54 protein-coding genes (1 of these 54 only partly in view) are annotated in these 56,913 nt (G+C 68.5%); 10 read left to right on the top strand and 44 right to left on the bottom strand.

Annotated features, from left to right (window positions below; genetic code table 11):
- Positions 1–458: 458 nt before the first annotated feature.
- Positions 459–1,760, bottom strand: a complete 1,302-nt coding sequence (tyrS, locus tag E3O18_RS15160) for a tyrosine--tRNA ligase (protein WP_134394575.1) — start codon at positions 1,758–1,760, stop codon at positions 459–461.
- Positions 1,761–1,906: 146 nt separating this feature from the next.
- Here tyrS and E3O18_RS15165 point away from each other — a divergent pair, with 146 nt between their 5' ends.
- Together E3O18_RS15165 and E3O18_RS15170 are read left to right on the top strand one after the other, a co-directional pair.
- Complete coding sequence (locus E3O18_RS15165) at positions 1,907–2,557, top strand: DNA-binding protein (RefSeq protein ID WP_134394576.1); 651 nt, start codon at positions 1,907–1,909, stop codon at positions 2,555–2,557.
- A complete protein-coding gene (locus tag E3O18_RS15170; RefSeq protein ID WP_134394577.1) occupies positions 2,554–3,249 on the top strand; it encodes a hypothetical protein in 696 nt (231 codons plus the stop codon). The genes E3O18_RS15165 and E3O18_RS15170 overlap by 4 nt, the downstream gene beginning before the upstream one ends.
- Positions 3,250–3,548: 299 nt before the next feature.
- Here E3O18_RS15170 and E3O18_RS15180 read toward each other — a convergent pair whose 3' ends face one another.
- The 18 genes from E3O18_RS15180 to infC form a co-directional block, all read right to left on the bottom strand.
- Positions 3,549–4,160, bottom strand: coding sequence for a DNA-3-methyladenine glycosylase (locus tag E3O18_RS15180; RefSeq protein ID WP_134394578.1), 612 nt, complete (start codon positions 4,158–4,160; stop codon positions 3,549–3,551).
- Entirely contained in the window at positions 4,157–5,599 is a 1,443-nt protein-coding gene (gene argH, locus E3O18_RS15185; protein ID WP_134418451.1) for an argininosuccinate lyase, read from the bottom strand. Before argH ends, E3O18_RS15180 begins: the two co-directional genes overlap by 4 nt.
- A 7-nt stretch (positions 5,600–5,606) precedes the next feature.
- Positions 5,607–6,806, bottom strand: coding sequence for an argininosuccinate synthase (locus E3O18_RS15190; RefSeq protein ID WP_134394580.1), 1,200 nt, complete (start codon positions 6,804–6,806; stop codon positions 5,607–5,609).
- Between the two features lie 62 nt (positions 6,807–6,868).
- The gene (argF, locus tag E3O18_RS15195; protein WP_134394581.1) at positions 6,869–7,798 is read right to left on the bottom strand and encodes an ornithine carbamoyltransferase; all 930 of its coding nucleotides are present in this window, start codon (positions 7,796–7,798) and stop codon (positions 6,869–6,871) included.
- 38 nt (positions 7,799–7,836) lie between these two features.
- The gene (locus E3O18_RS15200; RefSeq protein WP_134418452.1) at positions 7,837–9,066 is read right to left on the bottom strand and encodes an acetylornithine transaminase; all 1,230 of its coding nucleotides are present in this window, start codon (positions 9,064–9,066) and stop codon (positions 7,837–7,839) included.
- Entirely contained in the window at positions 9,063–9,998 is a 936-nt protein-coding gene (argB, locus tag E3O18_RS15205; protein WP_134398324.1) for an acetylglutamate kinase, read from the bottom strand. Before argB ends, E3O18_RS15200 begins: the two co-directional genes overlap by 4 nt.
- Positions 9,995–11,167 (bottom strand): bifunctional glutamate N-acetyltransferase/amino-acid acetyltransferase ArgJ, encoded by a 1,173-nt coding sequence (gene argJ / locus E3O18_RS15210; RefSeq protein ID WP_134394586.1) that lies wholly within the window; start codon positions 11,165–11,167, stop codon positions 9,995–9,997. Before argJ ends, argB begins: the two co-directional genes overlap by 4 nt.
- Positions 11,164–12,207, bottom strand: coding sequence for an N-acetyl-gamma-glutamyl-phosphate reductase (gene argC / locus E3O18_RS15215; protein ID WP_134418453.1), 1,044 nt, complete (start codon positions 12,205–12,207; stop codon positions 11,164–11,166). Before argC ends, argJ begins: the two co-directional genes overlap by 4 nt.
- A gap of 124 nt (positions 12,208–12,331) precedes the next feature.
- On the bottom strand, positions 12,332–14,866 hold the full coding sequence (gene pheT, locus E3O18_RS15220; protein WP_134418454.1) for a phenylalanine--tRNA ligase subunit beta: 2,535 nt from the start codon (positions 14,864–14,866) through the stop codon (positions 12,332–12,334).
- Positions 14,866–15,906 carry a phenylalanine--tRNA ligase subunit alpha gene (gene pheS, locus E3O18_RS15225; RefSeq protein WP_134394591.1) on the bottom strand — a complete coding sequence of 347 codons (1,041 nt, stop codon included), beginning with the start codon at positions 15,904–15,906 and terminating at the stop codon, positions 14,866–14,868. The genes pheT and pheS overlap by 1 nt, the downstream gene beginning before the upstream one ends.
- A gap of 20 nt (positions 15,907–15,926) precedes the next feature.
- Positions 15,927–16,850, bottom strand: a complete 924-nt coding sequence (locus tag E3O18_RS15230; protein WP_134394593.1) for an amino acid ABC transporter permease — start codon at positions 16,848–16,850, stop codon at positions 15,927–15,929.
- Positions 16,847–17,494, bottom strand: coding sequence for an amino acid ABC transporter permease (locus E3O18_RS15235; protein ID WP_134394595.1), 648 nt, complete (start codon positions 17,492–17,494; stop codon positions 16,847–16,849). The genes E3O18_RS15230 and E3O18_RS15235 overlap by 4 nt, the downstream gene beginning before the upstream one ends.
- A 133-nt stretch (positions 17,495–17,627) precedes the next feature.
- A complete protein-coding gene (locus E3O18_RS15240; protein WP_134394597.1) occupies positions 17,628–18,497 on the bottom strand; it encodes a glutamate ABC transporter substrate-binding protein in 870 nt (289 codons plus the stop codon).
- A 37-nt stretch (positions 18,498–18,534) separates the two neighbouring features.
- Entirely contained in the window at positions 18,535–19,323 is a 789-nt protein-coding gene (locus tag E3O18_RS15245; protein WP_104101236.1) for an amino acid ABC transporter ATP-binding protein, read from the bottom strand.
- A 67-nt stretch (positions 19,324–19,390) separates the two neighbouring features.
- The gene (locus E3O18_RS15250; RefSeq protein ID WP_134394598.1) at positions 19,391–20,191 is read right to left on the bottom strand and encodes an RNA methyltransferase; all 801 of its coding nucleotides are present in this window, start codon (positions 20,189–20,191) and stop codon (positions 19,391–19,393) included.
- Positions 20,192–20,343: 152 nt separating this feature from the next.
- Entirely contained in the window at positions 20,344–20,730 is a 387-nt protein-coding gene (gene rplT / locus E3O18_RS15255; protein WP_104101231.1) for a 50S ribosomal protein L20, read from the bottom strand.
- A 27-nt stretch (positions 20,731–20,757) separates the two neighbouring features.
- Positions 20,758–20,952, bottom strand: a complete 195-nt coding sequence (gene rpmI, locus E3O18_RS15260; RefSeq protein WP_104101228.1) for a 50S ribosomal protein L35 — start codon at positions 20,950–20,952, stop codon at positions 20,758–20,760.
- Positions 20,945–21,571, bottom strand: coding sequence for a translation initiation factor IF-3 (gene infC / locus E3O18_RS15265; RefSeq protein WP_104101226.1), 627 nt, complete (start codon positions 21,569–21,571; stop codon positions 20,945–20,947). Before infC ends, rpmI begins: the two co-directional genes overlap by 8 nt.
- A gap of 286 nt (positions 21,572–21,857) precedes the next feature.
- Between infC and E3O18_RS15270 the strand changes: the two genes are divergently transcribed.
- Together E3O18_RS15270 and E3O18_RS15275 are read left to right on the top strand one after the other, a co-directional pair.
- Positions 21,858–22,205 (top strand): DUF1844 domain-containing protein, encoded by a 348-nt coding sequence (locus E3O18_RS15270; protein WP_134394600.1) that lies wholly within the window; start codon positions 21,858–21,860, stop codon positions 22,203–22,205.
- 25 nt (positions 22,206–22,230) lie between these two features.
- Entirely contained in the window at positions 22,231–22,500 is a 270-nt protein-coding gene (locus E3O18_RS15275) for a hypothetical protein (protein WP_134394602.1), read from the top strand.
- 223 nt (positions 22,501–22,723) lie between these two features.
- Here the strand turns inward: E3O18_RS15275 and E3O18_RS15280 are convergent, their stop codons facing one another.
- The 8 genes from E3O18_RS15280 to E3O18_RS15315 all read right to left on the bottom strand — a co-directional run bounded on the left by E3O18_RS15280 (position 22,724) and on the right by E3O18_RS15315 (position 32,755).
- Positions 22,724–23,503: a DNA-formamidopyrimidine glycosylase family protein gene (locus E3O18_RS15280; protein WP_134394604.1), complete on the bottom strand. Its 780-nt coding sequence runs from the start codon at positions 23,501–23,503 to the stop codon at positions 22,724–22,726.
- On the bottom strand, positions 23,496–28,211 hold the full coding sequence (locus E3O18_RS15285) for an ATP-dependent helicase (protein WP_134418456.1): 4,716 nt from the start codon (positions 28,209–28,211) through the stop codon (positions 23,496–23,498). The genes E3O18_RS15280 and E3O18_RS15285 overlap by 8 nt, the downstream gene beginning before the upstream one ends.
- Positions 28,212–28,402: 191 nt before the next feature.
- On the bottom strand, positions 28,403–29,203 hold the full coding sequence (locus E3O18_RS15290) for an SseB family protein (RefSeq protein ID WP_134394608.1): 801 nt from the start codon (positions 29,201–29,203) through the stop codon (positions 28,403–28,405).
- Positions 29,187–29,933 (bottom strand): bifunctional 1-(5-phosphoribosyl)-5-((5-phosphoribosylamino)methylideneamino)imidazole-4-carboxamide isomerase/phosphoribosylanthranilate isomerase PriA, encoded by a 747-nt coding sequence (gene priA / locus E3O18_RS15295; protein WP_134394610.1) that lies wholly within the window; start codon positions 29,931–29,933, stop codon positions 29,187–29,189. Before priA ends, E3O18_RS15290 begins: the two co-directional genes overlap by 17 nt.
- Before the next feature lie 57 nt (positions 29,934–29,990).
- On the bottom strand, positions 29,991–30,623 hold the full coding sequence (hisH, locus tag E3O18_RS15300; RefSeq protein ID WP_134394612.1) for an imidazole glycerol phosphate synthase subunit HisH: 633 nt from the start codon (positions 30,621–30,623) through the stop codon (positions 29,991–29,993).
- Positions 30,620–31,243, bottom strand: coding sequence for an imidazoleglycerol-phosphate dehydratase HisB (hisB, locus tag E3O18_RS15305; RefSeq protein ID WP_134394614.1), 624 nt, complete (start codon positions 31,241–31,243; stop codon positions 30,620–30,622). The genes hisH and hisB overlap by 4 nt, the downstream gene beginning before the upstream one ends.
- A 26-nt stretch (positions 31,244–31,269) precedes the next feature.
- Entirely contained in the window at positions 31,270–32,358 is a 1,089-nt protein-coding gene (locus E3O18_RS15310; protein WP_134394615.1) for a histidinol-phosphate transaminase, read from the bottom strand.
- 40 nt (positions 32,359–32,398) lie between these two features.
- Positions 32,399–32,755, bottom strand: a complete 357-nt coding sequence (locus tag E3O18_RS15315; protein WP_134394617.1) for a LysM peptidoglycan-binding domain-containing protein — start codon at positions 32,753–32,755, stop codon at positions 32,399–32,401.
- 283 nt (positions 32,756–33,038) lie between these two features.
- On the opposite strand from E3O18_RS15315, the gene lexA reads away from it, so the two are divergent.
- Positions 33,039–33,743: a transcriptional repressor LexA gene (lexA, locus tag E3O18_RS15320; RefSeq protein WP_104101199.1), complete on the top strand. Its 705-nt coding sequence runs from the start codon at positions 33,039–33,041 to the stop codon at positions 33,741–33,743.
- A 207-nt stretch (positions 33,744–33,950) separates the two neighbouring features.
- Here lexA and metE read toward each other — a convergent pair whose 3' ends face one another.
- From metE to hflX, 3 genes are all read right to left on the bottom strand, one after another.
- On the bottom strand, positions 33,951–36,293 hold the full coding sequence (gene metE, locus E3O18_RS15325; RefSeq protein WP_134394619.1) for a 5-methyltetrahydropteroyltriglutamate--homocysteine S-methyltransferase: 2,343 nt from the start codon (positions 36,291–36,293) through the stop codon (positions 33,951–33,953).
- Positions 36,290–37,285, bottom strand: a complete 996-nt coding sequence (locus tag E3O18_RS15330; protein ID WP_134394621.1) for a methylenetetrahydrofolate reductase — start codon at positions 37,283–37,285, stop codon at positions 36,290–36,292. Before E3O18_RS15330 ends, metE begins: the two co-directional genes overlap by 4 nt.
- 215 nt (positions 37,286–37,500) lie before the next feature.
- A complete protein-coding gene (hflX, locus tag E3O18_RS15335) occupies positions 37,501–39,039 on the bottom strand; it encodes a GTPase HflX (RefSeq protein WP_134394623.1) in 1,539 nt (512 codons plus the stop codon).
- Positions 39,040–39,080: 41 nt separating this feature from the next.
- On the opposite strand from hflX, the gene E3O18_RS15340 reads away from it, so the two are divergent.
- Entirely contained in the window at positions 39,081–39,692 is a 612-nt protein-coding gene (locus E3O18_RS15340) for a methyltransferase (RefSeq protein ID WP_134418457.1), read from the top strand.
- Positions 39,693–39,725: 33 nt separating this feature from the next.
- On the opposite strand, the gene dapF is transcribed toward E3O18_RS15340, so the two are convergent.
- The 13 genes from dapF to thyX all read right to left on the bottom strand — a co-directional run bounded on the left by dapF (position 39,726) and on the right by thyX (position 53,994).
- A complete protein-coding gene (dapF, locus tag E3O18_RS15345; protein WP_134394627.1) occupies positions 39,726–40,607 on the bottom strand; it encodes a diaminopimelate epimerase in 882 nt (293 codons plus the stop codon).
- A gap of 10 nt (positions 40,608–40,617) precedes the next feature.
- Positions 40,618–41,607: a tRNA (adenosine(37)-N6)-dimethylallyltransferase MiaA gene (miaA, locus tag E3O18_RS15350; protein WP_241978215.1), complete on the bottom strand. Its 990-nt coding sequence runs from the start codon at positions 41,605–41,607 to the stop codon at positions 40,618–40,620.
- A 4-nt stretch (positions 41,608–41,611) separates the two neighbouring features.
- Positions 41,612–43,330, bottom strand: a complete 1,719-nt coding sequence (gene miaB / locus E3O18_RS15355; RefSeq protein WP_134394629.1) for a tRNA (N6-isopentenyl adenosine(37)-C2)-methylthiotransferase MiaB — start codon at positions 43,328–43,330, stop codon at positions 41,612–41,614.
- 61 nt (positions 43,331–43,391) lie between these two features.
- Positions 43,392–44,177 carry a regulatory protein RecX gene (locus tag E3O18_RS15360; RefSeq protein ID WP_134394631.1) on the bottom strand — a complete coding sequence of 262 codons (786 nt, stop codon included), beginning with the start codon at positions 44,175–44,177 and terminating at the stop codon, positions 43,392–43,394.
- Positions 44,178–44,180: 3 nt separating this feature from the next.
- Positions 44,181–45,314 (bottom strand): recombinase RecA, encoded by a 1,134-nt coding sequence (recA, locus tag E3O18_RS15365; RefSeq protein ID WP_134394632.1) that lies wholly within the window; start codon positions 45,312–45,314, stop codon positions 44,181–44,183.
- Between the two features lie 259 nt (positions 45,315–45,573).
- A complete protein-coding gene (locus E3O18_RS15370; RefSeq protein ID WP_134394634.1) occupies positions 45,574–45,795 on the bottom strand; it encodes a DUF3046 domain-containing protein in 222 nt (73 codons plus the stop codon).
- 9 nt (positions 45,796–45,804) lie between these two features.
- Complete coding sequence (locus E3O18_RS15375; protein ID WP_134394636.1) at positions 45,805–46,110, bottom strand: helix-turn-helix transcriptional regulator; 306 nt, start codon at positions 46,108–46,110, stop codon at positions 45,805–45,807.
- Positions 46,111–46,299: 189 nt separating this feature from the next.
- The gene (locus E3O18_RS15380; protein ID WP_134394776.1) at positions 46,300–46,821 is read right to left on the bottom strand and encodes a nicotinamide-nucleotide amidohydrolase family protein; all 522 of its coding nucleotides are present in this window, start codon (positions 46,819–46,821) and stop codon (positions 46,300–46,302) included.
- Positions 46,822–46,849: 28 nt separating this feature from the next.
- Positions 46,850–47,449 carry a CDP-diacylglycerol--glycerol-3-phosphate 3-phosphatidyltransferase gene (pgsA, locus tag E3O18_RS15385; protein ID WP_134394637.1) on the bottom strand — a complete coding sequence of 200 codons (600 nt, stop codon included), beginning with the start codon at positions 47,447–47,449 and terminating at the stop codon, positions 46,850–46,852.
- Positions 47,450–47,452: 3 nt separating this feature from the next.
- Entirely contained in the window at positions 47,453–50,398 is a 2,946-nt protein-coding gene (locus E3O18_RS15390) for a DNA translocase FtsK (RefSeq protein WP_134394639.1), read from the bottom strand.
- Between the two features lie 124 nt (positions 50,399–50,522).
- Entirely contained in the window at positions 50,523–52,166 is a 1,644-nt protein-coding gene (locus E3O18_RS15395; RefSeq protein WP_134394777.1) for a ribonuclease J, read from the bottom strand.
- Positions 52,167–52,227: 61 nt separating this feature from the next.
- Positions 52,228–53,205 (bottom strand): 4-hydroxy-tetrahydrodipicolinate synthase, encoded by a 978-nt coding sequence (gene dapA, locus E3O18_RS15400; RefSeq protein WP_134394641.1) that lies wholly within the window; start codon positions 53,203–53,205, stop codon positions 52,228–52,230.
- Between the two features lie 51 nt (positions 53,206–53,256).
- The gene (thyX, locus tag E3O18_RS15405) at positions 53,257–53,994 is read right to left on the bottom strand and encodes an FAD-dependent thymidylate synthase (RefSeq protein ID WP_134394643.1); all 738 of its coding nucleotides are present in this window, start codon (positions 53,992–53,994) and stop codon (positions 53,257–53,259) included.
- A gap of 78 nt (positions 53,995–54,072) precedes the next feature.
- Between thyX and E3O18_RS15410 the strand changes: the two genes are divergently transcribed.
- From E3O18_RS15410 to E3O18_RS15425, 4 genes are all read left to right on the top strand, one after another.
- The gene (locus E3O18_RS15410) at positions 54,073–54,546 is read left to right on the top strand and encodes a thioredoxin family protein (RefSeq protein WP_134394644.1); all 474 of its coding nucleotides are present in this window, start codon (positions 54,073–54,075) and stop codon (positions 54,544–54,546) included.
- A complete protein-coding gene (locus tag E3O18_RS15415) occupies positions 54,527–55,051 on the top strand; it encodes a DUF4395 domain-containing protein (RefSeq protein WP_134394646.1) in 525 nt (174 codons plus the stop codon). The genes E3O18_RS15410 and E3O18_RS15415 overlap by 20 nt, the downstream gene beginning before the upstream one ends.
- A gap of 99 nt (positions 55,052–55,150) precedes the next feature.
- Positions 55,151–55,576 (top strand): OsmC family peroxiredoxin, encoded by a 426-nt coding sequence (locus E3O18_RS15420; RefSeq protein ID WP_134375124.1) that lies wholly within the window; start codon positions 55,151–55,153, stop codon positions 55,574–55,576.
- Between the two features lie 16 nt (positions 55,577–55,592).
- Positions 55,593–56,483, top strand: a complete 891-nt coding sequence (locus E3O18_RS15425; protein WP_134394647.1) for a TIGR01777 family oxidoreductase — start codon at positions 55,593–55,595, stop codon at positions 56,481–56,483.
- Positions 56,484–56,606: 123 nt separating this feature from the next.
- On the opposite strand, the gene E3O18_RS15430 is transcribed toward E3O18_RS15425, so the two are convergent.
- A protein-coding gene (locus E3O18_RS15430; RefSeq protein ID WP_134394649.1) for a tetratricopeptide repeat protein crosses the window boundary here: on the bottom strand, positions 56,607–56,913 show its 3' portion. 131 nt of this gene lie beyond the right edge of the window; the window shows 307 of its 438 coding nt (coding positions 132–438); the start codon falls outside the window, past its right edge — the gene reads right to left on this strand; the stop codon is at positions 56,607–56,609.

Below are 56,913 nucleotides of genomic sequence, written 5' to 3' on the forward strand. Positions count from 1 at the left end.
AAACGGATCCAAACCACGAGGTTTTTGGCATTTGACATTGTGCACGCTGTTGAGTTCTCAAGGATCGGACGCACTCGACTTCAAGCCCCATAACGGGCTGTCGCTTCGAGGCAACTTGTATAACTTACCCAGCCGACTAATCCCTGTCAAATCACGGAAAGCAGCCGATTCCGAGTGCACCAAAGCGACTCGAACAACCACCCACCAGACCAGACACGCAGCCGGAGAGAGTTACCATCTTAGGCCTCCCCCACACTCACCTGAAACAGGAACAAGCATGAGACGAAGCTAAAACTGTGGTTCCACATGAGGCCGGGAAGCTCTGCGGCTTTCCGCACCTGTGGGGTACGTTTGAATACATTACGGCCGTCACACCGGGCCGTCAAAACCAGCAACCGCCCGGGCGTGTCACGCCCCAACNAACTGGGCGGAACGACCGGGCGGTATCCGGCTCTGAATCAGACGACGAAAACGCCGGCCAGGGTCTTCTTCCCGCGGCGGAGCACGGCGACTCCCCCGGGAAGAACGGCCCCCTCGATGGTTTGGTCGTCGCTCAGCACCTTCACGTTGTTGAGGTAGACCCCACCCTGGCTGATGGCACGGCGGGCTTCGCTCAGACTCATGCTGAGTCCGGTGTCGACCAGCAGCTGCACCACGGGGGCGTGCGGGGCGGTGGTGGTGTTCGGGAGTTCCCGCAGGGCGGCTTCGAGGGTGGCTTCGTCGAGATCGGAGAGTTCACCCTGGCCGAAGAGGGCATGCGCGGCCTGGATGGCGGCATCCGTTGCGGCACGCCCGTGAACGAGGCTTGTCACCGACACGGCGAGCGTGCGCTGGGCGAGGCGTTTGAACGGTTCGGTCGCCACGGCACTCTCGAGCTCCTCGATGTCGGCCCGGGTGAGGAAGGTGAACACCTTCAGCCGGTTGATGACATCGGCATCGTCGGTGTTGAGCCAGAACTGGTAGAACGCGTACGGGCTGGTGAGGGTGGGGTCGAGCCAGACCGCGTTGCCCTCGCTCTTGCCGAATTTGGTGCCGTCACTGTTGGTGATCAACGGGGTGCCGATGGCGTGGGCGCCCTTCCCCTCCGCCTTGCGGATGAGGTCGATACCGCTGGTGAGGTTGCCCCACTGGTCGCTACCTCCGGTCTGCAGCACGCAGCCGGACGTGCGGAAGAGCTCGAGGAAGTCCATCCCCTGCAGTACCTGGTAACTGAACTCGGTGTAGCTGATGCCGGCGTCGGAATTCAGCCGGGCGCTCACGGCATCCTTCTTGAGCATGCTGCCGACCCGGAAGTACTTGCCGATGTCGCGCAGGAAGTCGATGGCGCTGAGCGGGGCGGTCCAGTCCAGGTTGTTCACCAGGGTGACGGCGTTGTCGCCCTCCGAGCTCAGAAAGCGCGAGACCTGGGCCTGGAGGTAGCCCACCCACTCGCCGACGACATCCCGAGAGTTCAGGGTACGTTCGGCCGTGGGGCGCGGGTCACCGATCAGTCCGGTGGACCCGCCGACCAGGCCGAGGGGCTTATGCCCGGCCAGTTGCAGCCGGCGCATGAGCAGCAGCTGCACGAGGTTGCCGAGGTGCAGGCTCGGGGCGGTCGGGTCGAAGCCGCAGTAGAACGTGACCGGCGGGCCGGCGAGCAGCTCACGCAGTTCGGTGGTGTCGGTGGACACCTGCACCAGGCCTCGCCAGGAGATCTCCTCCCAGACGTCGTCAAAGGTCGGGTCGTTGGCTTGCAGGGTGAGGATGGCTGGATCTGACACGAGTCAAGGATATCAGCGCCCGACTCGCTGCCCGGGAATTCGGGACCACACCTTGATCGGAAGATATTAAGCCTATAGGGTGAATTAATGTAGATTCACCGTGGAAGCTTCATATCAGCCCGCCAATTCCGTCGGAGGACCCGCCCATGTTCGTCATCACAGCCGATCAGGTCGACAGCCGCAACGATCGCGATCGGGCCGGCGAGATGATCGCCGAGCTCGTGGCCGCGTACGGCCCGGCGTTCACGCTGCCGCCCGACCAGACCTCCGGCGATGAGATCCAGCTACTGCTGCCCGACGCCGGCTCGGCCCTTGCCGCCGTTCTCTCACTGCATCGCGCGGGCCATTGGAGCATCGGGCTCGGCATCGGCGAGGTGCGCACCCCTCTTCCAGAAACAACCCGGCAGGCCTCCGGCGGTGCGTTCGTCGCGGCGCGCGCGGCCGTGACGCGGGCAAAGAAGGCCGAGGCCCGGTTCAGTCTCGAGGTTGATCCGGCCGCTGGCCGTACTGCTGGCCGTACTGCTCCGCTGCTCGACGCCGACGGGGTGGAAGCGCTCATCACCAATCTGCTGCTCCTTCGCCAGCGTCGCTCGCAGGAGGGTTGGGCGGCCATCGACCTGCTGGCGAGCGGGATGTCCCAGGTCGAGATCGCCGCCGAGCTCGGCGTTTCCCCCGCCGCCGTCAGCCAGCGCATCCGAGTCGCCCTCTGGAGGGTCGACCAGTCCGCCCAGCCCGCACTCGTTAGGCTGCTGGAGAACCTCGAGCACGCCACGACCGAAACGGACCCTGCCGCATGATCTCCTCGTCCTTCCCGATCGTTGCCTACCTCTACTGGTTGTCCCTTCTGGTCGTCACCACCGGATCGCTGGTCTTCGCCATTCTCGCGTTCCGGCGCCGGAAGCCTCAGTTCGCCGCAATCTCCGGCGGCGCCCTCGCTGCGGCCCTGATGATCGCCGCCCTCCCCTCGCCCGGAGGCGCGACCGTGTCGGGCGTGCTCCTCGGCATGGTGGCCCTCGGTCTCGCCGTGGTCGGCGGCGGCCCGGCGGCGCTGCTTACGCTGAGGCTGGCCACGAACAACTCCGTGCCCCAGGGCCAGCATGGCGGGATCCTGGTCGAGAACGGCGGTGCGCCCGTGACGCCGGAGCCGGGCCGCGCGTCCGGGGTTGATGCCGGCGCGCCGGATGCACCGGCTGCACCGGCTGCCACGGGTGCACCCGATGCTGAGGGGACGGCCGGAACGCACGGCGCTTTCGTGCACGAGGTGCTGCGCGGTGGATTGATGATCGGAATCCTGGAGCGCCTCGCCGTGGCCGGAGCGATCCTGGCGGGCTTCCCGGAAGCCATCGCGGTCGTCGTGGCGATCAAGGGCGTCGGTCGGTTCACCGAGCTGGCCACGGCCGAGGCCCGGGAGCGGTTCATCATCGGCACGCTGGCGAGCCTGATCTGGGCGTGCGCGTGCGCCGCCCTGGTGCAGATCGCCCTGACGTAGGCGCCGGTCGGCGGTCGGCGGTCGGCGGTCGGCGGTCGGCGGTCGGCGGTCGGCGGTCGGCGGTCGGCGGTCGGCGGTCGGCGGTCGGCGGTCGAGCTTGACGGGCCCCGGAGACCCGAACCTCCCGCGCGACCCGGGACATCCCTGCCGATCGCGCTGACGTCACCTCGGAGTTTTTCGCGCCACGCCGGTCGGCACGCCACCGAAGCCCGCGTTTCCCGAAAATCTCCGTGATTGCGTGACGCCGGATGCCGCAGCGCGGGCCCCGGTGACGGCCCGCGCCTGTCGACGACGCGGGGCTAGCGAGAGTCGGGCTCAGCGCCCAGCTTCGGATGCCGCCGGTACGGCGACACCGACGCGTCGCCCGGGATCCAGAATCGCCACGGATACTCCGCTCCCCCGCCGGCTCCGCCCACCCCGGTGCGGGGTCCGCTGCGGAAAGCGACCGGTTGGGGAGGCAGGGTCAGCGTGAACGGTGCCTCACCGAGGTTCGCACCGTCGTCTCCCAGCCCGATGCCGAGCGCCAGCGTGAGCCGGGCCGGGCCGCGCGCCAGGTCGCGGTCGCTGCGTGAGGTGGGGCGGCGCATCCGTGCCTCGGCGACACCGTCGACGATCTCGCCGGCGCGCAGCAGCACGGCGGACGCCTCGCCGCCCGGCGAGCAGACGATGTTCGCACAGACGTGCATGCCGTAGCTGAAGTACGCGTAGAGGTGGCCGCTCGCGCCGAACATCGACGCGTTCCGCCGGGTCTGGCCACGGAAGGCGTGCGAGCCGGGGTCGAGCCCCGGCCCGAGGTAGGCCTCCACCTCGGTGATGCGCAGCCGCACCCCGGCGCGGCCGAGCAGCGCGCCCAACAACCGTGGCCCGACCTCAACCGCCGGTCGCGCCAGGATGCCGTCGGCGAGTGTCACCTGCCGAGCGCAGCTGCCAGCGCGCGCACCCGGGTGACGAGCGCCGCGCGCTGCTCGGCCACGCGCACCGGGGCGGTCCCGCCCTGGCCGTCGCGGCGGGACACCGAACCGGTGATGGTGAGTACCTCGCGCACGTCCGGCGTGAGGTGCGGCGACAGCGCGAGCAGCGCGACGTCGTCCACCTCGTGCAGGTCGAGCCCGTTCCGCTCCGCGAACTTCACCAGCGAACCCGTGATTTCGTGCGCGTCCCGGAACGTGACCTGCTGCTTGACGAGCCACTCGGCGACGTCGGTGGCCAGGGAGAATCCCTGGGGGGCGAGCTCGGCCATCCGTTCGGTGTGGAAGGTCAGGGTCGCGATCATTCCGCTGAAGGCCGGCAGGAGCACCTCGAGCGTCTCGATCGAGTCGAAGACGGGCTCCTTGTCTTCCTGCAGGTCGCGGTTGTAGGCGAGCGGCAACCCCTTGAGAGTGGTCAGCAGACCGGTCAGGTTGCCGATCAGGCGCCCCGACTTGCCGCGGGCCAGCTCGGCGATGTCCGGGTTCTTCTTCTGCGGCATGATCGACGAGCCGGTGGAGTAGGAGTCGTCGAGGGTGACGAAACCGAACTCGCGGGTATTCCAGAGGATGATCTCCTCGGCCAGACGGGACAGGTCGATACCGATCTGGGCGGTGATGTACGCGAACTCGGCGACCAGGTCGCGGCTCGCGGTGCCGTCGATCGAGTTCTCGACCACGGCGCTGAAGCCGAGGTCGGCCGCCACCAGGTTGGCGTCGAGGCCGAGCGTGTTGCCGGCCAGGGCACCCGACCCATAGGGCGAGAAGTCGGCGCGCGTGTTCCAGTCGGTGAACCGCTCGAGGTCGCGCACGAGCGGCCAGCAGTGCGCGAACAGGTGATGGGCGAGCAGCACCGGTTGGGCGTGCTGCAGGTGCGTGCGGCCCGGCATGATGGCGTCGGCGTTCGCCTCGGCCTGCGACGCCAGGGCGTCGATCAGGTCGATCACGTGGGCGGAGATCCCCTGCGCCTTGTCGCGGAGCAGCATCCGCACCAAAGTGGCGACCTGGTCGTTGCGGCTGCGGCCGGCGCGCAGCTTGCCGCCGAGTTCGACGCCGACGATGTCGATCAGGCCTCGTTCCAGGGCCGAATGCACATCCTCGTCGGATTCTTCCGGCAGGAAGCCCTCGTCGAGCACGGCCTGCATCAGGGTGTCGAGGCCGGAGATCATGGCGACAAGTTCCGGTTCCGTCAGGTAACCGGCCGCGGCCAGGGCCCGCGCGTGGGCCTGGGAGCCGCGGATGTCGTAGGGAGCCAGCGGCCAGTCGAACTGGGTCGACTTGCTCAGCTTCGCCAGTTCCGGTGACGGTCCCCCGGCGAAGCGGCCGCCCCAGAGGGCGCCCGCCTTGCCCGCGCGGTTCTCGGTCGTGTCCTTGTCGCCAGCCACGTCGGCCCTACTTGCCGGCGAGGTCGCGGCGAGCCGAGATCTTGCTCGGCAGCGACCACAGCTCGATAAAACCCTTGGCCATGGACTGGTCGAAAGTGTCCCCGGTGTCGTAGGTGGCGAGGTTGAAGTCGTAGAGGCTCTTCGACGACTTCCGCCCGGTGACGACGGCGGAGCCGGCGTGCATCTTCAAACGGATGTCGCCGGTCACGTGCTTCTGCGTCTCATCGATGAACACGTCGAGGGCCCGCTTGAGGCCGGAGAACCAGAGGCCGTCGTAGACGAGTTCCGCCCACTTCGATTCGACCGAGCGCTTGTAGCGGGCCAGGTCGCGTTCGACGGTCATGTTCTCGAGCTCTTCGTGCGCGGCGATCAGGGCGATGCCGGCGGGGGCCTCGTAGACCTCGCGGCTCTTGATGCCGACGAGGCGGTCCTCGACGATGTCGATGCGTCCGACGCCCTGGTTGCCGGCGAGGAGGTTCATCATTTCGATGGCCCGCAGCGGCGTGACGGCGACGCCGTCGATCGCGACGGGAACACCCTGGTCGAAGCTGATGACGACCTCGGTGGGCTCGCGAGTCACGGCCGGGTCCTGCGTGTAGGTGTAGAGGTCTTCGATCGGGGCGTTCCACGGGTCTTCGAGGAAGCCGGTCTCGACCGCACGGCCGTAGACGTTCTGGTCGATCGAGTAGGGGCTCTTCTTCGACTGTGCGATGGGCAGGTTGTGCAGCGCCGCGTATTCGATGGCTTTGTCCCGGGTGAGGGCGAAGTCGCGCACCGGGGCGAGCGAGGTGAGCTCGGGCGCGAGGGCGGCGACGGCGGCCTCGAAGCGCACCTGGTCGTTGCCCTTGCCGGTGCAGCCGTGCGCGACGCTGTTCGCGCCGAGCTCCTTAGCCGTGGAGGCGAGGTACTTGGCGATCAGCGGGCGGCTGAGCGCGGAGACCAGCGGATAACGCTTCTGGTAGAGCGCGTTGGCCTTGAGGGCCGGCACGACGTAATCGCTGGCGAACTCGTCCTTCGCGTCGACGACGATGGACTCGACGGCACCGCAGTCCAGGGCGCGCTGGCGGATGACGTCCATATCCTCGCCGCTCTGTCCCACGTCGATGGCGAGGGCCACGACCTCTTTGCCGGTCGCGTCCTTCAGCCAGCCGATGCCAACCGAGGTATCGAGTCCGCCCGAATATGCCAGCACAACGCGTTCAGCCATGGTTCTCCCTAAAAATTCGATCTGTTCAAGTTTACGGTCACGCTCTGACGCCCGCCGGGGCGTTAGGCGCTGTTGTGGGTGAGCAGCCAGACGAGCAGCGCCTTCTGGGCATGCAGGCGATTTTCTGCCTCGTCCCAGATGATGCTCTGCTCGCCGTCGATGACGTCGGCGGTCACCTCGTAACCTCGGTCAGCCGGCAGACAGTGCAGGAAGTGCGCGTCGGGCTTCGCGAGCGCCATCAGGGCGGTGTCCACACGGTAGCGACTGAGGTCACCCAGGCGGGTGGCCTTCTCCTCTTCCTTGCCCATCGACACCCAGGTGTCGGTGACGACCACGTCGACGCCGGTGACGGCCGCGCCCGGGTCGGTGAAGAGCTCCACGGAGCCGCCGGTGCGCAGGGCGATCGCCGCGGCGTCCGCAACGACCGCATCGGTGGGCGCGTACCCGACCGGGGAGGCGATGCGCACGTGCATGCCCGCGGTCGCGCCGGCGAGCAGGTAGGACTGGCCCATATTGCAGGCGCCGTCGCCGAGGAACGCGAGGGTCTGACCGGCCAGGTCGCCGCGGTGCTCACGGATGGTGAGCAGGTCGGCGAGCAATTGGCAGGGGTGGAAGTCATCGGACAGCGCATTGACGACGGGCACCGTGGTGCCGAGGGCCATCTCCTCGAGTCCGGCCTGGCCGTAGGTGCGCCAGACGATCGCGGCCACCTGGCGCTCGAGCACGCGGGCCGTGTCGGAGGCGGTTTCCTTGCCACCGAGCTGGCTGTTCGCCGTGCTGATGATCAGCGGGCTGCCGCCGAGGTCGGCGATCCCCACGGCGAAGGAGACCCGGGTGCGGGTCGATGACTTGTCGAAGATGACAGCCACGGTCTGCGGGCCGGCCAGAGGCTTGACCGCGAATCGGTCACGCTTGAGTTCCAGGGCAAGGTCGAGGATCTCGGCCTGTTCGGCCGGTGAGATGTCGTCGTCGCGCAGGAAATGGCGGGTCACGGTGTCACTTTCGCTTCTGGGGAATAGATCGTTCAACTCTAGAGGCTGGTCAGAGCGAGCCCGAATCGGCGCTCGAAGTCGGCCAGTTCGTCGTCGCCGACGATGAGGGGCGGGGCCAGACGGATGGTGGACTCGTTTGCGGCGTTCACGATCAAGCCGTTGCTCTGGGCCGCGGCCGCCAGGCGGGTGGCGACCGGTTCGGTCAGCCCGACACCGAGCAGGAGCCCGCGGCCGCGCACCTCGCCGATGAGGGGGGAACCGAAACCGGCGAGGATCTCCCGCAGCTGCTCGCCGCGCCGCGCGGCGTTGGCGACCAGGCCGTCGGCCTCGATGGCGCCGAGCACGGCGTTGGCGGCGGCCGTGACGAGCGGGTTGCCGGCATAGGTCGAGCCGTGCTGGCCGCGCTGGAACAGCTCCGACGCCGCCCCGAAGGTGATGAGGGCGCCGATGGGCAGGCCGCCGCCGATCCCCTTCGCCAGCGTGAGCGCATCCGGCTGGATTCCGTCGTACTGGTAGGCGAACCACTCGCCGGTGCGGCCGGCGCCGGTCTGCACCTCGTCGAGGATGAGCAGCACGCCGTTTCGGGTGCACAGTTCGCGGGCGCGGCGCAGGAACCCAGCGGGCAGGTCGACCACCCCGGCCTCGCCCTGCACGGGCTCGAGGAAGAGGGCGGCGACGGTCTCGTCGATCGCGGCGTCCAGCCCCTCGAGCGTGGCGTGGATGTGCTCGACCCCCTCGGGGACCGGCAGGAACGGCTCGCGCATGGCCGGCTTGCCGGAGAGGGCGAGAGCCCCCATCGTGCGGCCGTGGAACGAGTCGTGCAGGGAGAGGATGCGGGTCCGGCTGCCACCGTCGGTGTTCAGTCGGGCCAGCTTGAATGCGGCCTCGTTGGCCTCGGCGCCGGAATTGCAGAAGTAGACCCGGCCGGCCTGTCCCGCACCGGTGAGGCGCTTGAGCCGTTCGGCCAGTTTCAGCTGCGGTGGCGACGCGAAGTAGTTCGAGACGTGGGCAAGCCGGCCGACCTGGTCGGTGACCGCGGCGACGAGAGCCGGATGCGCGTGGCCGAGCGAGTTCACGGCGATTCCGGCGAGGAAGTCGAGGTACTTCGTTCCCTCGTCGTCCCAGACGTAGCACCCCTTCCCGCGCACGAGCATCGCCAGCGGCGGTGCGATCGTGTGCATCATGGCGGCACTGAAACGCTCGCGCCAGTCGGGGGTGCCGGAGTCGGCCATCTGTGCAGTGCTCGATTCTGGGTGCGTGTCGCTCATGCCGGGACCACTTCGGTTCCAATCCCGCTGCCGGTGAAGACCTCGAGCAGGATCGAGTGTGGTACCCGGCCGTCGATGATGGCCGCCTTCGCGACGCCACCCTCGACCGCGTCGAGGCAGGCCGTCATCTTGGGGATCATTCCCGACTCGAGGCCCGGCAGCAGGGAGCGAAGCGAGTCCACGTCGATGACCGACACCAGCGAGTCGCGGTTGGGCCAGTCGCTGTACAGCCCCGCGACATCGGTCAGGATGACCAGTTTGGCGGCGCCGAGCGCGACCGCGAGGGCGGCGGCAGCGGCGTCGGCGTTGATGTTCAGGGACTGGCCCGGGACATCCGTGTCGGGTGCGATCGAGGAGACGACCGGTATACGGCCGGCGGCGAGCTGGGCGAGCACGGCCTCGGGGTCGACGCCGATCACGTCGCCGACGAGGCCGAGGTCGACCTCGTCGCCGTCGATGACGGTGCCGCGGCGACGGCCCTGAAACAGCCCGGCGTCCTCGCCGGACAGCCCGGCGGAGAGCGGGCCGTGCTGGTTGATGCGGCTGACGAGCTCACGGTTGATCTGGCCGGTGAGCACCATCCGCACGACGTCCATCGCCTCGGGCGTGGTCACCCGGTAGCCGCCGCGGAACTCGCTCTCGATGCCGAGGCGGTCGAGCATCGCGGAGATCTGCGGGCCGCCGCCGTGCACGACGACGGGGCGGATGCCGGCATAACGCAGGTACACCATGTCTTCGGCGAACGCGCGCTTCAGCGCCTCGCTGACCATGGCGTTGCCGCCGAACTTGACCACGATGATCTGGTCGTGGAACCGCTTGAGCCAGGGCAGCGACTCAATCAGCGTGGCGGCCTTGACGGCTGCCGCCGCCCGGCTGTTCCTCGCGTCGCCGGGGGTCGTCTCGTCGCCGGGGGTTTCGTGGACCGGGTTCAACTCGAGTACGCGCTGTTCTCTTCGACGTAGGCGTGGGTGAGGTCGTTGGTCCAGATGGTGGCCGTCTCGTCGCCCTCGTGCAGGTCGATCAGTACGGAGACCGAGCGGGGGGTCAGGTCGACGAGCTCGCGCGGCTGATCGGGTTCCCCCGCGGTGCAGACCTGCACGCCGTTGATGGCGACGTCGATGCCGTAGGGGTCGAAGGCGGCATCCGTCGTACCGACCGCCGCGAGCACGCGGCCCCAATTCGGGTCGTTGCCGAAGATCGCGGTCTTGAACAAGTTGCTGCGGGAGACCGCGCGGGCGACCATGACGGCGTCGGCCTCGGTGCCGGCGTGCCGCACCGTGATGGCGACGTCGTGGGCGGACCCTTCGGCGTCGGCCTGCAGCTGCAGGGTGAGGTCCTGGCAGATGGCGATGAGGGCATCCGTGAATTCGGCCAGGTCGGCGGTGACCCCGCTCGCCCCGGAGCCGAGGAGGGTGACAGTGTCGTTGGTGGACATGCAGCCGTCTGAGTCGAGGCGGTCGAACGTGACCCGGGTGGCCTGACGGAGGGCCACGTCCAGCTGCTCGGAGTCGAGCACGGCGTCGGTGGTCAGCACCACGAGCATGGTGGCCAGGCCAGGCGCGAGCATGCCGGCGCCCTTGGCCATGCCGCCGATGGTCCAGCCGGTGTCGGAAACGAGCACGGTCTGCTTGGGTGTGGTGTCGGTGGTCATGATCGCCTGAGCCGCGGCCAGGCCGGCGGCGTCGGAGGTGGCCTTCTCACCCTGCAGCGCGAGGGTCGCGTCCCACACGCCGGCGGTGATCGTGCCGAGGTCGAGCTGTTCGCCGATCAGGCCGGTGGAACAGACCAGCACCTCGCCGGCGGAGATCTCCAAGCGGTCGGCGATGGCCTCGGCGGTGGCGTGCGTGGTCTGGAAGCCGATGCTGCCGGTGTAGCAGTTCGCGCCGCCCGAGTTGAGCACGACGGCCTTGACCCGGCCGCCCTTCATGACCTGCTCGCTCCAGAGCACCGGGTTCGCCTTGCACCGGTTACTGGTGAAAACGCTGGCCGCGCTGGTGAGCGGGCCGAGGTTCTGCACGACGGCGAGGTCGAGCCCGCCGGACTGTTTCAGGCCGGCCGTGACTCCGGCAGCGGCAAACCCGGCGGGGGCGGTGACACTCATGGGGCAACTCCATTCGTGCTCAGGCCCGTGGTTTCGGGCAGTCCCAGCGCCAGGTTGGCGGACTGGATGGCGGCACCGGCGGTGCCCTTGGTGAGATTGTCGACGGCGGTGATCGTCACGACGCGGCCCACGGCCTCGTCGACGGCGAGGCCGATCAGCGCGGTGTTGGCGCCGAGCACATCGCTCGTGCGCGGGAATCGGCCCTCCGGCAGCACATATACGAACGGTTCGTCGGCGTAGGTCGCTTCCCAGGCGGCGCGCACCGCGGCGCCGGATGTACCGGGCACGAGACGGGCCGTCGCGGTGCAGAGGATGCCCCGCGACATCGGCACGATCACCGGGGTGAATGAGATGGTCGGGTTCGAGGCCCCGGCCCAGCGCAGGCTCTGCTGGATTTCGGGGATATGGCGGTGCACGCCGCCGACCGCGTAGGGGTTCGCGGAGCCGAGGATCTCGCTTGCGAGGTTCGGCAGCGTCAGGCTCTTGCCGGCGCCGGAGGGTCCGACCGCGAGCACTGCGGCCAAGTCTTCGGGCTCGATCACCCCGGCACGGATGCCCGGCGCCAGCGCCAACGCCACCGTGCTCGCGTTGCAGCCGGGGGCGGCGACGCGCCGGGAGCCGGCCAACCGGGAGCGCTGCGTGCCGCCGGCCACCGGGAGCTCGGGCACGCCGTAGGTCCAGGCGCCGAAGTAGTCGCCCCCGTAGAACGCCGCCCAGTCGCTCTCACTTTCGAGCCGGTGGTCGGCACCGCAGTCCACGACGAGCGTGTCGGCGGAAAGGTGCGCGGTGAGGGCACCGGATGCCCCATGGGGCAGGGCGAGGAACACCACATCGTGCCCGGCGAGGGTTTCGGGCGTCGTGTCGACCAGGGTGAGGTGCGCGAGCGAGCGCAGGTGCGGCTGGGCGTCGATCAGACGCCGCCCGGCAGTGCTGTGCGCCGTGACCGTGCGCACCTCGAAGTCGGGGTGCCCGGCGAGCAGACGCAACAATTCACCGCCCGCGTAGCCACTCGCACCTGCCACCGCCACCGAAAAAGACATGTTCCCAACTTAGCGCGCCGTCCCGCGCGCCGAGAATCGCCGTTCGCGCAGATAATCGCCGCCCGGGCGGTGACTCTCGGCAGAACGGGCGACACTCGGCGCGCGGAGCGGGCGCCAGCCCGCGCTACTCGCGGAGAGTGGCCCCGAAGCGGGCGGCGGCCACCGCGACGCCGGCGAGCTTGGCGTCGCTGGCCTCCTTGGCGGTGAGGGTGCGCTCCGGCGCCCGGAACCGCAGCGCGAACGTCAGTGACTTGCGCCCGGACGGCACGCCCGTGCCGCGGTAGTCGTCGACGAGTTCGGCGTGGTCGAGCAGCGGCCCGCAGCCCTCGAGCACCGTGCGGAGCACGTCAGCGGCCGGCACGCCGGCGTCGACCACGAGGGACAGGTCCTGTGTGGCGGCCGGCATCGTGGCGATCGGGGTGGCGCGCAGCTCGGCGCCGGCCTCAGCGAACACGGCGGTCAGGTCGATCTCGGCAACCGCGACGACCGCGGGCAGGTCCGCGTCGCGGGCGATGCTGGGCAGCAGTTCGCCGGCGTAGCCGACCGAGGTCATGCCGGCATCCGTCGTCACGAACAGCTCGGCGGTGCGGCCGGGGTGCATCGCCTGGTGCGAACCCTGGCGAACCATGATCGGAACGCCGGCGGCCAGCGCGACCTGCTGCACCGCGGCGAGGGCGTGCTGCCACCCTGCGGCCACGGCGGGCTGCCCCGGCTGGTGCCGCACGACGGAGCCGGTCAGCACCACCGCCACCGACAGGGGCTGCGGGGGGATGCCCGCGTTGAGCTCGGCCTCCAACTGCACGCTCGGGCGCACCGCGCCGGGCGGCACGACGGAGCCGCCGTAACGGATGTCCGCCACCGGCCGGAACACCAGGCCCAGTTCGAAGACGGCCAGGTCGGTGAGGCCGCGCGAGCGGTTGCGGTGTGCGATCTGCAGCAGCCCGGGCAGGATCGACGTGCGCAGGAACGGCGACTCTCCGTCGAGGGGGTTGGCGACCCGGATCTGCGGCACATTCGGGCCGACGGGCCGCCCGAACGAGTTGTTCGACTTCTCCGCCACGAACGGGTACGCGAGCACCTCGGTGTGGCCGGTGGCGGCGAGGGTCTGCGCCACCTGGCGGCGCAGGGTCTGTGCGTGGGTGAGGCCGCGCCCGGGCGGGGCGACGGGCAGCACCGAGGGGATCCGGTCGTAGCCGACGATGCGGGCGACCTCCTCGGCCAGGGTCCACTTGTCGGTCAGGTCGGGGCGCCAGCTCGGGGCGGTGACGTTCAGCCCGGTCTCGGTCTCCTCGAGCGAGGCGCCGATCTCGGCCAGCGAGGTGCGCACCTCGTCCCGGGTGTAATCGAGTCCGATCAGGCCGGAGATGAAGCCGGTCGGCAGGAAGATCGGCTCGGCATCAGGCGTGGCGTCGTGCAGGGAGCCGAGGCCGTCGGCCTCTCCCCCGGCGAGCTCGACCAGCAGCTGAACGACGCGGGCGGCGGCGACCGCGGCCACGGCCGGGTCCACCCCGCGCTCGAACCTGCGGGATGCCTCGCTGGGAAGCTTGTGCCGGCGGGCCGTGCGAGCGATCGATACCGGGTCGAAGTTCGCGGCCTCGATCAGCACATTCGTGGTGGCGGAGCCGATCTCGGTGCTCTGACCGCCCATCACGCCGGCCAGACCGATCGGCCCGGACTCGTCGGTGATCAGCAAGTCTTCGGCGTTCAGGGTGCGGGTGACGTCGTCGAGGGTGGCGAGCTTCTCGCCCGGCTGCGCGCGGCGCACGGTGATGCCGCCGGTCAGCTTGTCCAGGTCGTAGCCGTGGATCGGCTGGCCGAGCTCGATCATCACGTAGTTCGTGACGTCGACGATCAACGAAATCGAACGGATGCCGGCCAGCTTCAGCCGGGCGATCAACCAGGCCGGAGACGGCCGGGTGGGGTCCACGCCGCGCACCGCGCGGGTGACGAACACGCTCGCGCCGACGCGACCGCGGACCGGGGCCTGATCGGCGATGGTGACCGGGAAGGCGACCGTGGACGCGTCCGCGGTGACGGAGAGCGCCGGGTCACGGAAGGCAGCACCGGTGGCGTGCGCGTACTCGCGGGCGACGCCACGGATCGAGAAGGCGTAGCCCCGGTCGGGCGTGACGTTGATCTCGACGGCGGTGTCGTCCAGGCCGAGGAGGGCGATCGCATCCGTGCCGATCGCGGGGTCGAGCCCGAGGCTGCCGAGCACCAGGATGCCGTCGTGCTCGTCGCCGAGGCCGAGCTCGCGGGCCGAGGCGATCATGCCGTCGGACACGTGGCCGTAGGTCGTGCGCGGCGCGATCGGGAACGGGCCGGGCAGCACGGCGCCGGGCAGGGTCACGACGACCTTGTCACCGACGACGAAGTTGTGGGCGCCGCAGACGATGCCGTGCACGGCCGGGCCGCCATCGGCCGCGAGTTCATCCCCCGGTGCCACGCGCACCTGGCACCAGTTGATGGTCTTGCCATTGGTCTGCTCTTCGCCGACGAACTCGAGCACCTGGCCGACCACGATCGGACCGGTCAGCTCGAAGCGGTGGATCTCCTCCTCTTCGAGTCCCACGCTCACCAGGGCCGCGTGCACGTCTTCGGGCGTGGCGCCCGGGGCCAGGTCGACGAACTCGCCCAGCCAGCTCAGTGGAACGCGCATCAGACGGTCATCCCGTACTGCTGGCTGAACCGGACGTCGCCTTCGACCATGTCGTGCATATCCTTCACATCGTTTCGGAACATCAGGGCCCGTTCGACGCCGACGCCGAACGCGAATCCGGAGTAGACCTCCGGGTCGATCCCGGCGGAACGCAACACATTGGCGTTGACCATGCCGCAGCCGCCCCACTCGATCCAGCGGGGGCCGTCCTTGAAGGTCGGGTGCCACAGGTCGAGTTCGGCGCTCGGCTCGGTGAACGGGAAGTAGTTGGGGCGCAGGCGCACCTTCGCCTCGGGGCCGAACATGGCCTGCACGAAGTGGTTGAGGGTGCCGCGCAGGTGCGCCATGGTCAGACCCTTGTCAACGGCGATGCCCTCGATCTGGTGGAACACGGGCGTGTGCGTGGCGTCAAGCTCGTCGGTGCGGAACACCCGGCCGGGCGCGACGACGTAGACGGGCAGTTCGCGCGACAACAGGGCACGCAGCTGCACCGGAGAGGTGTGGGTGCGCAGCACCAGGTGCGCCTCGGGCGGGTCGATGAAGAAGGTGTCCTGCATGGCGCGGGCCGGGTGGTCCTCGTCGAAATTGAGGGCGTCGAAGTTGAACCACTCGCTCTCGAGCTCGGGGCCCTCGGCGACCTCCCAGCCCATGCCGACGAAGACATCCGCGACGCGCTCCTGCAACAGGGTGAGCGGATGCCGCGCGCCGGGCCTCCAAGTGGAGGCCGCCGCGGTCACGTCGACCGTTTCGGCCGCAAGCTGAGCGGTTGCCTCAGCCTCGGTGATCGCGGCCTCGCGGGCGGCGAACGCCTGGGCGACGGCACCGCGGGCCTGGCCGAGGAGCTTGCCGGCGGTGGCCTTCTGGTTGCCCGGCACGCTGCGCATCAGCGCGTTGAGCCGGGCCAGCGGGGAGGCCTCGCCGGTGTGCGCGGTGCGCACGGTTTTCAGGGCCGCGGAGTCGTTCGCGGCGTCAATGGCGGCGAGTGCGGCGTCGACGGCCGCGCTCACGACTGGTTCGGAGATCTCAGTGGGGTCAGACACAAGGCACAAGTTTAGTGCCGCTAGAGCCCCCGGGCGCCCATCTGGTTGCCGAGCGCAGCGGGGTAGACGACCTCGGGATCGAGGGGCTTCTCAGGTGGCGCCTTCGTGTCCGTGGTGACGCCGCCGGACTTGGAGCCGGTGCGGCGGGCGATGACGCGGGCCAGCCAGGAGAGCAGCAGGTTCATCGTCAGGTAGATCGCGAGCACGACGAGGAAGAAGGAGAAGGAGTACCGGCTGCCGAAGAAGTTCGTCAGGTTGTACAGCCCGCTGCGGAGGAGCTCCTCGTAGCCGACCACGAACGCCAGGGACGTGTCCTTGAGGAGCACGACGAGTTGCGCGATGATGATTGGCAGCATCTGCCGGAACGCCTGGGGGAACTCGATCCGGAACCGGGTCGCCACGGGGGTGAGCCCGATGGCCAGCCCGGCCTCGCGCTGGCCGCGAGGCAGGCTTTTGATACCGGCCCGCAGCGCCTCGCCGATGATCGCGCCGTTATAGACGGAGAGGGCGGCGACACCGGCCCAGAAGGAGCCGGTGGAGAAGACGAGGAGGATGAAAAGCATCATCAGCAGCACGGGCATGCCGCGCACGAATTCGAGCAGGACCGTGGTCGGGATCCGAATCCATTTAGTGTCGGAGACGCGCCCGAAAGAGAACAGCACACCGAGCACCAGGGCGAATGCGGCGGCGACGCCGGCCATTCGGAGAGTGTTCAGCGCTCCGCGGCCGAGCGTGCGCCAGACCTCGCGGTCGGCGAAGACGTCCCACCGGGAGACGTCCCAAAGGCCCGGCTGAACGGCGCCGTTGGCGCTGGTTTTGGGCGCACCCAGCGCCAGGATCAGCCAGACCAGGCCGGCGGCGATGACGAGGCCGGCCACCACGGAGAACAGCCGGGAACGGAAGATGGCCTTGGGGCCCGGAGCGTCGTAGAGCACGGAAGTCATCGGAGAACCGCCACCTTCTTCTCGACCCGCCCGGCGATCAGGCCGAGCGAGATGGTGACCAGGAGGTAGAAGACTGCCACGGCGAGCAAGATCGCGAGCACCTCATCGCCGCGATCGTTGGTGATCTTACGGGCGGCGCCGAAAAGTTCGAAGACGAAGAAGGCGCCGGCGACCGAGGTGTTCTTCGTCAGGGCGATGAACACATTGATGAGCGGCGGGATGACCATGCGCACCGCCTGGGGCATGACGACGAACGAGAGGGTCTGCGTGAAGGTCAGACCCACGCTGCGGGCGGCCTCGGCCTGACCCACGTGCACACCGTTGACGCCCGAGCGCAGGGCTTCGGCGACGAACGGCGAGGTGTAGACGGTCAGTCCGATCGTGGCGAGCACGAAGTAGCCTGGGCTGAACTGGAGGTAGGGCAGGATGTAGGCGCAGAAGAACAGCACCAGCGTGAGCGGGGTGTTACGCACAATCTCGGTGTAGACGGTGGCGAATCCGCGCAGGGATGCGACGGGCGAGATGCGCATGGCAGCGATGATGATGCCGAGCACGAGCGCTCCCGTGCCGGCCAGAAGCAGAAGGCCCAACGTATTTCTGAAGCCCTCCAGAAACAGGGGCAGGTTTTCGATGACTGCGTCCACAACTCACCTCCTCTTCTGTAGTGACTATCTGAATGTCGTGCGGGTGGGTCGTGCGGGTGCCCGGGGAAAGGTGCTGGTCGAGGCGGCCGCGTGCGGCGCGGCCGCCCCGATCAGCAGGTGCTGCTTTCGGCGACTAGTACCGGTCGACTGCCGGCGGGGTCGGGGTCTCGAGCACGGTACCGGCGGTCGCTTCCCAGGCTTCGGCCCACGTGCCATCCTCGTACGCCTCATCGAGCACATCGTTGATGAAGGTGCGGAATTCGGTGTCGTCCTTCTTCAGGCCGATGCCGTAGGGCTCCTTGGTGAAGGGGTTGTCGACAACCTCGAACTCACCGGCGTTCTGGTCGGCGAGGCCGGCCAGGATGACGTTGTCCGTGGTCACGGCGACAACCTCGCCGCTGCGGAGCGGGCCCAAGCAGTTGGAGTACGTGTCGGTCGCGATCACGTTGTCTGTGTACGCGGCGATGTTCTTCTCCGACGTCGAGCCGCTTACGGTGCAGACGGGCTTGCCGGCGAGATCTTCCGGGCCGGTGATCTTGTCGGGGTTGCCGGCGAGCACAAGCAGGTCCTGGCCGGCCTGGTAGTACGGTCCGGCGAAGTCGACGACCTCCTTGCGGGTGTCGTTGATCGTGTAGGTCGCGACGACGAGGTCAACCTGGCCGTTCTGGAGGAAGGGCTCGCGGTTGGCCGAGACGGTCTCGGTCCACTTGATCTTGTCGGCGGGGATGCCGAGTTTCGCGGCGATGAGCTTGCCGATCTCGACGTCGAAGCCGACCGGGTTGTTGTCCGGGCCTTTGAGGCCGAACAGCGGCTGGTCGAACTTGGTGCCGATGGTGATCGTCCCGGCCTCGTTCAATGCGGCCATGGCGGTGCCGGCTTCGAACTCGACCGTTTCCTCGACCGGTGCGGCCTCGGGCGTCTGGGCGGAATCGGTACATCCGCTCAACGTGAGAACGCTCGCGAGGGCAATGGCCGAAATCATTAGACCTTTACTGAGTCTCATGGGTATCTCCTGATTGCTGTGTCGTCCTGCACACCGGTTAGTGGGCAAGTATTTTGGAGAGGAAGTCCTTCGCTCTCGAGCTCTGGGGGTTGGTGAAGAACTGCTCGGGCGTGGTCTCCTCGACGATCTCGCCCTCGGCCATGAAGATGACCCGGTCGGCGGCGCGGCGGGCGAAGCCCATCTCATGCGTGACGACGATCATGGTCATGCCGTCGTTGGCCAAGTTGATCATGACTTCGAGCACCTCGTTGATCATCTCGGGGTCGAGCGCACTGGTGGGCTCGTCGAGCAGGATGACCTTCGGGTCCATGGCGAGGGCCCGTGCGATCGCGACCCGCTGCTGCTGTCCACCGGAAAGCTGGGCAGGCATCTTCTTGGCTTGGTTGGCCACACCGACGCGCTCGAGGAGGACCATGGCCTTTTTCTCGGCCTCGGCCTTCGACAGGCCGCGCACCTTGATCGGTCCGAGGGTGACGTTCTCAAGGACGGTTTTGTGGGCAAAGAGGTTGAACGCTTGGAACACCATTCCGACGTCCGCGCGCAGCTTGGCCAGCGCCTTGCCCTCGGCCGGCAGCTTGACGCCGTCGATCGTGATGACGCCCGCGTCGATGGTCTCAAGCCGGTTGATGGCTCGGCAGAGGGTGGACTTGCCTGAGCCACTCGGCCCGATCACCACCACGACCTCGCCACGGTTCACCACGGCGTTGATCTTCTTCAGCACGTGAAGGTCACCGTAGTGCTTGTCCACGTCGCTGATCACGACGAGAGGCTCACCGCGCAACACCGTAATGTTGGACGTCGCCGGCGCAGATTCTGTAGGCTCCATGTCCCAAACCTAGGCTAGAACAGGGTCTCAGAGAACCACCAAGCCGGTGGTTACCGAGCTGTGATGATCAGCTGCGCTGCGCAAACGCGCTTTCATACAGGCAAACACTGGCGGCCGTCGCCAAGTTCATCGATTCGGCGTGACCGTAGATGGGAACGGAAATGGACCGGTCGACCACGGCGAGATCTTCGTCGGTCAGTCCACGGGCTTCGTTGCCGAACAGCCACGCCGTCGGCGCGACCAGAAGCCCCTCGGTGCGGGCAGCGAGCAAATCGGTGCCCTTGACGTCGGCGGCGAAGATCTGCAGGCCCGCGAACCGGGCCCGTTCGCGCACGTCGGAGAGCGTCGCGCTGACGGCGACGGGGAGGTGGAAGATCGAGCCGGTCGAGGAGCGCACGACCTTCGGGTTGTACAGGTCCACGCTGCGGCCGGTGAGGATCACGGCGTCGGCGCCGGCGGCATCCGCGGCACGGATGATGGTGCCGGCGTTTCCGGGGTCGCGCACCTCTTCGAGGATGGCGATGAGCTTGGGCTCGTTGGCGAAGATGTCCTTGACCGAGGTGGGGAACTGACGGCACACCGCGATGAAACCCTGCGGCGTGACCGTGTCGGCCATCGTTTCGAGCACCTGCTCGGTGACGAATTCGAGCTCGGTGCCCACCTCTTGGGCGACCTGGGCGATCTCGGGGTGCCGCTCGAGGGCGGTGGGGGTCACGAAGAGCTCCACAACGAGCTCGGGCCGGAAGTTGAGGGCCTCGGAGACCGACTGGGGGCCTTCCAGGAGGAACAGCCCCGTCTCGGAGCGAGCGGCTCGATTCGCCAGTTTCGCGACAGCCCGCACGCGCGGAGAACGGGGATTATCTAACATGCCTCCAGCTTACTTGCCGGGGCGGGGCGGCTGTGTTCCCGCTCGGGGTGCACACGGTGACCCCGCGAACCGGCCCCGGGCACGCAAAACGGGAGCGGGCGCGGGGCCCGCTCCCGTGAAGAGTGCGTGATGGTGCTGGTGCCGGCTGAACGCTACGCGGCGACCCGGGGTGCCGACGTGTCGGCGGGCAGTGCTGCCTTGGCGCTCTCGACGATGGCCGCGAACGTGGCGGGCTCGTTGACGGCCAGCTCGGCCAGGATGCGACGGTCGACCTGGATGCCGGCCAGGGCGAGACCCTGGATCAGACGGTTGTAGGTCAGGCCGTTCGCGCGGGACGCAGCGTTAATCCGCTGGATCCACAGGCGACGGAAGTCACCCTTGCGTGCACGACGGTCACGGTAGCTATAGGTAAAGGAGTGAGTGAGCTGCTCCTTGGCCTTGGTGACCAGACGCGAGCGCTGACCGCGGTAACCCTTGGCGCGCTCGAGAATAACGCGACGGCTCTTATGGGCGTTTACGGCCCTCTTGACTCTTGCCATTTTCTTAGTTCCTTACGGGGTACGGGTCTAGCGACCGAGAAGCTTCTTGATGACCTTGGTGTCGGCCTTGGCCAGCACCTGGTCGTGGTTGAGGCGGGACTTGCGCTGGGTGCTCTTGACCTCGAGGTTGTGGCGCAGGCCGGCCTGCTGCTTCATGATCTTGCCGGAGCCGGTGACCTTGAAGCGTTTCTTCGTCCCGGAGTGGGTCTTCATCTTAGGCATCTTTTTCCTCCAGTTTCGCTGCCTTATCAGCAACTTTGTCAGCCTTGTCGGCAACCTTTTCTGCCCGATCGGCAGCCTTGTGTGCGTTGATCTCGGCCTTGGCTTCCGCTTTGTTCTTCAGCGGGCCAACGACCATGACCATGTTTCGACCGTCGATGGTCGGGCTCGATTCCACGGAACCGAACTCGGCGACATCCTCGGCAAATTTTTGGAGCAGACGTACGCCCTGGTCGGGACGGGACTGTTCACGGCCACGGAACAGAATCATGGCCTTGACCTTGTCACCGGCCTTCAGGAAGCCCTCGGCGCGCTTGCGCTTGGTCTCGTAGTCGTGCTTATCAATCTTGAGACGGAAACGAACCTCTTTCAGGATCGTGTTCGCCTGGTTGCGCCGGGCCTCCTTGGCCTTCTGCGCAGCCTCGTACTTGAACTTGCCGTAGTCCATGATCTTGGCAACGGGCGGCTTCGAGGTCGGTGCAACCTCGACGAGGTCAAGATCGGCCTCCTGTGCAAGGCGCAGCGCAACATCAATGGCCACGACCCCTACCTGCTCGCCGTTAGGACCAACGAGACGGACTTCGGGGACGCGGATACGGTCATTTGTACGGGGATCGCTGATGCGTCTCTCCTCTTCTCATGCATCGTGGCTACAGCCAGGAGACGGATGTCGCCCGGAGACGAAGAGAGGAAAACCGCGTCTGGATTGTCGGAGAAAACTGCCCGAACATCACAGACGACACCCTGTCTACCCTCGTGGAGCGGATTCCTGTCGGAGTCCAGCGCCGCGAAGGCGGAGTGCAACTACCCGGTAACCTTGATGAAGCGGTATGCGCGGGTGGGAGATTATCCACTTTCGTACCGAGACTTGCATCTCGGAGCCCGGTCGAGTCTAACAGAGGAATGCAGTGACCAACAGCAATGAGCAGGATGCAGCCCAGGCAACACGCGATATCGCCGACGTGCCGGCCGTGGAGATCATCACGACGGCATCCGTTCACCTGATGAGCGCCGCCGCGGTCAAGGTGGGCTTGGCCGACGACCCGAAGAACCAGACCGACCTCGACGAGGCACGCAAGCTGATCACGGCCCTCGCCGGCCTGATCACCGCCGCGGCCCCCGACATCGCCGACATGCACGCGCGCAGCCTGCGCGACGGTCTGCGGTCGCTGCAGCTGGCGTTCCGAGAGGCCTCGGCCATCCCCGACGCGATCGGCCAGGGTCCGGGCGAAAAGTTCACCGGGCCGGTCAACTAGCGCGAACGGCTGCGGGGGGATCGCCATGGATCTGAGACTGCTGTTTCCGTTTCGAAAGGATGCCGGTGTCGCGCAACGGGCCACACCGGCCCGTCGGCGATTCATGTGGGGCGTGATGGTGCCCTATGCGATCACGCTTGTTCTCACCTGGATAGACGTGATCCCCCGGTGGGTGCTGTGGCCGCTTCTCGTGGCCGTCTTTCTGCTGGTCACGGTGCTCAGCAACGTCTGGGCAGGCCAGGACGCCCTCGCGGCGTTGGACGAGGACGACGTCGGCGACAACCCGATGCCGTAGGGCGTGTCCCGGCACCGTGTCCTGGCCGGGCGCAGCGAGTGGTGGGTACCCGGACCGCACGACCGCTGCTGCGCGTCCGCCGGACGTCGTGGCTAACTCAGGAGATCCGTCCGGTTCGGCCGGGCATCGGCGCCGGTTCCGCACTGGTCCGTGGCGGCCGGTGACCGATGACGACGGATGTCCTGAGTTGGCCACGTCCACGGTCGTTCGGACACACACGCCCCTAGGTCTGGCAGCGCGGGCACCAGTAGGTGACCCGCAGTTCGAGCTCGGTGCGGCCGAGCCGGCCCTGCTCGACCGCGGTACCGCAGCGCCGGCAGGGCTGGCCGGCGCGGCCGTAGACCCAGCTCTGCATGCCGCGCCGGGCATTGCCGGTCGTGATCCGCTCCGTGCGGTCACGGTTCGCCAGGATCAGGCGGCGAGCGAGAGCGACGAGACCCGGGACATCCGTCACCTCGGCCACCGGCCGGGTCGGCAGCAGGCCGCGAAGGAAGCCCAGTTCGTTCACGTAAACGTTGCCGAGCCCGGCAAGGTTGCCCTGGTCGGCGAGCGCGACGGCGATGGGTTGCGCGGGGCGTGATTGGAGGCGGCGCACGGCTTCGGCCGCATCCCAGTCGGGGCCGAGCAGGTCAGGCCCGAGGTAGTCGAGCAGGGCGGCCTCCTGATTGAGCGGCACCACCTCGAGCAGCCCGAGTTCGAAGCCTACAGCCACCCAGTCCACCGTCTCGAGAACGATGCGCGCCTGGAACGCGGGCCGGCGCCAGGCGCTCCCATGACGGTAGAGGTGCCACGACCCCTCCATTTTCAGGTGAGAGTGGATGCTGGCCTCCCCCACGCGCATCAGCAGGTGCTTCCCGCGACTGAGAACCTCGTGCACGATCTGCCCGGTCAGGTCGACGGTGGCGAACGCCGGCACCCGCACGTCGCAGCGGGTGAGCCGGGCGCCGTGCAGGGCCTGGTCGAGGTTCCACGCGGTGCGGTAGACGGTGTCACCCTCAGGCATGCAGCTTCACTCCCCGCGGGGTGACGCCGAATCCGGCCGCGAGCAGGGCGGTGCCCACCGCTGTTCCGATCACGAACACGCCGTTGACGGTCTCCACGCCGAGCTTCGGAACCCGCCCCGCGGTGACCGTGCCGGCAAGGGTCGCGGCGGCGAGGGTCAGGACCGCAGTCGGTTCGCAATGTTCGACGGCGGGTTCACGGTTCCCGTCGGCACCGTTCCCGGCCGCTCCGTTCCCGGCCGCTCCGTTCCCGGCCGCTCCGTCGAACGCGAGCACGGTCTTGCCGCCGCGTTCGACGTAGAGCACCAGGGCCCCATCGACGAGCACGACCAGCGCGCCGGCCTTCCGTCCGGGGCGGTGCCCGGTGCCCTCGGGCAGCGGAGGCCAGGGCAACACGGAGCCGTAGGGGTTGGCCGGGTCGGTAGCGGCGAGGGTGATCGCCTCCGGTTTCGGATGCTGTGCCTCGGCGACGTAGGAGCGCAGCCGGTCGATCGTGCCGACCGTGGCGAACTGGGCGGCCCCGAGACCCTCGATGAAGTAGCCGCGCCGGCACCGCCCCATCTCCTCGAAGCCGCTGAGGGTGCGGTAGACGAGGGCGAAGCCGCCCGTCACGCCCTCCCCCATCACCGCGCCCCGGGTGACGATGCCGTAGCGTTCGAGCAGGGTTTCGCCAAGGGCGTGCGCCCGGCGGGTGGGCGAGTCATCGGCGACCGGAACGATCGACCAGCGCCCGGAGACGGTCGGTGGCCCGGTGCGGGACGGGAGGGTGCCACGCGCGGGGATGCGGCCGCCGTGCAGCCGGGCTCGCGGGGTGGCCCGGCGGGTGCTGTGCGCCGCGCGCCCGCCGGAGAGCAGGGCGCGTACGGGGGCGAAGGTGTCGTTGCCCACCAGTCCAGCCCAGACCAGGTCCCAGAGGGCGGCGGCGAGGCCGGCGTCGTCCTGGCTGCCGACGGCATCCGCGAGTTGACGGAAGAAGAAGGCCCCGCCGCCGGCCAGGGTGGTCAGAATCTCCTGCTGGAGCGCAGTCGTCTCCAGCGGGGTGGGCAGCGGCAGGGTGAGCGGCGCGGTGTCGCGCAGGTGCAGGCTGATCCAGCCGTCATTACCGGCCAGCGTGCCGGCGCCGGCCCAGAGCACCTCGCCCGTGTTGGTGAGCTCGTCGAGCATGCCCGGCCGGTAGTCTGCGACGCGGGAGGGCAGCACAAGCGTCTCCCAGGCGGATGCCGGGATGCGCGCCCCCTCCAACTGTTCGATCACGGATGCGACCCCGTCGATCCCGCGCAGGCGCCCGCCCACATGCTGCCAGGCCGGCAGGAACCGGCCCATTGTGACCTGGTCGACCGGCTCGACCTCGTGCCGGAGCGCGGCCAGGGAGCGGCGGCGCAGGCGCCTCAGCACCTCGGCGTCGCACCACTCGCTGCCGGTGCCGTGCGGCCGGAACTCGCCCTCGAGGAGGCGGCGGGCCCCGGCCAGGCGCCGGAGGGCGACGAGCGCCACGGCCGGGCCGAGCCCGAAGCGCGCGGCCACGTCGGTGAGAGTGAACGGGCCGTGGGTGCGTGCGTACCGGCTGACCAGGTCGCCGAGCGGGTCCGGCACCGGCTCGGTGAACACGGCCGGGACCCCCTGCGGCAGGGGGACGCCGAGGGCGTCGCGAAGCCGGGCGGCGTCTTCGATGGCCGCCCACCACTGCTGCCCGGCGAAACCGACCGGGATGATGCGCCGCGCGTCGAAAAGCACCTGCAGGCCCTCGGCGGCGCCCGGTGACACGGCGGGGTCGAGGCGGGCGGCCACCTCCGCCGTGGTGAGCGGACCGAGGCCGCGGAGCAGGTCCGCGATGCCCTCGACTCCGCGCGCCTTCCGGTCGGCCGGCAGCCGCTGCAGTTCCAGGTCGGTCTGCAGGATCACGGCCGGGTCGAGCAGCTCGCGCAGCTCCACCCGACCGAGCAACTCGGCCAGCAGGCTGGAATCGAGCGAGAGGGCGGTGGCGCGCCGCTCGGCGAGCGGGGAATCTCCCTCGTACATGAACGCGGCCACGTAGCCGAAGAGGAGGGTGCTCGCGAACGGGCTCGCGGCATCCGTCTGGGTCTCGACCAGGCGCAGGGCGCGACTGTCGATGCGGCGGGTGAGGGCCAGGAGAGCGGGCAGATCGTAGACGTCCTGCAGGCACTCGCGCACGGTTTCGAGGATGATCGGGAAGGTCGGAAAGGTGCGGGCCACGTCGAGCAGCTGCGCGGCCTTCTGGCGCTGCTGCCAGAGCGGCGACCGCCGACCCGGGTTGTAGCGCGGGAGCAGCAGGGCCCGCGCGGCGCACTCGCGGAACCGGGCGGCGAACAGAGCCGACCCGCCGACTTCGTCGGTGACCATCTGTTCGAGCTCGGTCGGGTCGAAGACAAAGAGGGAGCTTCCGGGTGGGTCGGACTCGGTGTCGGGGATGCGCACGACGATGCCGTCGTCACTGGCCACGCAGGCCCCGTCGAGCCCGTAGCGCTCCCGCACCCGGGCGCCCACGGCGAGGGCCCAGGGCGCGTGCACCTGCAGGCCGAACGGGGAGTGCAGCACCACCCGCCAGTCGCCGAGCTCGTCTCGGAACCGCTCGACGAGGAGGGTGCGGTCGGTCGGGACCTGACCGGTCGCGGCGCGCTGCTCGGCGAGGAAGGCCAGGAGGTTGTCGACGGCGCGCTCGTCGAGGCCGCCGGCCCGGCAGCGCACCCGGGCCTCCGGGTCGGGGAGCGCCGAGACCTCGCGCAGGAACGCGCCGATCGCCTCACCGAGCTCGGCGGGCCGGCCGAGGCCGTCGCCCTTCCAGAACGGCAGCCGCCCCGGTTCACCGAAGGCGGGCAGCACGAGCACCCGGTCGTGGGTGATCTCCTGGATACGCCAGCTCGTCGTGCCGAGGGCGAAGACATCGCCGACCCGGGACTCGTAGACCATCTCCTCGTCGAGCTCCCCCACCCGGCGGCCGGTGGCCTGGTCGCCGCCGACCATGAAGACGCCGAACAGGCCGCGGTCGGGGATCGTGCCGCCACTGGTCACCGCGAGCCGTTGCGCGCCCGGGCGCCCGGTGAGGATGCCCGTCTCCCGGTCCCAGACGATGCGGGGGCGCAGCTCGGCGAACTGGTCGGAGGGATACCGGCCGGCAAGCAGGTCGAGGGTGGCCTCGTAGGCCGACCGCGGGAGGGCGTGGAAGGGGGCGCTGCGGCGCACGGTGTCGAACCACTCCTCCGCGTGGATGGGTTCAAGGGCGGTCGCCGCCACGGTCTGCTGGGCGAGGATGTCGAGCGGGTTGGACGGCACCTGCAGTGATTCGATCAGTCCGGCGGCCATGCGCTCGGCGGCAACGGCCGCATGGATGAGATCGGCCCGGTGCTTGGGGAAGATCACGCCCCGGGAGACCTCCCCCACCTGGTGCCCGGCCCGGCCGATCCGCTGCAGCCCGCTGGCCACGGACGGCGGCGATTCCACCTGCACGACCAGGTCGACGGCGCCCATGTCGATGCCGAGTTCGAGGCTGGACGTCGCCACCACGCAGCGCAGCCGCCCGGCTTTGAGGTCGTCTTCGATCAGTGCGCGCTGCTCCTTGCTGACGGAGCCGTGGTGCGCGCGGGCAAGCAGCGGCTCGGCCCCGGCGCTCTGGCCGCTGGCGCCCATGAGCGCGGCCGGCGGGCCGGGTGCCGCAGTGCCGACGGGCACGAGGGCAGGCATCCGCTCGGTCATCACGGCCGGCATCGCGGGCACGGGCTCGTCCTCGAGGCGTTGGGCGTAGATCTCGTTGAAGCGCGCGGTCAGCCGTTCGGCCAGCCGGCGGGAGTTGGCGAACACGATCGAGGAGGTGTGCGCCAGCACCTCGTCGACGATTGCCTCTTCCACATGCGGCCAGATGGACCCGGTCTGTGGGGCGGCGGCGGCCGTCGAACCCTCCCGCACCGGTGCCGGGCCGACCTGGCTCATGTCGTCGACGGGAACGACCACGCTGAGGTCGAATCGTTTGGTCGACACCGGTGCGACGATCTCTACCGGTGCGGAACCTCCAAGGAACCGGGCGACCTCGGCGGCCGGTCGCACGGTAGCCGACAGTCCGATTCGCTGGGCCGGGCGGGCGAGCAGGTCGTCGAGCCGTTCCAGTGAGACGGCCAGGTGCGCGCCGCGCTTGCTCGCCGCGACCGCGTGCACCTCGTCGATGATGACCGTGTCCACGGCGCGCAGCGATTCCCGCGCCGCCGAGGTGAGCATGAGGAACAGCGATTCTGGCGTGGTGATCAGGATGTCCGGCGGCGTTTTGACCAGGCTTCGGCGTTCCGTGGCCGGGGTGTCCCCCGACCGCACGCCGACGGTCACCCGGGGCGGGGCGAACCCGAGGCGCTCGGCAGCCTGGACGATGCCCACCAGCGGGGCCCGCAGGTTGCGTTCCACGTCGACGCCCAGCGCCTTGAGCGGCGAGATGTAGAGCACGCGGGTTCCCGGCGCGGTGAACCGGTCAGGACGCGCCGAGGCTTCCGAGACATCTGCGGCCTCTACAGTATCCGCGGCCAGGCGGTCGATGGCCCAGAGGAACGCGGCGAGGGTCTTACCTGATCCGGTGGGGGCCACCACCAGCGCGTGTGAGCCCCGAGAGATGGCGTCCCACGCCCCGAGCTGGGCCTCGGTGGGTGCGGCGAAGGCCTGCGCGAACCAGGCGCGGGTGGCCGGGGTGAATCGGTGCAGAACCTCGTTCATACGACTATCCTCGTCGATCCGCCTGAGCCGGGCCACTCGAACCAATTCGACGGAGATTATGAATCTAAACCGGGGTTTCCCGGACATCCAGAACCGATTTGGCCACAATCTCCGTCGTATTCGTTCGTGGCGGACGCGGGGGCGGAGCGCGGAACGCGGGGCCCGGAACCGCCGACGATGGAAGAGACCGCCTAGGCGGAGGGCAGCAGCTGCACGGTGAGAGAGTCCACCTGGGTGGCGATGACGTCGCTCGATGACCAGCGGGCCGCGAGCCGGGCGAGGGTCGCGTCGAGCTCGGTGCGGGTCAGGCCATCCATGAGCTCGAGACGTACAATCAGTTCCGGTCCGGCGAGGCGGGCGGCCGGGTCGCCGGGGGCCAGTTCAACCCCGAGCACACTCAGTTCGGTGGCCACGGAGTCGGCGAAGGCATCCGCGACGTCGCGACTGGCATAGCTGGGGGTCCAGGGCAGGGACTGGGCGATGGCCCACAGGGCCGGGCGCCGCACCACGAACTCGGTGGGCGCGGTCGGATCGAGCACGACCAGATCGGTGTTCTCCTGAGCCGCGGCCAGCGCGACGCGCACGCCGTCGGCCGGGACCGGCCGGGCCTGCGTGTTCCACGCCGTCATCGCAGCGACCGAGGTGAACACGGGAAGCACCGTGCGTCCGTCGGGCCCGGCCACGGTGATGATCGACAGTTCCTGGGTCTTGTCGACGCGGAGGCCGGCCTCGGTGGTGCCCGATTGGCCGAGTTCGGTCACCAGGGGAACGAGCAGCCGCGAGCCACGGATGGCGTCGACCACCGTCTCTTCGCCGGCCTCCCGAGCCTGGAAGCGGCGCACGGCCGCCAGGAGCGGCTCGGGCGCGAGCCCGTCGTCGTCGCTGTGCATGTTGGGCTCAAACTGTCGTCCCTCCCACGGCTGCCCGGCGGAGTCTCCCCCTCCGGGTCCGCCGGGAAGGCCGGTGGAGCCGAGGTTACGCGCCCGCGACATCCAGCGCCTCGCCCAGGGTGAACGCCCCCGCGTAGAGGGCTTTTCCGACGATCGCGCCCTCGAGTCCGAGCGGCACGAGTTCGCGCAATGCGCGGAGGTCGTCGAGGCTGGAGATGCCGCCGGAGGCGACGACCGGTCGATCGGTGCGCTCCATCATCTGGCGGAGCAGGTCGATGTTGGGGCCTTGCAGTGTGCCGTCCTTGGTCACATCGGTGACGACGTAGCGCGAGCAGCCAGCCTCCTCGAGACGGGCGAGCACCTCCCAGAGGTCCCCTCCCTCCCTGGTCCAGCCGCGGGCGGCGAGGGTGGTTCCGCGCACGTCGAGCCCGACGGCGACGGCGTCCCCGTGCCGGGCGATGACCTGCGCCGCCCACTCCGGGTTCTCCAGTGCCGCGGTGCCCAGGTTGATCCGGCTGACGCCCGCGTTCAGGGCCGCGTCCAGCGACGCGTCGTCGCGGATCCCGCCGGAGAGCTCGATCTTCACGCCCGTGACCTCGCGGATCACGGTGCGGATGACATCCGTGTTGTTGCCGCGACCGAAGGCCGCGTCGAGGTCGACGAGGTGGATCCACTCGGCGCCCTGGCGGGCCCAGTCAAGTGCCGCGTCGACGGGGTCGCCGTAGTTGGTCTCGGTGCCGGCTTCGCCCTGGGTCAAGCGAACGGCCTTGCCGTCGGCCACATCCACGGCGGGCAGCAGAACGAGACGGAGGGAAGGGGTATTCACAGTCATGGGTGTCCTCGGTTGGGAGTGGTCGCGGCGACCAGGTCAGTCAGGGAAAAGTCACGGTCAGTTCTTGACGGTGCCGAGCCAGTTATGGAGCAGACGGATGCCTGCCTCACCGGATTTCTCCGGGTGGAACTGGGTGGCGGTAAGCGGTCCGTTCTCGATGGCGGCCAGGAAAGGTTGTCCGTGCTCGGACCAGGTGAGAATCGGCTTCGGGAACGGCGGCATGACGTCGAGGGACCATTCCTGGGCGGCGTAGGAGTGCACGAAGTAGAAGCGCTCCTGCTCAAGGCCATGGAACAGCATCGAGCCCTCCCCCGGCGTGACCGTGTCCCAGCCCATGTGTGGCAGCACCGGCGCCGTCAGCTGCGTCACGGTGCCGGGCCACTCGCCCAGCCCCTCCGTGTCCACGCCGCGTTCGACGCCGTGCTCGAACATGATCTGCATACCCACGCAGATGCCCAGCACCGGGCGTCCGCCCGCGATCCGGCGGTCGATGATCTCGTCGCCGTGCACCGCCTTCAGGGCCTGCATGACGGCGCTGAACGCGCCCACGCCGGGCACGACGAGCCCGTCGGCCTCAAGCGCCTGACGGCGGTCGCTGGTCAGCGTCACCTCGGCCCCGGCAAGTTCGAGTGCCTTGACGGCGGAGTGCACATTTCCGGTGCCGTAGTCGAAGACAACGACGCTGGTCACAGCGCACCCTTGGTCGAGGGCACGCCGGACACCAGGGGGTCGAGCGCCTTCGCCTGGCGGAACGCTCGGGCAAAGGCCTTGAATTCGGCTTCGGCGATGTGGTGGGGGTCGCGGCCGCCCTGCACGGTGACGTGCACCGTGAGGCCACCGTTGAGGGCGATAGCCTCAAATACGTGGCGCACCATGGAGCCGGTGAAGTGGCCGCCGATCAGGTGGAACTCGAAACCGGCCGGCTCGCCCTGGTGCACGAGGTAGGGGCGCCCGGAAATGTCGACGACGGCCTGCACGAGGGCCTCGTCGAGCGGCACGAGGGCGTCACCGTAGCGGGAGATGCCGGATTTGTCCCCGAGAGCCTGCTTGATCGCCTGGCCGAGCAGGATACCGACGTCCTCGACCGTGTGGTGCACATCGATCTCGATATCACCGCGGGCGCGCACGGTGAGGTCGGTCAACGAGTGTTTCGCGAAGGCCGTGAGCAGGTGATCGAAGAACGGGACCGACGTCTGGATGTCCGACTCACCGGTGCCGTCGAGATTGAGCGACAGGTCGATGCTCGACTCGCTGGTCTCGCGCTGCAGGTGGGCAAAACGGGGCGAGGTGGTCGCGAAAGAGAAGCTCATACGGCTAGTTTATTGGCCCGAGCCGTTCACGGCCGCCCAAGCGCCTCGAGAGCGTCGAGGAACGCCGTCGTCTCGGACTCGGTGCCGGCGCTGACCCGCAGGTGGCCCGGGATTCCGACGTCGCGCACGAGGATGCCTTCCGCCAGCAGCGCCTCGAAGGTGGCCCGAGGGTCCTCGACGCCGCCGAACAACACGAAGTTGCTCGCACTGCGCAGCGGAGAGTAGCCAAGCCGGGCCAGTTCGCTCACGATGCGGTCCCGCTGCCCGCGGATGTCGTCGACCATGGCGAGCATCGCGGGCGTGTGGACGAGGGCGGCGACCGCGGCAGCCTGGGTGAGCGCGGACAGGTGGTAGGGCAGACGAACCAGGCGGAGGGCATCCGTCACGGCGGGATCGGCGGCCAGATAGCCGACGCGCACACCCGCGAAGGCGAACGCCTTGCTCATGGTGCGGGACACCAGCAGGCGCTCCCGGCCGGGCAGCAGGCTCAGGGCGGTCGGCGCGTCATCCGTCCCGAACTCGGCGTATGCCTCGTCGACGACGACGATGCCGTCGGTCGCGTCGTAGACGGCCGCGATCGTTTCCAGGGACAGGGGCGTGCCGGTGGGGTTGTTCGGCGAGCAGAGGAAGACGAGGTCAGGGGCAACCCGGTCGACCCACTCCACCGCCGTTGCCGGGGAGAGTTCGAACTCGGCGTCACGACCGCCCGCGATCCAGCGGGTACCGGTGCCGGAGGCGAGCAAAGGGTACATGGAGTAGGTCGGTGCGAAGCCGAGAACGGACCGACCCGGGCCGCCGAAGGCCTGCAGCACTTGCTGAAGAACCTCGTTGGATCCGTTGGCGGCCCAGATGTTCTTTCGAGTGAGGCCGTGACCGAGATATCGGGCGAGGGAATCCCGCAGCTCGGTGAACTCCCGATCGGGGTATCGGTTCACGGTCGTGACCGCCACAGCCAATGCCGCCACGATGTCCTGCGCCACCTCAGCCGGGATGCCGTGGGTGTTCTCGTTCACGTTGAGAGCCACCGGCACGTGCAACTGCGGCGCCCCGTAGGGGGTGAGTCCGCGCAGATTATCGCGAAGGGGCAGATCGTTGAGACTGGTCACTCCCCCCATGTTACCGGGGTGAGACCGGCGGGGACTCGTTGCGGGTAGTTCACAGGTCGTTCGGAAGTGCCAGCCGCTGACCGGGCTGCACGCTGTCGGACGGCAGCTGGTTGAGGCTCACAATCTCGGCGATCACCTCGCGCGGATCGGCCGTGGGCGCAATTGTCTCGGCAAGTTGCCAGAGCGACTGCCCCGACTTGATGGTGACGTAGTCGAAGGCCGTGGCCACGCGACCGACGGTCGAGTTCTCGGCGGCGGCAATGCCTCCGTTGAGGGCGACGGCCAGAGCCACGGCCACGAGCGGAAAGGCAGCCAGGCACGTGAAAACGACGCGACCGCGCCGGGTGAGTCGGAGCCGGGTGCGTCCGGTCGTGATGGGGACGCCTCGTTCAAGTGCAGTGCTCATGTCATACCTCCTGTGAGAAGCCGCATCCGACTCTCGGCCGGGAGAGCCGGATGCGAACTTATGTTCCGAATGTATATTCGATTATTCGAACAATCAAGCTTTTTTCGGTAGTTTCTGAAATATTCATCCCGACCCAATCGAATACATGTTTGTTTAATGGCCTCAACGCGGATACAGTTTCGATTGTTGATTGACACTCAATCAGGCACCCCCGACATTCGCGTGAATCGGCGGCATTCGATGCGTGCCGCCAGCGCATCAATCACAACGAGGAGCGACGAACGTGGCACAGAACACCAGCGGTCCCCGCGACAAGGGCGGCACCAGACGGCGCAAGAGCCTCAGCGAGAAGCAGCTCGCCATCCTTGACGTCATCCAACGCTCGGTCAGCCAACGCGGCTATCCGCCGAGCATGCGGGAGATCGGCGACGCCGTCGGCCTGTCGTCACTGTCGAGCGTCACCCACCAGCTCAACCAGTTGGAACTGAGCGGTTACCTCCGCCGCGACCCGAACCGCCCCCGAGCGCTGGAGGTGCTCATCGAGATTCCGCAGTCGCCCGAAGACACGACGGCCGGAGCCTCGGAAAGTTTCCACACCGGAGTGCAGGTCGGCGACGCCGCCATGGTTCCGCTCGTCGGTCGCATCGCCGCCGGCATCCCGATCACCGCCGAACAGCAGATCGACGAGATTTTCCCGCTGCCCCGCCAGCTGGTGGGGAAGGGCGACCTGTTCATGCTCAAGGTGTCGGGCGAATCGATGATCGACGCCGCCATCATGGACGGCGACTGGGTCGTCGTGCGGCAGCAGAAGACCGCCGAAAACGGTGAAATCGTTGCTGCCATGCTCGACAACGAGGCAACCGTCAAGGTCTTCCGCCAGCGCGACGGGCACACCTGGCTACTGCCCCGCAACACCAACTTCGAACCCATCGTCGGCGATCACGCCGAGATTCTGGGGAAGGTTGTGGCCGTGCTGCGGTCGGTTTAGGGCAACAGCACTGAAGTTCATTAGCACTTCAGGCCGACTCTTGGTCTCGACGGTTTCGACCAACGTCGTGGTGACGCGCGTGTGTTGAGTCGCCATGGTTGTTTCGGTCGGGCCTTATGGGCCGGGTCTTGTGGGCCGGGTCTTGTGGGCCGGGCACGAACACTGGTTTTGGTGTCGTGCCCGGCTTTTGTGTGGGTGGAGGCAGGGTCAGGCGGAAACGGAGGAGGTCAGGCGGGCGCGGAGGATGCGGGTCGCAGCGAGCATGTTGTGCAGGGACTGGACGGTTTCGGCGTAGCCGCGGGTTTTGAGGCCGCAGTCGGGGTTCACCCAGAGCCGGATGGCCGGGATGGCCGCCGCGGCGCGCTCGAGCAGGTCGGTGAGTTCGGCCACGCTCGGCACACGCGGCGAGTGGATGTCCCACACTCCCGGGCCGATACCGTGATCGAAGCCCTGGGACCGGATATCGCCCACCACCTCCATGCGGGAGCGTGCCGCCTCGATGCTGGTCACATCCGCGTCCAGGTTGCGGATCGCGTCGATGACCACCCCGAACTCCGAGTAGCAGAGGTGGGTGTGGATCTGGGTGGCCGCGGCCGCACCGGCCGTCGCCAGGCGGAAGGACCCCACCGACCAGTCGAGGTATTCCGCCTGGTCCTTCTGCTTCAGCGGCAGCAGCTCCCGCAGCGCGGGCTCGTCGACCTGGACGATCTGAATGCCGGCCGTCTCCAGGTCGGCGATCTCGTCCCGCAGGGCCAGGGCCACCTGCCTGGCCGTCTCGCCGAGCGGCTGGTCGTCGCGCACGAACGACCACGCGAGGATCGTGACCGGACCGGTGAGCATCCCCTTGACGGGCTTGGGCGTCAGACCCTGCGTGAACGCTGACCACTCGACCGTGATGGGCCGCGGTCGGGACACGTCACCCCAGAGGATCGACGGGCGCACGCACCGGCTGCCGTAGGACTGCACCCAACCGTTCTCGGTGACCGCGAATCCGTCAAGGTTCTCGGCGAAGTACTGCACCATGTCGTTGCGTTCCGGCTCCCCGTGCACGATCACGTCGAGGCCGATGTCCTCCTGCAGCGCGACGACGCGACGGATTTCGGCGCGCATCAGGTCCCGGTAGTCCGCGGTGCTCAGCACCCCCCGTACCAGCTGCGCCCTGGCCCGACGGATGTCCCCGGTCTGCGGGAAGGATCCGATCGTGGTTGTCGGCAGGAACGGCAGCCCGAGGGCAATCTCCTGGGCTGCCACTCGGGCTGCGTAGGCGTCCCGGGTGAAGTCGCCCGAAGTGAGCGCGTCGGCGCGAACCCGAACGGCGCCATCGCGGACTCCGGGAGCCACCCTCCGCGCGTCGAGGGCCGCGGACGCCGCAGAGAGGTCGGTCTCGATGGCACGGCGACCCAGACTGAGGCCGCGGGCGAGTGTGGCAACCTGCGCGACCTTCTGGTCCGCAAAGGCGAGCCAACTCTTCAGGTCGTCGTCCAGCGCCGATTCGTCGTCGATGTCGTGGGGAACGTGCAGCAGCGAGGTTGAGGTGGAAACCGAGATCCGCGGCGAGAGGCGGACCAGGCCGGCCGCCGTGTCGAAGGCGGCGGCCAGGTCGCCGCGCCAGATATTGTGGCCGTCAATGATGCCGGCTACGAGAGTGGTCGTGTCCAGTCCGGGGGTCTCCGCCGGCACGCTTCCCCGCACGAGGTCGAGCCCGATGGCTTCCACCGGGGTGATGGCAAGAACGGGTAGGGCGTCGTCGAGGCTGCCGTACGGCGCGGCGACGAACAATGCGGGGCGCTCGGCGAGGGCGCCGAGGGTGTTGTAGGCGAAGCGGAGGCCGGCGAGGGCATCCGTTCTCGGGGTGTCGATGCTCTCACTGACCAGGGCAGGCTCGTCGAGCTGCACCCATTCGGCTCCGGCGGCGCGCAGCCGCTGCAGGAGGGCGGCGTAGACCGGCACAAGGTCGTCGAGGCGGTCAAGCGGACTGAATCCGGTCGGGGCCTCGTTGCTGGGCTTGCTCAGCAGCAGGAAGGTGACCGGGCCGACGATGACCGGCCGGGTCAGGAATCCGGCCGCCTTCGCCTCCTCGAACTCGCGCACCAGCCGGGTGCCGGCGAGGGTGAACTCGGTCTCGGGGCCGATCTCCGGCACCAGGTAGTGGTAGTTGGTGTCGAACCATTTGGTCATCTCCAGCGGCGGATGCTCACCTTCACCGCGGGCGAGGGTGAAGTAGCCGGCCAGGTCGAGGTGGCCGTCCTCGCCCCGGAGATGCGCGAACCGGGCGGGGACGGCGCCCACCGTGCACAGGGCATCCAACATCTGGTCGTAGTAGGAAAACGATTCCGGGATGGACGAGTCGTCCCGGCCGAGTCCTAGCTGCACGAGGCGCTCTCGGGTGCCCTGGCGCAGGACGGCCGCGGTCGCCTCGAGCTCGTCGGCGCTGACCGATCCGGCCCAGAACGCTTCGACGGCCTTCTTCAGTTGGCGGCGCGGCCCGATGCGCGGGTAGCCCAGGATGGTGCCGGCGGGAAAGTCGGGAAACGTGGAAGAGTTGGTCATGGGTTCTCCTTGACGGGGTGAGGGGCAGGCAGTGCGGACGATGGCAGGGTGGGGGTGAGCAGACCGCAGCCGTCGAGCACGGCGAGCACGGTCTCGTGCTGGTTGAAGGCGTAGAGGTGCAGCCCGGGGGCACCGCCGGAGATGAGTTCCCGGGCAAGTTCGGTGGCCTGACGGATGCCGATCTCACGTTGGCCTTCCTTCGTCGGCTCCACCTCGAGCGCGATCGCCAGCTCGGACGGCAGTTCCTCGCCGGACAACTCGAGGATGCGGCGCAGGCGGGCCGGGCTCGTGACCGGCATGATCCCGGGCAGGATCGGGAATTCGACCCCGGCGGCACGGGCTCGCAGGATGAAGCTGAGGTAGTGGTCGGCGTGAAAGAAGAGTTGCGTGATCGCCAGGTTGGCGCCGGCGGCCTGCTTGGCCAGCAGCGTGTCGATGTCCTGGGTGGCGGACCGGGAGCGCGGGTGGCCGTTCGGGAAGGCGGCCACGGCGATGCGTACCTTCTCCCGTTCCCGCTTGATTGTGCGGGCGGCAGGGAGTCCCGGGATCACGGCCTCGCGGTACGGCACCCGCTCGGCCTGCACCCGGTGGATCAGCTGCACCAGTTCCGCGGCGCTGCCCAGGTCGCCGAGGAAGGCCTCACCCTCCCGAATGCCTTCCGGCGGGTCGCCGCGCAGGGCCAGGAAGCTCCGCACCCCGGCGTCCAGAAACTCCCGGATCAGCTGACTGGCTTCCGCGTTGGACGAGCCCACGCAGGTGAGGTGGGCCAACGGGTCCACGGTGGTGGTGCGCAGGATGTGGGTGAGCACGTCCAGGGAGGAGCGCCGGGAGGAGCCGTTCGCACCGTAGGTGACCGCGATGAATTCCGGGCCGGCCGCGGCCAGCCGCTCGATGGTGGCGTGCAGCACGGAGGTGGCGGCATCCGATGTGGGCGGATACAACTCGAATGAGAACGGGATCTTCCGGCACGCAGGGTCCGAGGTGTGGGGCATTGCTCCTCATTCGACAGTTGCCAGTGTCAGGCACTGGGGGCCGGGCGGCCGCGGACCGCCCGGCAAGCCAGGCGGGCGTTCGCGGGCGGGTGCCGGGCTCGGCTGTCGCTCCATGCCGCCGGCCAGGAGACCGGAGGCAACGATTGAGAAGACTCTAACAAGCACGCCCGATGCCCGGCAGGTCCGTGACCGAATATGTCGTCAGCCGGCGGCGGTCAGCCGGTGACGGCCGGCGGCACGGCGAACGGCTCGAACAGCGACCGGATCTCATCAGTCACCAGAGCCGTAACCCGGGTGCCGGTCTCGGCGTATACGGTGGACAGCACCGTGCCCTGATCGTGCAGCACCGCGATCAGGTCGCCCCGCTCGTAGGGGACGAGTAACTCAAGCCTGATCGACGGCCGCGGCAGCAGGTCCGAGATGGTCGCGAGCAGTTCCTCGATGCCCTCGCCGGTGCGGGCCGAGACGAAAATGCCCTTCGGCCAGAGTCCGCGCAGCACGAGCCCGTCATCATCGCTGATCAGGTCGCTCTTGTTGAAGACGACGACCTCCGGGATCTCCCGGGCACCGACCTCGGCGATGACCTCGCGCACTGTGGCAAGCTGGCTCGCCGGGTCAGGATGCGAGCCGTCGACGACGTGCACGATCACGTTGGCGTCGGCGACCTCCTCGAGGGTGGACCGGAACGCCTCCACCAGCTGGTGGGGCAGGTTCCGCACGAACCCGACGGTGTCCGTCAGCGTGTAGAGCAGCCCGTCGGCCGTCGTGGACTTGCGCACCGTGGCGTCCAGGGTGGCGAACAGGGAGTTCTCGACGAGTACGCCGGCCCGGGTGATGCGGTTGAGCAGGCTCGACTTGCCGGCGTTGGTGTAACCGACGATGGCGACGGATGGCACGGCGTTGCGCTTGCGGTTGGCCCGCTTGGCCTCGCGGGCGGGTTTCATCTCGAGGATCTGCTTGCGGAGGCGAGACATCCGGGTGTGGATGCGCCGGCGGTCCAGCTCGATCTTGGTCTCGCCGGGGCCGCGCGAACCCATGCCTGCACCGGCGCCGCCCACCTGGCCTCCGGCCTGGCGGGACATCGAGTCGCCCCAGCCGCGCAGGCGGGGAAGCAGGTATTCGAGCTGGGCGAGTTCGACCTGGGCCTTTCCCTCGCGGCTCTTGGCGTGCTGACTGAAGATGTCGAGGATCACGGCGGTGCGGTCGATGACCTTCACCTTGACGACGTCCTCGAGTGCGCGCCGCTGGCTGGGCGCCAGCTCGGTGTCGGCGATGACGGTGTCGGCGCCCATCGCCTTGACGATGCCGGCCACCTCTTCGGCCTTGCCCTTGCCGAGGTAGGTGCTGGCGTCCGGCTTCGCCCGGCGCTGCATGAGGCCGTCGAGAACGGTGGCGCCGGCGGTCTCGGCCAGAGCGGCGAGTTCGCGCATGGAGTTCTCGGCGTCCGCGACGGTCCCGTGCGTGTACAGGCCGATCAGAACAACGTTCTCCAGCCGGAGCTGGCGGTACTCGACCTCGGTGACGTCCTCGAGTTCGGTGGAGAGGCTGGGCACGCGGCGCAGCGCGTTGCGGTCCTCGCGGTCCTGCTGCACGCCGTCGTGACCCTCGTCGTCGTGCGACGGGCCGGATTCGGCCTGCAAAGCCTGCGCCGACCCGCTGCGGAACAGTGAATAGCCGGCAGCCTTGCTGTCAGCGCTGGCAAGAACGCGGGCGACCACGTCGTCGGTGTCGTCGGGCAGATGTGACTCAGTCATTCCTTTAACAATAGTTCCTCGATGCACGGTAAGTTCCCTCTATGCCTTCCGACCACTACTTCACCCCGGCACCCGACAGCACCCTGAAACTCCGCCAGGTGACCGTTCGATTGGGAGGCCAAGAACGCGAGCTGACCACAGCCAATTCGGTCTTCAGCCCGGAGCACATCGACACCGGTACCCAGGTGCTCTTGAACAACGCGCCGACTCCGCCGCCCGGCGGCGATTTCCTCGACCTGGGCTGCGGCTGGGGTCCGATCGGCCTGCACTTGGCCCTCGCCTCACCCCGCGCCACGATCTGGGCCGTCGACGTCAACGAGCGGGCGCTCGACCTGGTGCGGCTGAACGCGCAGAAGCTCGGCCTCACTAACATCACCGCGGTGCTGCCCGATCAGATGCCCGCCCACGTGACGTTCCGCACCATCTGGTCGAATCCCCCGATCCGGGTCGGCAAAACCGAACTGCACACCATGCTGCGTACCTGGCTGCCGCGCCTGGAGCCGGGTTCGGATGCCTGGCTCGTCGTGCAGCGCAACCTCGGCTCTGACTCCCTGCAGCGCTGGCTCGACGGCGACCTGCCCGCCGAATTCAGCACCTCACGGCACTCCATCAGCAAGGGCTTCCGGGTCCTGCGGGTGAAACGCCAGGACTAGGCCGCGTCGCGGCCCATCGCCTCGAGCGAGTACTCAGCCGAGGCGGAAGACCCCGTCGTACACGAGTTCCGCCGGACCCGACAGTGAGACGTGTTCGCCGTCCTCGGTCGGGAACATGCGCACGCCGAGCGTGCCGCCGGTGACCTCGACCTGCCACTGGTTCGGGGCACCCGCGCCGGCCCAGTGCCGGGTGGCGAGGGCCGCCGCGGCCGCCCCCGTACCGCAGGAGAGTGTTTCGCCGCTGCCGCGCTCGTGCACGCGCATCCGGATGCGGCCGACACCGTTCACGACGAGCGGATCGCCCGGCAGCACGAGCTCGATGTTCGCCCCGGCCGCCGGGTCAGGGTCGAGCTGCGGCACGAAGGTGAGGTCGACGCCTGCGAGCTCGTCGTCGTCGGCCAGGGCCACGACCACGTGCGGGTTACCCACGTTGATGCCGAGACCGGGGCGGGCCACGGGCAGGTCCTTCGCCCGAACGAGCGGTTCACCGCCGTCGAGGCGCCACCGGCCGAGGTCGACCTGGTAGCCGGTTGCGCCGCGCTGAACGTCGCGCACTCCCCCGCGGGTGCCGATGCAGAGCGTGTCGCCGCGGTCGAGCGTGGTCAGGCCCTGCTCCACCAGGAAGCGGGTGTAGACGCGGATGCCGTTGCCGCACATCTCGGACACCGTGCCGTCGGCGTTCCAGTAGTCCATGAACCATTCGGCCGCATCGTCCTCGGCGAGGGCGATCGCGCCGGCGGCCAGGCTCGTGGAGCGCACCGCGCGGATGATGCCGTCGGCACCGATGCCGAATCGGCGGTCGCAGATGGCCCGGATCTGGCTCGGGGTGAGGTCGATCTGCCCGTCGGGATCAGAGAAAAGCACGAAGTCGTTCCCGGTGCCGTGGCCCTTGGTGAAGTTCAGATCAATACCCATGCCGTCCAGTTTAGGAGGCCGGCTCGATCGCCCAGTGCTCGGCCGGCTGCTCCGGGTCGGCCAAGCGGGTCAGCGCCCGGTCAACCCGATCCGGCGCGTCGAAGTCGATCCAGTGGGTGTGCGGGGAACGCTTGAACCAGCTCACCTGCCGTCTCGCGTACCGGCGGGTGAACTGCTGCGTCTCCTGGATGGCCTCCGCCCGGCTGAGGCTGCCCGTCAGCTGCCCAAGGGCCTGGGCGTAGCCGATGGCCCGGCTGGCCGTGACACCGGTCTCGATTCCACTCGGAATCAGCCCGCGCACCTCCTCGACGAGTCCGCGGCCCCACATGCCCTCCACCCGGGCGTCGAGGCGGGGGGTGAGCTCGGCACGCTGGGCGCGGAGTCCCACTGTGACCGCGGGCATCCAGTAGACCGGCTCGTCGGGCAGGGCGGCGGTGTGCGGCCCCCCGGTCAGCTTCACGACCTCGAGGGCGCGCACGAGGCGCCGACCGTTGCCGGCGCCGATGCGGGCGGCGGCGACGGGGTCCACGGCCTTCAACCGGGTGTACAGGGCGCCGGGCCCCTGCTCGGTCAGCTCGGCTTCGAGTCGGGCGCGCAGCACGGCATCCGTGCCGGGGAACTGGAAGTCGTAGACCACGGCGGACACGTAGAGCCCGGAGCCGCCGACCAGGATGGGCACGTTGCCGCGCGCCACGATGTCGGTGATCGCGGCGCGGGCCTCCGTCTGGTAACGGGCGACGGTGGCGTCGTCGGTGACCGAAAGCACGTCGAGCAGGTGGTGCGGGATGCCGCGGCGCTCCAGCACGGTGAGCTTGGCGGTGCCGATGTCCATGCCGCGGTACAGCTGCATGGCGTCGGCGTTGACGATCTCCGCCCCCCGACCGGTCTCAGCCAGGCGTTCGGCGAGGTCGAGCGAGAGGTCGGACTTGCCGGTGCCGGTGGGTCCGACGACAACGATCAGTGTCGGGTCGGTGCCGGTCACCGGGTTCGGGCCGGGCACCTGCCTAGCGCTCCCCGTCGGTGACATCGTAGATCGGCGTGGTGCTGGAACTGGTCACCGCGGGCGAGCCCACGGCTCGGTCGGGTAGGCGCAGGGTCGGCAGGCCGAGGGAGACCGAGCCAGACCCGCCGGCGACTCCGCCGTGACTGGGCACGCCGCAGGACTCGACTTCGAGGCGGTCCCAGGCGTCGCCGGCGATGGTGCGCCGGATGCGCAGCGGAGCCCCGTCGACGGAGTCGGCGATCAGGTGGAAGGGGGCCGCCTGGGTGACCGTGACGGTCACGAGGTCGCCCGGACGGGGCAGTTCCGAGCCCTCCGGCACGTCGAAGTGCACGAGCCGGCTGTCAAGGGCGCGGCCGCTGAGTCGACGGGTGTCGGCGTCCTTGCGGCCCTCGCCGTTGGCGACGAGCAGTTCGACCTCGCGACCGACCACGGCCTGGTTCTCCTCCCAGGAGATGCGCTCCTGCAGGGCGGCGAGGCGCTCGTAACGATCCTGGACGATCTCCTTGGGGACCTGGTCGGGCAGCGTCGCGGCGGGGGTCCCGGGCCGGATGGAGTACTGGAAGGTGAAGGCGGTGGCGAACCGGGCCAGCTCCACGACCCTCAGGGTCTCCTGGAAGTCTTCCTCGGTCTCGCCGGGGAAGCCGACGATGACGTCCGTGCTGATGGCCGCGTGCGGCATCTGCGCTCGGACGCGGTCGAGGATGCCGAGGAATCGCGCCGAACGGTAGGAGCGGCGCATGGCCTTGAGGATACGGTCCGAGCCGGACTGCAACGGCATGTGCAACTGCGGCATGACCGACGGCGTCTCGGCCATGGCGTCGATCACGTCATCGGTGAAAGCAGCCGGGTGCGGGCTGGTGAAACGGATGCGTTCCAGCCCCTCGATCTTGCCGGCCGCGCGCAGCAGTTTGCCGAAGGCGAGACGGTCGCCGAACTCAACCCCGTAGGAGTTGACGTTTTGGCCGAGCAGGGTGACCTCGATTGCCCCGTCGTCGACGAGGGCCTGGATTTCGGCGAGGATCTCGCCGGGACGGCGGTCCTTCTCCTTACCGCGCAGCGCGGGCACGATGCAGAACGTGCAGGTGTTGTTGCAGCCGACGGAGATGGAGACCCAGCCGCTGTAGCTCGAATCGCGCTTCGTGGGCAGGGTCGAGGGGAAGGTCTCGAGGGAGTCGAGGATTTCGAGCTGGGCCTCGCCGTTGTGCCGCGCACGCTCGAGCATGCTCGGCAGTGACCCCATGTTGTGCGTCCCGAAGACGACGTCGACCCAGGGTGCCTTCTTGAGGATGACGTCCTTGTCTTTCTGGGCCAGGCACCCGCCGACGGCGATCTGCATGCCGTCGTGGCGGCGCTTGACCGAGGCCAGCTGCCCCAGGTTGCCGTAGAGCTTGTTGTCGGCGTTCTCGCGCACGGCACACGTGTTGAGCACGACGATGTCGGCTTCCTCCCCGTCGGCCGTCACGTAGCCGGCCGCTTCGAGCGACCCGCTGAGCCGTTCGGAGTCGTGCACGTTCATCTGGCAGCCGAAGGTGCGCACCTCGTAGGTGCGGGCCCGGCCCTCAGCGTCGTGCGAGGCCTGGCTTGGAGCAATCAGAGTCGGCGCGCTCAGGGCCGAGGTGCGCAGGGCCGAGGTGCGCAGGGCCGCGGTACGCAGGGCCGACTGCTGCGGGTCCAGCGTCTCGGCGCTGGAGAATGGGGGCGTAGCGGTGCTGCTGGTCATAGTGGGTACCAGCTTACGCGTGGCACCTCCGAAACCGGGCCGGGTTGCCCCGACCCGCTCCCTACTGGAACCGCACCCGCGATGGCGAACCACCGCGGGAGGCAAGGGCGGCCTTCACCGCCACGCGCACGATGGACGAGGAATAGCCCTTGCGCATCAGGAACGCGTTGAGTCGACGGTCGATGGTCTGGTCGTCGAGCCGCCCGAGCTGCCCCACCCGCTTGACGGCTATTTCGATGGCCCGTTCCGTCTCGTCGTCGGGCATTTCGTCGAGCTTTTCCAGGATGAGGTCCTGATCGAGCCCGCGGCGGCGCATCTCCGCCTGCACGCCGGAGCGTCCCAGGCCTTTGCGCTCGTGGTGGCTGTGCACGATCTGATCGGCGAGGCGGCCCTCGTCGATGTAGGACAACTCGATGAAGCGCTCGATGATCTCTTCGATCTCGTGCTCAGCGACCTCCGTACCGCCAAGAATTGTGCGGGCCTCGGCCGCCGACAGGGACCGGCCGCGCAGCCGCTGGCGCAGCACCCCTTCGGCGTGCTCGCGATCGACGGCGGCCCGGGAGGCCACTCCCTCGGGGGTGTCGTCCCCGTCGTCGGCACCGTCGTCGGCACCGGCACCGACACCGGCACCGGCACCGGCACCGGCACCGGCAACGCTGTCGACTGCGGGGCCGCTCGACGCCGCCGGACCACCGTCGCCGAGATACGAGACGGGCGCCAGTCGTTCGTCGGCGATCGGCGCCGCCTCGAGCTCAACCGGCCGGATCGCGGCGGTGCCGCGGGCCGCGCTCTTGCGACGTGCCGCACTCAGCGACGCGACCTCGTCGGCCGGCTCGAAGTGGACCATGCGCTACGCCCCCTTGCGGGCGGCGAGCTTGGCCTGGAGGGACTCCGCCTTGGCGGCTGCGGCCTCCTTGGCTGCGGCTGCGGTGACCAGGGCGGCTGCGGCGTCGATTGCGGCCTGAGCCTTCTTGGCGGCCGCACCCTCGGGGCTGATCCCGAGCTTGAAGAGGATCTTGTTCTCGATCTCGTTGGCCATCTCCGCTTCGCGCAGCAGGAAGTTGCGCGAGTTCTCCTTGCCCTGGCCCAGCTGGTCGCCGTCGTAGGTGTACCAGGCGCCGGACTTCTTGACGATGCCGTGCTCGACACCGAAGTCGATCAGGCTGCCTTCCCGGGAGATGCCGATGCCGTAGATGATGTCGAATTCCGCCTGCTTGAAGGGCGGTGCCATCTTGTTCTTGACGACCTTGACCCGCGTGCGGTTACCGACGGCCTCGGTGCCGTCTTTCAGGGTCTCGATACGGCGGATGTCGAGGCGCACCGACGCGTAGAACTTGAGCGCCTTGCCCCCGGCGGTGGTCTCGGGGCTGCCGAAGAAGACCCCGATCTTCTCGCGCAACTGGTTGATGAAGATCATGGTGGTGTTGGTCTGACTGAGGCCACCGGTGAGCTTGCGCAAGGCCTGGGACATCAGACGGGCCTGCAGGCCCACGTGCGAGTCACCCATCTCGCCCTCGATCTCGGCGCGGGGAACCAGCGCGGCGACGGAGTCGATCACGATCAGGTCGATGGATCCGCTTCGCACGAGCATGTCGGCGATTTCCAGCGCCTGCTCACCCGTATCGGGCTGGGAGACGAGGAGCGCGTCGATGTCGACTCCGAGCTTGCGGGCGTACTCAGGGTCCAGAGCGTGCTCGGCGTCGATGAAGGCGGCGATGCCGCCGTTCTTCTGCGCGTTCGCGATGGCGTGCAGGGTGAGCGTGGTCTTTCCCGACGATTCCGGACCGTAGATCTCCACGATGCGACCTCGGGGCAGGCCACCTATGCCGAGGGCCACGTCCAGCGCGATCGACCCCGTGGAGATCGTCTCGACGGGGGCGCGCTCGTCGCTGCCCAAACGCATGATCGAACCCTTGCCGAACTGGCGGTCGATTGCTGCGAGAGCGGTGTCAAGCGCTTTTTCGCGATCTGCTGATGATGCCATGAGGGGTCTCCTTCGGTCGTGCATTTCGGCGCCTATAGGCTGTTGCGTTTGGCTACCGGGAAGACCCCGACACCCGCTTTCAACAAGGCATGTGCTCTCTGTCGCTGACACAAACCGACTGTACGCGGCACGTCCGACAGAGCCGGGAGCGGGGAGCGGCAGTGGACAAGCCGTCTTCGACTCCTGCTGTGGAGGAGCATATCAAAATGCGAACACGCATTCGAGAATTCCCCGAAATCCGGCGCGTGTCGAGCGAAACCTAGCTGCGGGCGGCGGGGAGGCCCGCACCGTACCAACGGGCCTTCGGGACATCCGTCTCGGCGCAGAGGGCCAGCCAGACGTCGCGCGCCGAAGCACCGCCGGCCAGAGCCTGGTCGGCGGTGCAGCCAAACGGGGTCAGAATGAGATCGCGAGTGAGAACGCGGCCGTAGCCATCGCCGAACTCGTCGCTCAGAGCCTGACGGAACTCACCGAGTCGCATGGGATGGAACTAGCGCACCATCATGTCGTCGTAGGTGGCCACGAGCTCGTCGGGCACAGTGTCGGGGAACCTGTCGATTCCCTCGATGATGGCCAGTCGGTCGCCGACTTCCCGCATGATGACCGAGATCGGGGTCTCCAACGCTTCTGCAACGGAAGCCAGAATCTCGGAAGACGCTTCTTTCTGGCCACGCTCCACCTCGCTCAGATACCCGAGGGCCACGCTGGCCCTGCTGGCTACCTGACGGAGTGTGCGCCCTTTCTGCAGGCGGAAGTCCCTGAGCACATCGCCGATTTCCTGTCGAACAAGAATCATCGGAACCTCCTTCTCGTACTGATTATGTGTTGCTTATCGAGTACCGTTTGATACTTCTGGCGCCCACTCAACCGGGTGGTTTCGTGTGTTGGATCGCAAGAGTACTACAACCTTGAACACCCTGACACTACCGATATCGACTGGGCTTTTCTTGTGAATACGCTCGTTGTAACCACGGAATTCGGGGAACTATTCCACCGCGTCACGGGCTAACAGCTGCCACACAGCTTCGATGGCCGCGGCCACGGAGGCTGCTCGAATGAGAGCACGGTCTCCGTGCAGCCGGAGCGGGATGACCGATATTTCTCCTCTACGAGCCAGCCCGAGGAACACCGTCCCCGGCTCGTGGCCGCCCTGGCCGTCCGGCCCTGCCACGCCCGTCGTGGCGATGCCGATGTCGGCGGGCCGGCCGTCGACGGCGAGGCGCGTACGCACGCCCTCTGCCATCTGCAGGGCAACCTGCGGGTGCACCGCACCGTGCTCCTCGAGCAGAGCCGCGTCGACGCCGAGGAGGGTGTGCTTGAGCGCACTCTGGTACGCCACCACTCCCCCGTTGACGACGACGGATGCGCCGGGGATGCGGACGAGTTCGGCTGTCAGCGCCCCGCCGGTAAGGGACTCGGCCACGGCGATAGTGAGGCCGCGGCGGCTGAGTTCGGCGACGAGGCGCGCGGTGGCATCCGTCGCTCCGGGTGTGTCAGCGGGTGACAGGCTCTCGGCGAATGCCGGGGGAATCGGATCAGCCACGGTCGTGCTGGAGCCGGTTCTCGCGCCGCGCCGCCACGAGGTAGTCGAAGCCGGTGACGACGGTAACGATGAGGGCGAGGGCCATGGCCGTCCAGTTGACCCAGTAGATCCAGTCGCCCAGTAGCAGCCAGAGGGGCACGAGGGCGAGCGAGATCGCCACGGACTGCAACACGGTCTTGAGCTTGCCCCCCCGTGAGGCCGGGATGACCCGGTCCTTCAGCATGACGAACCGGAACACCGTGATGCCGACTTCGCGCACGAGGATGACGATGGTCACCCACCACCACAGCTCGCCGAGGAGGGAGAGGCAGACCAGGGCTCCGCCGGTGAGCACCTTGTCGGCGATCGGATCGAGGATCTTGCCCAGGTCGGTGACCAGGTTGCGCCGGCGGGCGATGGCCCCGTCGATCCCGTCGGTGGCGATGGCCACGATGAACAGGGCGGCCGCCCACCAGCGCAGCGCGCCGTCCTGGCCGGCGTCGGCGAGGAGCAGATAGATGAACACCGGCGCGAGCAGGATGCGCACGATCGTGATCAGATTCGGGAGATTCCAGTTGCTGGGCCGTACGACCGGCGTGGATGGTGTGGCCATGGGTCAGTCCCTGTCGGTCAGTTGCCAGGCGTCTTCATCGGGAGATGCATCTTCTTCAAGGTACCCCTCCGACATTTTGGCGACCGGGTCGTCGGCGTAGCGCGGATCGGGCGGGCCGGGCGTGTGCTGGGCCGCGGACTGGTGAGCCGCGGCGGCCTGAGCGGTGGCCGTGGCGGCGTGATGTTCGGCGTCGGAGCCGCGCAGCAGGGCCAGCACGCCGGGCAGCTGCTCCACGGAGACGAGCACGTCGCGCGCCTTCGATCCCTCGGAGGGACCGACGATTTCGCGGGACTCGAGCAGGTCCATCAGGCGACCCGCCTTGGCGAAGCCGACCCGGAGCTTGCGCTGCAGCATCGAGGTGGACCCGAACTGGGTCGACACGACCAGTTCCGCCGCGGCCAGGAGCACCTCGAGGTCGTCTCCGATGTCGGAGTCGATCTCTTTGCGGGGGGCGACCATGGAGACATCCGGCCGGTAGTCGGGGCGGGCCTGCAGAGTGACGTGCTTGACGACGCGTTCGATCTCGGCCTCGTTCACCCAGGCCCCCTGCACGCGGATGGCCTTGGAGGCTCCCATCGGCAGGAACAGGGCGTCGCCCTGCCCGATCAGCTTGTCGGCGCCCGGCTGGTCGAGGATGACCCGGGAATCGGTGACGCTGGTCACGGCGAAGGCGAGGCGGGAGGGCACGTTGGCCTTGATCAGGCCCGTGACGACGTCGACGCTGGGGCGCTGGGTGGCGAGCACGAGATGGATGCCCGAAGCGCGGGCCAGCTGGGTGATGCGCACGATCGAGTCTTCGACGTCGCGCGGTGCGACCATCATCAGGTCGGCGAGCTCGTCGACGACGACCAGGAGGTAGGGGTACGGCTTGAGGCTGCGCAGGCTGCCGGCGGGCAGCACGATCTCGTTGTTGACGACGGCCTTGTTGAAGTCGTCGATGTGGCGGAATCCGAAGCTGGCCAGATCGTCGTATCGCATGTCCATCTCTTTCACCACCCACTGCAGCGCCTCGGCGGCCTTTTTCGGGCTGGTGATGATGGGGGTGATCAGGTGAGGGACCCCGGCGTAGGCGGCCAGTTCGACCCGCTTCGGGTCGATCAGCACCATGCGCACGTCGCTCGGCTTGGCCCGCATGAGCAGGCTCGTGATCATGGAGTTGACGAAGCTGGACTTGCCGGAACCAGTGGAACCGGCGACCAGGAGGTGAGGCATCTTGGCGAGGTTGGCGAGCACGAAGCCGCCGCCGACGTCTTTCCCGACGCCGATGGTCATCGGGTGGGTGCTGTTCGAGGCCGCCGGGGAGCGGAGCACGTCACCGAGGGTGACGATTTCGCGGTCGGTGTTGGGGATCTCGATGCCGATCGCGCTCTTGCCCGGGATCGGCGACAGGATGCGCACCTCGTTGGAGGCGACGGCGTAGGAGAGGTTTTTGCTCAGCGCGGTGACGCGCTCCACCTTGACTCCGGGGCCGAGCTGGATCTCGTACTGGGTGACGGTGGGGCCGCGGGAGAACCCGGTCACCTTCGCGTCGACCTGGAACTGGCTCAGCACCTCAGTGATGGACTTGACGATCTCGTCGTTGGCCGCCGAGCGGGCCTTGGCCGGCGGGCCCTTGGTGAGGGTCGTGTCCGAGGGCAGCAGGTAGGGCGCGGCGGGCTGGTCTGATGCCGGCGGAATCGGGGCCGGTACCAGCGGCAGGGGCGTGTCGGTGGAACCGACGGCCCCACCGGCCGCGGCCGGGTCGAGGGCGTCGAATCCTGATCCGGTCAATCCGGGAAGAACCTCGGTCAGGCCCGTCTGGTCGTCGGCCTGGAGCCCGGTCGAGGAGCCGTGCGGCAGGTCGATCGCGCCCGTGAAGCGTTTGAGGGCGTCTTCGGCTCGGAGCAGGTCTTCGAGCACCTCGGTGCCGTAATGGTCCTGGTTGGGACCCGGGGTCGTCGGCGTCGTCTCCAGCGCGGTGTCGAAGCTGCCTCGTTTGTCGCCGCCGAGCAGGGTGCGCAGCGGGTCGGCGCCGTGCGGGCCGGCGGCGCTCGGATCGTCGGCGGGGGTACCGGCACCGTTCGGGCCGAGCGGCCCGCCGAAGTCAGGGTCCTCCTCGCGCTTACTCGTGTTGCGCCGCCACCAGGGCAGCGCTCCGGCATCTGCGTCGTCGTCGTCGACCCCGTCCAGTTCGACCTGAACGGCCTTCTCATGCTTCGCTTCCCGGGCGGCGGCGCGCTCCTCGGGATCGGGGAGCTGGGCCCCGAACAGCCAGGCATAGAGCTCCCGGCTGCGTTCACCGATGCGGTTGGGCGGGGTCTTGGTGATGATGAAGAGGCTCAGGGCGAGAAGCAGGATGACGACGATGGTGGCACCGATCGCCGTGGTCAGGTAGATCAGGGGGGCAGCGATCATCCAGCCGATGACGCCGCCGGCCAGTGCGAGGGTCTCCATGCCGTCGCTGGGGGCAGGCTGGCCACCGAAGATGTGGCAGAGCCCCGACACCGAAACGAGCAGCACGGATAGTCCGATGCCGATGCGGCCGTTGTCGTGCACCGAACTGGGTTTGCGGAACAGCCAGACGGAGAAGAGCAGCATGATCACGGGCAGGGCGAACGCGACGCGGCCGAACAGGCCGCCGAAGGTCCAGGCGTCGAGGGTCTGGGCGACCGCGTTGTTGATCAGGAACCACTCGATCACGGCACCGGCGACCGACAGCAGCACGAGGAAGAAGGGCAGGCCGTCGCGGCGTTCTTCTTTGGAAAGCTTCTCCGGGCCGAGCGCCCGGGCGGCCCCGCCGGTCACGTGGGCCAGGGCCATCCACGACCGCACGAACAGGCTCGGCTTGACCTCGACCGCGGTGAACTTGACCGTCTTCTGAGCGGCAGTGCGGGCTGCGGGCTTGCGCGCCGGGGTGCCGCGCGCAGGCGTGCTGCGGGCGCGACCGTTCGACTTAGTGCTCGTAGCCATGCACCTACGGTACTTCGATCCCCCGACATTGGGGCTTAGGCACGCCACAACGCCTGCGGGCGGCGATCAGTGACTGCGACATCAGGGGCGGGCGGACGCGCGGCATCCGTCGCCCTCGGCGGGATCAGGCCTCGATCACCAGGGGGACGATCATCGGGCGGCGGCGGAAGGCGGTATTCACCCAGCGGCCGACCGTGCGGCGCACGATCTGCTGCAGCGCGAACGGGTCGCGCACCCCGTGCTCGGCGGCTTCCGCCAGGGCCGCCTCGATTTTCGGGCGCACGGCGTCGAACACGGAGGCGTCTTCGGCGAAGCCCTTCGCGTGGATCTCCGGCCCGACGATCACCCTGCCGGTGGCGGCGTCGACCACGATGATGATCGAAATGAATCCCTCCTCGGCGAGGGTGCGGCGGTCCTTGAGGTCGGCCTCGGTGATCTCGCCGACGGTGGAGCCGTCGACGTAGACGTAGCCGAGGTCCAGCTGGCCGACCTTGGTGGCCACACCGTCCTTGAGGTCAATGACCGTGCCGTCTTCGGCCAGGAGCACGTTCGCCTCCGGCACGCCGGTCTGCACCGCGAGCTTGGCATTGGCGACCAGGTGCCGGTATTCGCCGTGCACAGGCAGCACGTTCTTCGGTTTCAGGATGTTGTAGCAGTAGGTCAGTTCCCCGGCGGCGGCGTGCCCGGAGACGTGCACCTTCGCGTTGCCCTTATGAACGACCGTGGCGCCGAGCTTGGTCAGGCCGTCGATGATGCGGTAGACAGCGTTCTCGTTGCCGGGGATCAGGCTGGAGGCCAGGATGACGGTGTCGCCGGGGCCGACCTCGATCTGGTGGTCCTGGTTCACCATCCGGCTGAGCACGGCCATCGGCTCACCCTGTGAGCCCGTCGACATGTAGACGATCTTGTCACCCGCGATGTTGCCGGCCTTCTTGAAGTCCACCAGCACGCCCTCCGGCACCCGCAGGTGGCCGAGGTCCGCGGCGATGGTCATGTTGCGCACCATCGAGCGGCCCAGGAGCGCGACCCGGCGTCCGTTCGCGTGGGCGGCGTCGAGTACCTGCTGCACCCGGTGCACGTGGCTGGAGAAGCTGGCCACGATCACCCGCCGCGGAGCCCGGGCGATGACATCGTCGAGCACGGGGCCGATGGAGCGTTCCGTGGGGGTGAAGCCGGGGACATCCGCGTTGGTGGAATCGACCAGGAACAGGTCGACGCCCTCGGTGCCGAGGCGCGCGAATTCGCGCAGGTCGGTGAGGCGGTCATCGAGCGGCAGTTGGTCCATCTTGAAGTCGCCGGTGTGCAGCACCGTGCCGCCGACGGTCTTGATGGCCACGGCCAGGGCGTCGGGGATGGAGTGGTTCACGGCGACGAATTCGAGGTTGAACGGGCCGAGCCGTTCCTTCTGGCCTTCCCGGACCTGCAGCGTGTACGGGATGATCTTATGTTCCTTGAGCTTCGCCTCGATGAAGGCGAGGGTCAGGCCCGAACCGATCAGCGGGATGTCCGCGCGCAGCTTCAAGAGGTAGGGGACGGCACCGATGTGGTCCTCGTGGCCGTGCGTGAGCACGACCGCGAGGATGTCGTCGAGGCGGTCCCGGATGGGGCTGAAGTCGGGCAGGATCAGGTCGACGCCCGGCTGGTGCTCCTCGGGGAACAGCACCCCGCAGTCGACGATCAGCAGCTTGCCGTCGATCTCGAACGTGGTCATGTTGCGGCCGATTTCGCCGAGGCCACCGATCGGCGTGATGCGGAGGGTTCCCGCCATGAGCGGGGCCGGGTCGTACACATCGATGGGCACAAGCCCTCCTCGGGGTTCGGTGGGGCGGTTAGCGTGTCGTTCCGGCGACCTTCGGCAGGGCGCCGCCGGCCGCGGCATTGCGGTCCGGGCGGAAGTTGGAGAAGTCGACCCCGGGGATGTTCTTGACCAGGTCTATTTCGTCTTCGATCTGGGCGGCTTCCCACTCCTCCGGGCCGACGAGGGGCAGGCGCACGCGCGGGCTGTTGATTCGGCCGAGGCCGTGCAGGATGTACTTGACCGCGACCGTACCCGGAACGTGCGTCATGCAGGCCCGCACCAGCGGTTCGAGCTGCTGGTGCGCGGCGGTGGCCGCCTTCAGGTCTCCCGCATTCACGGCGTCGACCATCTGGCGATACGGGGTCGCGGCGATGTTCGCCGTGACCCCGATCAGGCCGGTCGCCCCGATCGACAGGTGCGGCAGAACGTTGGGGTCGTCGCCGGAGAAGTACATCAGGTCGGTCTGGTTGAGCACGCGGCTGACCTGGGCCAGGTCACCCTTGGCGTCTTTGACGGCGAGGATGTTCGGGTGCTTCGCGGCCCGCAGGATCGTCTTGTATTCGATCGGGATACCGGTGCGTCCGGGGATATCGTAGAGGATCACGGGCAGATCCGTGGCATCCGCGATCATGCGGAAGTGGGTGAGCACGCCGGCCTGGGTGGGCTTGTTGTAGTACGGGGTGACGATCATGTTGCCGTCGGCGCCCGCCTTCTCGCTCTGCTTGGCAAGCTGCATGGCGTGGGCGGTCTCGTTGGACCCGCCGCCGGTGATGATCTTCGCGCGTCCGCCGGAGATATCCCTGCCGACCTCGACCAGGCGGATCTTCTCCGCGTCGGTGAGGGTAGACGTCTCACCGGTGGTGCCGGTGACGACGATGCCGTCCGCTCCGGCGTTGATGACGTCGTCGATGTGCTGGGCCACGCCCGCCCAGTCGACTTCGCCGTCGGCGGTGAAGGGAGTCACCAGGGCAACGAGGACCTGGCCGAAGGGATTCTGAGACATAGACACGAGGGACAGGCTACCGGTCAGCGTGGGGCCCCGCACCGCCGCGGCGTCACGTTACGGGGCGACGCGACCGTTCTTGTTGAAAGCGGCGTAGGTAAGCGGCATCAAGGCCGCGAACTGGTCTTCCATCTTCTCGGCGCACATCTCGATCTCGCGCTGCGGGAACGACGGGAAGTGGGTTCCCTCGCGCTTGGTGCGCAGACTGAGAAAGTTCATCAGCGACCGGGCGTTCATGGTCACGTACATCGAGGAGAAGATGTTGAGCGGCAACACGATGCGGGCAACCTCGCGGGCCACGCCGGCTTCGAGCATCCGTTGATACGACGCGTAGGCGTGCGCGGAGGCCTCGCGGGTCAGCTGGTCGACCAGCGCGGCCTGCTCGGCCGTGCCGGGCAGGAAGTCGTAGGCGCCGGGCTTGCCGACCTGCACGAGGTTGCGGGTCGGGGCCGGAACGTAGAAGACCGGGTTCAGCTCTCGGTAGCGGCCCGATTCCTCGTTATAGGAGGCGATGCGGTGCCGCATGAACTCGCGGAACACGAAGATCGGCGCCTGCACGTAAAAGGTCATCGAGTTGTGCTCGAACGGCGAGCCGTGGCGGTCGCGCATGAGGTAGTTGATCAGCCCGGCGTCACCCGTGCTCGCGGCGTCGCCGTCCGATTCCTCGAGCAGGGCCTTAGTCAGGGTCTGCTCCCCCTGAGTCGACACCCGTGCGGCGAACAGCACATCGGAGTCGTGGGCGCTCGCGCGCACCAGTTCGACGGTTACATCGGAGCGGAACTCAATTTCAGACACGGCTAAACGATACCTGCTGCACGCGTAACCTGTCGTCACACGGACCCGACCGGTCCGAGATCCTTGTATCGTCGCAGCATGAGTCCGATCTCCGCCCTGATTCTCGTGCTGGTTCTCGTCTCGGGCGCCACCGTGCTGGGCCTCGTCTGGCGGTCCCGCCAGGGGCGCCCCATCGTGGTCGCCCCGGCGGCTCCGGAAGCGCTCGGTGTGCCGGACGCGCTCACGCCGGCGGATGTCAGCAGCCGGGTTCCGTTCGGGGCGAACGCCACGCTCGTGCAGTTCTCCACCAGTCACTGCACCCGCTGCCCCGGCACCCAGGTGCTCCTCGCCGGCCTGGCCCGGTCACGTCCCGGCGTCGCGCACCTGGACGTCGACCTGACCCACCGCCGCGACCTCGCGAACCGGTTCGGGATCCTGCAAACCCCGACCACACTCATCCTCGATGGAACCGGTCAGGTGCGCGCCCGGATCGGCGGCGTTCCGAACCGGGCCGGCGTCCTCCGGCAACTCGACGACCTCACCGGGAGCAGCCATGCCCAGCTCGCCCGCTGAACCCCGGCCGCAGCCCTCCGCGCGCCGGGTCCGCCTGGATCGCCCGGACCTCGACCCGCGCGGACCACGCTTCGGCGCCGCGATCACGGCCGTTCTGCTCCTGGTGGTGGTGTTCCTGTCGCTGACCGGGGCATCCGTCGCCGCCTTCGTCCTCCTCACGATTCTCGCGGCCCTCTTTGCCTGGGGTGCCTTCGCCGGCGCCGGGCGGCACCCGTACGGCGTGCTGTTCAAGACCGTCGTGCGGCCGCGGCTCGGCCCGCCCGTCGCACTGGAGAAATCGGCCGCGCCGACGTTTGCGCAGGGGGTAGGGCTGCTGGTCACCGTGACCGGCGTGCTGCTCGGTCTGGCCGGGCTGACGCCCGCTGTGGGCGTCGCTGCCGCCGTCGCATTCGTCGCGGCGTTCCTGAACGCCGTGTTCGATTACTGCCTCGGCTGCCAGCTGTACCTGCTCCTGGTGCGTGCCGGCATCCTCGGACGCGGGCCGACGGCCGTGGCCGGGAGCTGATGGCTGCCGCGGCTTCATCCCTGATCATTGGCTGAGAGTGAACCCCCTGTGGGCCGAGGCGACAGTTAGGCTGAAGCTCCACTTTCAGGAGGCAACACCATGGCACTCACCAGCGAAGCAACAACTGTCTGGACCGGCGATCTGAAGTCCGGCAGCGGTACCGTCACCCTCGACTCCTCCAAGACCGCCGAGTTCCCGGTCACCTGGCAGGCCCGGTCCGTCGGCACCCCGAACACCACCAACCCGGAAGAGCTTCTCGGAGCCGCCCACGCGGCCTGCTTCTCGATGGCCCTGGCCAACGGCCTCAGCGCCGGCGGACACACCCCCGACAGCATCCAGACCACCGCGGCCGTCACCTTCGAAGCCGGCGTCGGCGTGGTGGGCAGCCACCTCCTGGTCAGCGCCAAGATCCCCGGCCTGACCGAAGAGGAGTTCGCGGTCTACGCCGAGGACGCCAAGGCCAACTGCCCGATTTCGAAGGCGCTCGCGGGCATCCCGATCACCATCGAAGCCGAGCTGGCGTAGGCGCGGCCCGCACACAATGCGAGTTCTCGTCTCCGGCGCGTCCGGACTGATCGGCACCGAGCTGAGCGCACAGTTGCGCGCGGCCGGCCACACCGTGGCCCACCTGGTGCGCCGCGACCCGCGCGGGGCCGACGAATTCCGCTGGGACCCGGCCGCGCTGAGCCTGGACAAGGGCGCCCTCGACGGCGTCGACGCCGTGATCAACCTGTCGGGGGCTTCCATCGCCCGTTTGCCATGGACGAAGGCCTATCGCCGGGAGATCCGTGACTCGAGGGTGCAGGCCACACGCACGCTGACGGATGCCATGGGCCGGCAGGCGACACCGCCGGCCGTGCTGCTCAATGCGTCGGCGGTGGGCATCTACGGCGACCGTCCGAGTGAGGTACTCACCGAAAACTCCCCGGCCGGCAACGATTTTCTGGCGAAGGTCACCCGAGACTGGGAGGCCGAGGCCGAACGTGCGCCGGAGTTGACCCGTGTCGTCACCCTCCGCACCGGGCTGGTCATCGCCCGCGGCGGCGCCCTGAAGCCGCTTCTGCCGATCGTCAAGCTCGGCCTGGGCGGCCCGCTCGGCCGTGGCACCCAGCACTGGCCGTGGATCAGCCTGCACGATGAGGCCGCGGCCGTCGTGCACCTGCTCACCTCGACGCTGTCGGGTCCGGTCAACCTGGTCGGCCCGACACCGGCCACCGCGAACGACGTCATCCGGGCCGTCTCGGCCGGGCTGCACCGCCCGTTCCTGGTGCCGGTGCCGGAATTCGTGCTGACGCTCGCACTGCAGGATGCCGCTCGCGCACTGCTGCTCGCCGACCAGCAGATCGTGCCGGAGAAGCTGCACACAGACGGTTTCGTCTTCACCCACACGACCGCGGCCGAGGCCGTGGCCTGGATGCTCAGCCGCCCGTAGTTCTGACCGTTCGCGGCCGTGGACGGCCGAGGCGCCACCCCTTTAGCGCGCGGTGATGGATGCGGGTGAGCTGGTTCGAGGGCCGGGTCACCGGGTTTCGGCGGGCTCACGCACCGGCGGAGGCTAGGAGCGCTCGAGGGCGATCGCGGTACGGATGGCGCCGCGGGCGCGGCGGCGGTCCCCCGAGGAGTTGTAGGCCAGGCCGAGCCTGAACCAGGCGCGCCAGTCGTCGGGGGCGGCATCGACGGCCGCCTTGTAGATCGGGAATTCGGCGTCGGCCTCGTCCCGCATGGGGCGTCCGCTCGGCCGGATCGGCAGTTCTTCGACGGGGAGTCCGCCCTCGGCCTCCAGTCGGCGCACGAGCCGCTCGGAGTTGCGCCCGAACTGGAGTTCGGCGACCAGCGCCCAGACTCCGACCAACGGGAGTACG

Source organism: Cryobacterium sp. TMT2-42-4 (assembly GCF_004402645.1).
Taxonomy (GTDB): Bacteria; Actinomycetota; Actinomycetes; order Actinomycetales; family Microbacteriaceae; genus Cryobacterium; species Cryobacterium sandaracinum.

Bases quoted from the DNA above. Each gene is read 5' to 3' on its own strand.
- E3O18_RS15360 (WP_134394631.1), bottom strand. From the start codon at position 44,177: ATGGTCCACTTCGAGCCGGCCGACGAGGTCGCGTCGCTGAGTGCGGCA.
- E3O18_RS15245 (WP_104101236.1), bottom strand. From the start codon at position 19,323: ATGGAGCCTACAGAATCTGCGCCGGCGACGTCCAACATTACGGTGTTG.
- rplT (WP_104101231.1), bottom strand. From the start codon at position 20,730: ATGGCAAGAGTCAAGAGGGCCGTAAACGCCCATAAGAGCCGTCGCGTT.
- E3O18_RS15230 (WP_134394593.1), bottom strand. From the start codon at position 16,850: ATGACTTCCGTGCTCTACGACGCTCCGGGCCCCAAGGCCATCTTCCGT.
- E3O18_RS15200 (WP_134418452.1), bottom strand. From the start codon at position 9,066: ATGAGCGACACGCACCCAGAATCGAGCACTGCACAGATGGCCGACTCC.
- E3O18_RS15415 (WP_134394646.1), top strand. From the start codon at position 54,527: ATGCCCAGCTCGCCCGCTGAACCCCGGCCGCAGCCCTCCGCGCGCCGG.
- miaB (WP_134394629.1), bottom strand. From the start codon at position 43,330: ATGACCAGCAGCACCGCTACGCCCCCATTCTCCAGCGCCGAGACGCTG.
- E3O18_RS15165 (WP_134394576.1), top strand. From the start codon at position 1,907: ATGTTCGTCATCACAGCCGATCAGGTCGACAGCCGCAACGATCGCGAT.
- metE (WP_134394619.1), bottom strand. From the start codon at position 36,293: ATGACCAACTCTTCCACGTTTCCCGACTTTCCCGCCGGCACCATCCTG.
- argC (WP_134418453.1), bottom strand. From the start codon at position 12,207: ATGTCTTTTTCGGTGGCGGTGGCAGGTGCGAGTGGCTACGCGGGCGGT.
- E3O18_RS15170 (WP_134394577.1), top strand. From the start codon at position 2,554: ATGATCTCCTCGTCCTTCCCGATCGTTGCCTACCTCTACTGGTTGTCC.
- hisB (WP_134394614.1), bottom strand. From the start codon at position 31,243: ATGAGCTTCTCTTTCGCGACCACCTCGCCCCGTTTTGCCCACCTGCAG.
- E3O18_RS15240 (WP_134394597.1), bottom strand. From the start codon at position 18,497: ATGAGACTCAGTAAAGGTCTAATGATTTCGGCCATTGCCCTCGCGAGC.
- E3O18_RS15390 (WP_134394639.1), bottom strand. From the start codon at position 50,398: ATGGCTACGAGCACTAAGTCGAACGGTCGCGCCCGCAGCACGCCTGCG.
- E3O18_RS15420 (WP_134375124.1), top strand. From the start codon at position 55,151: ATGGCACTCACCAGCGAAGCAACAACTGTCTGGACCGGCGATCTGAAG.
- E3O18_RS15410 (WP_134394644.1), top strand. From the start codon at position 54,073: ATGAGTCCGATCTCCGCCCTGATTCTCGTGCTGGTTCTCGTCTCGGGC.
- E3O18_RS15425 (WP_134394647.1), top strand. From the start codon at position 55,593: ATGCGAGTTCTCGTCTCCGGCGCGTCCGGACTGATCGGCACCGAGCTG.
- rpmI (WP_104101228.1), bottom strand. From the start codon at position 20,952: ATGCCTAAGATGAAGACCCACTCCGGGACGAAGAAACGCTTCAAGGTC.
- E3O18_RS15250 (WP_134394598.1), bottom strand. From the start codon at position 20,191: ATGTTAGATAATCCCCGTTCTCCGCGCGTGCGGGCTGTCGCGAAACTG.
- E3O18_RS15375 (WP_134394636.1), bottom strand. From the start codon at position 46,110: ATGATTCTTGTTCGACAGGAAATCGGCGATGTGCTCAGGGACTTCCGC.
- hflX (WP_134394623.1), bottom strand. From the start codon at position 39,039: ATGACTGAGTCACATCTGCCCGACGACACCGACGACGTGGTCGCCCGC.
- dapF (WP_134394627.1), bottom strand. From the start codon at position 40,607: ATGGGTATTGATCTGAACTTCACCAAGGGCCACGGCACCGGGAACGAC.
- argJ (WP_134394586.1), bottom strand. From the start codon at position 11,167: ATGAGTGTCACCGCCCCCGCCGGGTTTGCCGCTGCCGGAGTCACGGCC.
- pheT (WP_134418454.1), bottom strand. From the start codon at position 14,866: ATGCGCGTTCCACTGAGCTGGCTGGGCGAGTTCGTCGACCTGGCCCCG.
- E3O18_RS15370 (WP_134394634.1), bottom strand. From the start codon at position 45,795: ATGCGACTCGGTGAGTTCCGTCAGGCTCTGAGCGACGAGTTCGGCGAT.
- pgsA (WP_134394637.1), bottom strand. From the start codon at position 47,449: ATGGCCACACCATCCACGCCGGTCGTACGGCCCAGCAACTGGAATCTC.
- E3O18_RS15190 (WP_134394580.1), bottom strand. From the start codon at position 6,806: ATGGCTGAACGCGTTGTGCTGGCATATTCGGGCGGACTCGATACCTCG.
- E3O18_RS15290 (WP_134394608.1), bottom strand. From the start codon at position 29,203: ATGTCGCGGGCGCGTAACCTCGGCTCCACCGGCCTTCCCGGCGGACCC.
- E3O18_RS15280 (WP_134394604.1), bottom strand. From the start codon at position 23,503: ATGCCTGAGGGTGACACCGTCTACCGCACCGCGTGGAACCTCGACCAG.
- E3O18_RS15340 (WP_134418457.1), top strand. From the start codon at position 39,081: ATGCCTTCCGACCACTACTTCACCCCGGCACCCGACAGCACCCTGAAA.
- priA (WP_134394610.1), bottom strand. From the start codon at position 29,933: ATGACTGTGAATACCCCTTCCCTCCGTCTCGTTCTGCTGCCCGCCGTG.
- E3O18_RS15285 (WP_134418456.1), bottom strand. From the start codon at position 28,211: ATGAACGAGGTTCTGCACCGATTCACCCCGGCCACCCGCGCCTGGTTC.
- recA (WP_134394632.1), bottom strand. From the start codon at position 45,314: ATGGCATCATCAGCAGATCGCGAAAAAGCGCTTGACACCGCTCTCGCA.
- E3O18_RS15310 (WP_134394615.1), bottom strand. From the start codon at position 32,358: ATGGGGGGAGTGACCAGTCTCAACGATCTGCCCCTTCGCGATAATCTG.
- E3O18_RS15275 (WP_134394602.1), top strand. From the start codon at position 22,231: ATGGATCTGAGACTGCTGTTTCCGTTTCGAAAGGATGCCGGTGTCGCG.
- E3O18_RS15315 (WP_134394617.1), bottom strand. From the start codon at position 32,755: ATGAGCACTGCACTTGAACGAGGCGTCCCCATCACGACCGGACGCACC.
- E3O18_RS15395 (WP_134394777.1), bottom strand. From the start codon at position 52,166: ATGGCGGGAACCCTCCGCATCACGCCGATCGGTGGCCTCGGCGAAATC.
- E3O18_RS15330 (WP_134394621.1), bottom strand. From the start codon at position 37,285: ATGCCCCACACCTCGGACCCTGCGTGCCGGAAGATCCCGTTCTCATTC.